Genomic DNA, 57,671 nt, shown 5'->3' with positions numbered 1-57,671 from the left:
GAGTCTGCGTGTTAGAAGGCTAGGCTCTGAACGCAAGAATTTCGGAGGGACTCGTGTTCGTCTAGAACCAGATGTTGCTAAGATATTTCCAGATTCCGATGCGGTTAATGAGGCTCTAAGATTTCTAATTAGAGTCATGCAGAAAAGCAACCCTGCTGCATCAAAGATTGCGCCTAACAGTACAGATTGGGAATTTCTGGCTTTTTAAATCTTCTCTACTTTGCTAGAGGCTTCTACAGACTCAGATTGCTGTTGTTTTGTGGTATCTATCAGCTGATATTGTTTTTGAAGTTCGATGTAATAATTCACTAATTTCTGCGGATCGTGTCCGTACTCTTGAGATATGCAATGTCGCGCTTCTCTTATTGTCTCAATTGCTGGATCATCTTTCAACATCATTTTCCGCTCCTATTAACTCTAATGGAGTAACAAGCATTGGGACATATAGACCAAGCATAATGTATACTTTGTGCTTCATCATCCCTACCAACTGATGCCAAATAGAACCTGTTCCTGACGTAGAAGCACCAAGGGAGACTAAACCATTTCATACTCTAGATTGTGACTTAGTGAAAAGTCATGAGTAAAATGGTCTACTACATTCGTATCACCTAATTCTAAATTATAGAAACTCACATTTTCATGCTCAAAGTATGGTCCCGCGTGCCAAGTACCTATCTCTAGCTTGATAAAGCAATTCCCTGGGATGCGGAAAGCCGCAATGTCTTCTATCTCTGGTTCATTAGCACTATTATTAGGAGGACACACTGCCATGAGCCAGTCCTTTCCTTCTAGAGAACCGAGACATTGAGTGCATTGCACATGACGGGTAATCTTATGGAATTTTCGTCCTCTGCGTTGCAGTTGCATGATGTAAAAGCGGGGAATACCTTTATCTAGTACTAATTGAGCATCTTCTGCATCAAAGGATTTACCGTCTTTACTAGGAAAAATCACTTGTCCATAGCGACGGAAATTTTCTGGTGTTATCCATTCTGCCCGCAATTGCTGTACTGTCTTTGATGTATTCATTTTATTTGGATCCAGTCACTTTAATTCCTGCATTTCTTGAGAAATGAGAGATTTAGGAATGATGGAGGCTTGTTTGTCCAAGTCTATTGGTTTTGTATACCACCAAGCCCAAGCAATAAACACTGCTTGGAAGGGGAGTCTTATAGCCTGTAACAAGTGTGAATCTGGTATATGGTCAATCTTAATGTGATTGACTGCCATGTTGATATTAGCTGGGTAAACAGCAATAAAAAGAGCTATTAGCCCCCATGCAGCAGCTTGGCTGACTGGTGGGACTAATAAACCAATACCACCTAAAATTTCATAAAAACCGCTGAGATAAACTAGCCCTACAGGAGAGGGAAGTTGTGAGGGGACAATTCTGGCGTATTGATCTGGAACGAGAAAATGCGTCACCCCTACTATGACTATAGAGACTGCAAGGATGACACGAAAGAGTTCCTTAAAGTTATTCATACCTATAAAAGCCCTACCATGTGCAGCAAACCGTGACCAGTCACTAGTTCGATGATCAACGCAATAAAGCCTAGCATGGCGATGCGACCATTCCATACTTCTGCTGAGGTAGTCATACCCCATTCCCATCTCTCCGGTGGGTATATTTTAACCTTTTTCTTCATTTGCGTGACTTGGGAGAGTTTGAGGCTAGGAGCTTCTAATGCATCAATAACCAAGTCTGCTAGTGCTTTAATAAATACTGGATTGGTGTTAAGTGCGGGTACTCGACGGAAGTTGTGAATTCCTGCTTCTTCTGCTAATTCCCGATACTCAATATCAATTTCTTGCAGTGTCTCAATATGTTCTGAGACAAAACTAATCGGCACAACAACTAAATCTTTCGTGCCTTTAGTGCCTAGTTCCTTGATGGCGTCTTCCGTATAAGGTTGTAGCCATTCTACAGGACCCACGCGACTTTGGTAAGCTAAGGTGTAGAAATTCGGTCGATTAAGGGTTTGCATAATGAGATAAGTGCATTCCTCGATCTCTTGCTCGTAGGGATCGCCTGCTTCTTCAACATAGTTTTTGGGCACCCCATGAGCACTGAAAAAGATATGCGCTTCGTCAGGATTGGCGATCTGACTTAATTCCTGTACTATGAGATCCGCCATAGCTTGCAAGTAGCCTTGTTGCTTGTGCCATGAAGGAATGACGGTGTAATTGATGCTTTGAAGTTTTGTGTTTTCTTTCCACAGTTTTTCTAATAATCGGAAGCTTGAGCCACTGGTGCTTATGGAAAATTGGGGATAAAGAGGTAGAATAACAAGGTGTTCTATTTTGTCTTGGATAATCTTGGCGATCGCCTCTTCGGTATAGGGATGCCAGTAACGCATTCCCACGTAGATAGTGGCTTCTTGTCCCAAAGCACCCAGTTGCTCTTTTAGGGCTTCTCCTTGAGCTTCGGTGATCCGACGCAGTGGAGAACCACCCCCGATCTGCTTATAGTTTTCTTGAGACTTTTTAGTGCGCCGTGAGGAGATAAGCCAAGCTAGAGGTCTTTGCAACCAAGGAAACGGTAGGCGAATAATCTCCGGATCGGAAAACAAGTTAAACAGAAATGGTCCAACATCCTCTAATCTATCTGGACCACCGAGATTGAGTAATAAGACGCCTACACGACCCATAACAGTACTATTCCCCCAACCTTTTCAGCTTTTTTACTAATGTTAACAATATATCTTTAAATAACAAACTTAAGGAAGGAAGCAGTGGCAACAATTTTTAGAGATTTAAGTTATCGCTACCAGTGGTTCTACGATGGAATCGCGCGTCTAGCGGCTTTAAATGTAGGCGGAGAGGCTAATTTTCGTAATTTAGCTTTACATGACTTAAAAATTGACTCAGACACCAAAATTTTAGATTTGTGCTGCGGTTGTGGACAAGCGACTCAATTTTTAGTGAAGTCTTCACAAAATGTAACAGGACTAGACGCCTCTCCCTTATCTTTAAAACGGGCACGAGAAAATGTCCCCCAAGCGGAGTACGTAGAAGCCTTCGCTGAAGAAATGCCTTTTGCGGATAACTTGTTTGATATAGTCCACATTAGCGTAGGACTTCATGAAATGGAGCAACAGCAATTGCGAAAAATTATTCAGGAAGTCTACAGGGTATTGAAGCAGGGCGGAGTATTCACATTGGTCGATTTTCATGCTCCTACTAATCCAATATTCTGGCCTGCTATATCACTGTTTTTGCTGTTGTTTGAAACGGAGACGGCTTGGCAACTCATAAAAACCGATTTGGTTAGTTTATTGAGGGAGATAGGGTTTGAAGTAAATAACCACAGGTTGTACGCGGGTGGAAGTTTACAGGTGATACAGGCAAGAAAGTGAGTTTGGGCATGGGGCATGGGGCATAGGAAAGGCACCCTGTGTCTAATGCATACGCAATTTTACTCTTTAGGACTGAATTATTAGGGTTTAACTATAAATCTTATGGTTCTATACCTTAAGAATTGGCCAACTTATTTCTGATGAAAGATGTGCGTACCTGGTTATACAAAATAAATTAATAATGTCAGTAAACACAATGGATTAAACAAAAGGAAGTTAACAGAATGAATCTTCTTGCTTGGTTAGTATTAGGTCTTCTTGCAGGCGCGATCGCTAAAGCTATTTATCCCGGTTATCAAGGTGGGGGAATTATTGCGACAATCGTTCTAGGTATTATTGGCGCATTTATTGGCGGAACACTGGGTATACTTTTGACCACTGGGCAGTTAGCTATAGCAGCACCTACTTTTAGTATTGCTGGATTAGCATTAGCTGTAGTAGGTTCACTAATTGCTATTTTTCTGTGGTACTCCTTTAATCGCAGAACAGTTTAGTATAGTTTCAAAAAAAATACTCATAGATAATTGCTCATATATACAATTATTTATGAGTTACATATATTGTTCATTTTGACGGTTTTATGACAAAAACAAAGACTCGTTCAACCAGTGCGAAGCAACAAGGCTAAGCTAGGTTGAGCGGGTTTTGAGCTTTGTGGTTACAGAATGAGAGACTATTTGACTTGTGTAACCCGCCAGCTCAGTTTTAGGTTAACCCAAAAGTTCCAAACAGTAGCGACGGCGATCGCAATTAAGTTGGCGATATAAGCATTGCGAATCATAAAGTTGTACACCAGATTTAGCACCACCACGTTCAACACAAGTCCCGCGAGGCAAATCAGATTAAATTTCAAAAATCGTTTTAAGCGCTGACGCCATTCCCGTTGGTGCTTAGAAACATCTCCAAAAGTCCAACTGTCATTCCACAAGAAATTATTAATGATCGCAATTTCACCCGAGATAATTTTGCTACGAGTTAAAGGCAAAGCCAGAGTGGTTGGATCATTGAGCAAGTAAAGCATTACCATATCTACAAATACTCCACTCAACCCTACTAAACCAAAGCGGATAAAGCGACCAATGGGGAAATTTATGCTTTGGCTAAATCTTTTGAGCCGCCCTGTAGAACTACGCAAAAGAAGCAAGTGATGTATATAATCGACATACTGCTTCCATGTCACCTTACTTTCACCTTCTTGACGTTCACAAAATACATAGCCAACTTCAGCAATTTTTTGTATTTTACCCCGACCGATAACCTCCAGCAAAATTTTGTATCCTATGGGATTAAGCACTGCACCAGCGATCGCACTCCGGCGTAGTAGAAAATATCCACTCATAGGGTCTGAAACCCTGCCAAGTACTCCTGGTAGAATAATTAATCCCAACAGTTGAGCCCCACGAGACAAAAAACGCCTAATAAAACTCCAACTACTGACTCCACCATCTTCTAAATGTCGGCTAGCAACTGCCAAATCTGTTCCGTTGTCAATTGCTTGTAATAATTGCAACAGCACATGAGGTGGATGCTGCAAATCCCCATCAATCACTCCTAAAACACGTCCTCTAGCAACTTGCCACCCACGAACCACCGCCGACGAAAGCCCCCGTTCATTTTGGCGTCTCATTACTCGCAAACGTGGGTATTCTTGGATAAGCGATTGTGCCACTTGCCAAGTTCTATCAGGGCTGTCGTCGTCTACCACTATCAGTTCGTAGTCTCCGTTTAACCCTTCATCTAGTAAATTACTTAATATCTCAACTACTTTGTGGATATTTGCTGCTTCTTTATAAGTAGGAATCACTAGGGAGAAGTGAACGGGTACACCGCTTAGATCGTCATTGGTAGGAGGCAATTCCAGAATCCGCAATTCACCTGTAGGTACAGGCAAAAGTGAATTAGGTTCGATAATACTCATGCAAAAAAGATTATCTGGGGAAACATTACTTTTAGTAATTATGCTCGAATAATGGTTTATCTAGTTTCAGTAAACAGAAATAATTAGTAATTTTCTTAGAATGTGAAGGAAATATTAAGGATAAAAACAATTTGCAGCATTTTATACCAAGTAAGGAGGAAAAACCCAATTACCAAAATATAGGATCTTCCTTAACTTGTGTAATCAGGGATTCCTGGTTGAGAGTATGATTCAAATGCTTGGGCTCGTCTCCAAAAAAACTAGTTATCTTATCTTAAATTGCTGTGTCTATGAACACACCTTCAAATTTATTAATTAAACTTTCACGACGTTTATTTGAAAATCTAAACGAACAAGAGAGATTTGTTGAGGCTTTAACTAACCCTCAGCCGTTCCATCCTTGTATTCTTTGGGGTACGGAAAAACCCGAAATTCCACCATTTCAGGTGGAAGCACCATCACCTTGGCAACCCAACTTTATTGATCGTTTATCTTTAGGACAAAAACCCGGGCAACATCCCTTACATGAAAAAGGAAATTTTTATTGTTTAGATTTTTCTTCTGTGTTTGCAGCTTCAACTTTATTAACCATTAGTGACCATATAGATTTAGTTCTTGATATGTGTGCTGCACCAGGAGGAAAAAGTATTTTTGCCTGGAAAAATTTCCATCCTGATTTATTAATTAGTAATGAAGTCATTGGCAAACGGCTGGGAATGCTAATTTCCAACTTTAAAAGATGCCATATTAAGCCTTCTATTATAGTTAATAGAGATTCCAGTATTTTAGCCGAGATAATGGCATCATCTAGTCATTTAGCTATAGTAGATGCTCCATGCACAGGTCAATCTTTACTAGCAAAAGGAGAAAAAGCGCCTGGGTGTTTTCATCCAACTGCTATTAATAAAAGTGCCAATCGGCAGAAAAGAATTATTGCAAACTCTGCTAAAATAGTAGCACCTCAAGGTTATCTAGCATATATGACTTGTACTTATTCTCCTGAAGAAAATGAGCAAGTTAGCGAATGGTTCTTGGAACGATTTACCCAGTTTCAAGCAGTTGAGATTAATCATTTAAAGGAATATCAGTCGCATTTAACTACAATCCCTTGTTACCGGATGTTTCCTCAAGATCGTTTGGGTGCTGGTGCATTTACCGTGCTTTTCAAAAATACTGATGAGGGGGAAGTAAAGGAGGTAAATATGAATCTTTTGTCTGGAGTCTGGACTAATATACTAGAAAAGTAGACGAGCTAGTGCGGTGCATAGCCACTTTTGCTAAAAAGGTAACAATAGAACTTAAGATTTCACGTCAGTTTGCTCAATTATGGAAAAACTGCTACCGCAAAGACTATTTGATTGGTAGGGTAATCGTGAACTCAGTACCTTTACCAACTTCAGAACTCACTGTAATTGTTCCATTATGTTTTTGAATAATTTGATAGCATATTGAAAGCCCTAAACCTGTACCTTTACCAACAGGTTTAGTAGTGAAGAAAGGATCAAATATCTTGGGTTGAATTTCTGGTAGTATTCCAGGTCCGTTATCCTGTATTTTTATATTAACTTGATTTTCTCCAAGTTTTTCCGTCAGGATAATAATTTGTTTATTAATTAATAATTTTTCACTTAACAAAGCATCGCTAGCATTCATAAGAAGATTCATAAATACTTGATTCAATAGCCCGGGATAACAATTCACGCGCGGTAAATCTCTATAATGCTTAACAATTTCAATTTCGTTATTAAATTTGTGATTAAGTATCAATAGTGTACTCTCTATTCCTTCATGTAAATCAACTTCTTTTATCACTGCTTCGCCTAAACGAGAAAAATTCCGCAAAGACAAAACGATGTCTCGAATTCTTTCACTACCATTGTTTATTGACGAAAGAATTTTAATCAAATCTTCTGAGATAAAATCTAGATCTATTTCTTTGATAGCAGTTTTAATTTCAGTACTTGATTCTGGATACTGTTGCTGATATAAATATACTATTTTGATTAAATCTTGTGTATAATCTTTAATATATTCGATATTAGAATGAATAAAGCTAATTGGGTTGTTAATTTCGTGTGCAATACCTGCTACTAGTTGACCTAAACTAGCCATTTTTTTCTGTTTGAATTAATTGAGATTGTGTTTCTTTTAACTCATTTAAAGTTTTCTCTAATTGTTGATTTTTGTTAAACACAAATCTATTATAGACCAAAAATAGTCCTCCAATTATTCCAGAACCTAAAAATAAGACAATCGTTATTTCTATGTTAGATATTTCAACAGCTTTTTGCTTTTGATTTTCATAAAAATTACTCAAGCTATTTATCTCATTATTTAGCATGAGGAAAGTTGGGTCTACCTGTTGACTAACAAATTCCATCGCCTGCTTAATTTTATGTTCATTAATTAATCTTATTTCTTGCTGTAATAAATTTATGTATTTGTTATACATATCGAATATTTTTTTTATTTTTGATTTATTTTTTTCATTATCATCAATATTTTTTAAGAAAAAATACGCTGATTTTTGGGCTTCATTTATTTCATCACTTAATTCCTTATCAAGTTTTTTTTCGCTATTAACTTCCATTCTAGTGAATCTAGAACGTTCAAATATCTAGCAAATTCTGTTAGAAAATTTTTTGATTTATAACTTTTTTCAGCAGAGGTGTTTATATTTAAAATACTGGTCCGCGCCATGATCGCCATGAATATACATAGGCATAATACTGTCGAAGGGCGAACCCATTTTTTGAGTTTGATCATAATTCAATACGATACAAATATGTATAGTTACAATAAGATAATTCCCAAAATATCGGTCAAATAACATTTGTACAATATTGAAGATTTTTATAGCTCCTCTTACTGCTAAGTAGATTTCAAAAATAAATTATTCGTCATTAGCTCTTAGTTGCACACCTAGCGCATTAAGCCTACTCTAACGGCGTCTCCAAATCGAGTTAGAAAAGCCACCCAGACGATCAGATGAGCTTTTAGTAAACACTATCCCTTGATTTCTAATTCTTTATAGCCTGTTTCTGAGTCAATATTCCTAAGAAATACATGCTCTTGGCTATTGCCAATGATTATTTCAGCAGTTGTGTAGATAATGCACCCATCACTAAGATGTCCACCTAAAGTTTTGCCTTGTTTATCGGAAATAGCTATATGCAAATGTACTCCTGTAGTCGCAATTGTTCCATTAAGAGAAAGAATTTCAAATTTCTCTGTTAATACTGTACTAGCTTCTTGATTTGCAAAGCGAATCGTTGCTTGTTTCAAGCTACCAATCGCAGTCAATATAAATCCAGCTTTAATATCTTGTTTCTCAGCAAAATTCTTTAAGCTTTTTCTTAAATCTTCATTTGGTTTTAGCCTGACTGGAAAAATTTTCATAATTCACATTCAATAATATTATTCTCGTTTAGATACAATCTCTTCTAAGAAGCTGCCTGTACTCACGTAATTATACTGAACCTTTAGCGAAATAACAATTAATAGAATATACCTGAATACCTTCTACGATACTGAACATGTTAGGGCTACCGCTTCAGTGCAAAAATTTAAAAGAACAGGTTGAGTCTATCTTACAGCTTTTACAGCAAGAGCCTTTTTTACGTTCCTACGATATTTCACCTTTGCGAACTTCTTTATCTAAAGCAATTTCCCCAAAATTTGAGATTGTTTTTGCGGGTGCTTTTAGTGCGGGTAAGTCTATGCTCATAAATGCACTTTTAGAACGAGAATTACTATATAGTGCAGAAGGTCATGCTACAGGTACGGAATGTAAAATTGAATATGCAGAACCAGATCAAGAGCGAGTTGTTTTAACTTTTTTGAGTGAAGCGGAGATTCGAGAACAAGCTGTGTCTTTGTGTCAGCAGTTGGGATTCAAGACAGTAGCAAATATCAACCAAGGTGAAGTTATCGATCTACTACGCCAAGGATGTGAAGCTATTATTCAGCAGGAAGGTGGTGAAAGTAAATCTGAACGTGCAAAACAAGCCAAGGCTTTGATATTGTTACTTGAGGGTTATGTGGCGAACCGTCAGCATATTTACACGGTGAATAATGCTACTTACTCGATGGAGCAATTTAACTTTTCTAATCTTAAGGAAGCTGCTGGTTATGCACGTCGGGGAAGCAATAGTGCTGTTTTAAAGCGAATTGAATATTACTGTCATCATCGTCTATTACAAGACGGTAACGTGATTATCGATACACCTGGTATTGATGCACCTGTTTTAAAGGACGCGCAACTAACTTACGCTAAAATTCAGGATTCCGATACTTCAGCGGTGGTATGTGTTCTGAAACCGGCTTCATCTGGTGATATGACGAAGGAAGAAACGGAACTCTTGGAAATGATGCGGGGAAATTCAGGAATACGCGATCGCGTCTTTTACGTCTTTAACCGTATTGATGAGACTTGGTACAACACTCAGCTACGACAACGGCTAGATGATTTGATTAGTAACCAGTTCCGTGATACCACAAGAATTTACAAAACCAGTGGCTTACTAGGATTTTATGGGAGTCAGATAAACCAGACTACTCCACAGGATCGGTTTGGTTTAAATTCCCTTTTTGCTCAAAGTGTCAAAGGTTTAGATCTTAAAGAAGAAACCCCGCAGTTTGTCAATGAGTTTCTTCGCTACTGTGCTAACTCTGGTAAGCTTGCACCTAGCAAGTTCCGCATTTCTGTAAATAGCTTTGAAACTCCAAATGAAAACTATGTAAGGATTTTACAGGAACAGGGAACACCTCTGATTGAGCAGCTCATTCAAGATAGTGGAATTGAAGAGTTTCGAAATGCTATTACTCGATATCTCACAGAAGAAAAGCGTCCTCAGTTATTTAAAAATCTTGCTGATGACTTAGGAGATGTTTGTATTCAATTAAAAAAACATTTTCAATCCATACAACGCGATTTAGATAGCCAACCACGAGAAATTGAGGCGATGAAAGCACAGGAATTACAACGTCTCAATCAACAGTTACAGCAAGTAGGAAATGACTTTCAGTGTTTAATTGCAGAAGAAGTTAACAAAATTGTAACAAATGACTGTGATGGTTTTGAAGCTGATTTTCATCAGTTGCAATCGCGGATGATTCGTCGTTTAGATGAGTTACTAGATACTTTTTCTGTGAGTAATGCTTATCGAAGAGCAACTTTGAGCCATCCTCGCAATGCGACTGCGCCTTTAATTGCCATTTTAGTGGAAGCACTTTATTATTTGGCGAATCAGTTAGAAGATATTTTGGTAGAGTCTTCTCAAGAAGTTCTTAGTAAGATTTTTCAACGGTTGATAGAAAGGATTCGTAAATCAGAGTTATATCGCCAATTATATCGCTTATTAGGAAATGATGGTGGGATTGAGCAAGAGTTGAAAAATCTAGAAAAACAAGTTACTCAAGTTTTGGTGAGTGCAGCGCGAGTGGAGTGCGATCGCTTTGTAAGAGAAAGCCCAAGATTTTACGATGAAGGCACTTTTTCAATATACCAGTTTCGGCAAACTTTACAACAAACTTCTCAAGGTTACGATTGCGAAAGCATGGTGGACGCAGAACCTGCAATTAGACAGCTATTAAAGTTGGATTTTGAACCAAAAGTCTCTCAAACGATCCGCCGAAATTTCCGCCAGACTATCAACCAAACTTTAAAAACTCGTTTTCTACCAATGGCAGATCAGCAAGCAGATGAGATTTTGCAACAGTACAATCAAGCACGTGCTTATTTAGAAGAGACATTAGAAAAAGAAGCTAAGGAAAAAATTCTTAATAACCAGCGGTTACTGGGCACAGTTGAGCAAAAGATAGAGCTATATAATTCAGCAGTATTGGCAATTAATAATTGTTTACAAGCAATGCAATTATATGATCATTTGTTACCTTTAATCGAAGGTTTTGACTCACAAACCATTAGCGATAAAAATATCGTTATATCTAATGGTTTAGTTGAAAGTATGTGAGTTGAGGTGAGTAGTCCTTGATGTTATCGTCAGGAAAAAAATTGAGCAACATGTGTTATCTTATCGTAACCTTATCCAAAGGCCTTGGGTGCGACTTGTTCAATACGGTTCACAGTGGGAAATGTATGATTTTTAGTATAAAATAGCACATCTGCTTCAAGCCATTGGCAAAATCTCCTTGGCTTGCTTCATAGTCAAGGTTTTATTGTAAAGTCATTGCTTTGGCTGCTTCTCCCAGTTCAGTAACCAAGGGTTCAAGGCTTTCGACTCCTCGTGAATTGCTCAATGCAACTTCGTGTCCAGCGCGAACGAAAAGCCGCGCAGCATTTGCGCCAATATTTCCCGTTCCAATAATTCCTATTTTCATCAGACTTAGCAATACGTATGGGAACTTGGAGCCGAAAGACATGGGAATATAATCAAGTTTATTGACTGTTGATTTTCCCTTCTTACACTCCTAGTAAAGTATATTCTTTTCAGGTGCAATGAACACTCCTGTTTTAGATACATCTGTTGATAAGACGGTACCGTGGGGCTTTACACAATGTATTCCTTTTAGCGCAACCTCCTAACTGTCTCAATTATCTTCCAGATTATTTGCTTAACTGTCTTATCTGTCGTTGTGCTATGTTTATCTGGATACTACTGTCAGCACCCCGACCTCAAGGACCAAAATATGAATATAATAATTATCCTGTGTGAAGTCATATTTTTAATACTTATTTTCTCGCTATTAAACTTGGTGATTGGGATAATCTTCAAGCAGATTAGTAAGAGTTATTGGGTTCAAGGACGAAGTGCAAATATTACCTTCCTACGCCGAAGTATCAGCAGAATCTTGATTTTAACTTCTGTAATTCTATCTCTTGCGGTGATCGGTGTGAATGGGATGGTGATTTATCGGGGTGGGAATGTTCAGGAATTTCAACTAAATCTCATTCACAGTCTTCCTGCTCAGTTTTGGACAAATCTCTTAATTGCGGGCTTGAAAAGTGTAAGTTTACTAATGCTAGTTAAACTTACGGTACCACCCTTAAGCCGAGGTATAAATTGGGTTTGCAATTACGCAAAAAGCGTTGACCAGATAAAAGCTAATGATGAGAGCATCGAGGCTTTCTTTAAAGTTTTAAAAAGAATTATTATTCATACTCTCTGGATATACTCTGTTATTCTATCTGCTCAATTTTTCCATGTACCAAAGGTTATTCCCAACTATCTTTACATCGCTTTAAAAATATATATTATTATCACAGTTGGTTTACTCATTGTCAAAGCTGTTGCTACTATCGTTGATACTCTTGATGCCCTGAGTCTTAAATACTCTAGTTCTAGTAAACTACTAAACTTATACGAGCGTTTACGTCATTTAATTCCCCTGTTTAAAAAATGTTTGCAATACGTCCTCTATATTGGTATAGTAAATCTCGTCGTTCCAGAAATAGAACCTATAGCTTGGATCAGTGCTTATACCCCTAAAATTGTGCAAATTATTGGGGTTTATTTTCTTAGCAATGTTTTAATTGAAGTCGCTTACTTTTTTCTTGATGAGTTCTACTTAAGATCCGCAGATGCAAATGCAAATGACTCTCAGGAGCAGAAACGGCTGACGCTGATTCCTTTGATGCGGAATTTTACCAAATATTTCGTCTACTTCACTGCTGGGGTGACTATACTCAAACTCATTGGCATTGATCCTGCACCCATTCTAGCAGGTGCAGGAATTGTAGGTATAGCAGTTGGTCTTGGTGCGCAAAACCTAATTAATGATGTTGTTTGTGGATTTTTGATTTTATTTGAGAACTATTACTTGGTGGGTGATTATATTGAAATTGGGAAATTGCAAGACAGGGGTATTGAGGGAACTGTAGAAGCAATTGAACTACGAACCACTCACGTCCGTCATCCTGATGGTCAATTGCAGATTATTCGTAATGGAGAGATTGGAGCAATTCTGAATTTCTCTAAGCAGTATATATATGCACGGGTGGAGGTTAGCGTTTCCTATCATTCCAATTTAGATCATGTGTATAGGGTGCTTGAGAAAGTAGGAGAACAGTTAAAAGCCCATGAAGATGATGTTATAGAACCGACGCGAGTAGCTGGAATAGAAAATTTTGGGGATAATCACCTATTGCTGTTAACACTGACAAAGGTTAAGCCAGGGAAACACCTTCATATTCAGCGTGTTCTCCGCAAAATTTTGAGGGATGCTTTTAGTCAAGAAGAAATTGAACTTTGCGGTTTTTCTAAGAATTGATTACTGGGATAGATTTGGCTCCGCAACAGATGGAAAGCTTTCAAAATTTCGTCGTACCCAATTCATTCCCACTTCATTGTTTAACTTAATGCGCTGCGGTGTGTTGAAGATATAGAGTTGCGTTGAGAAAAATATTTGATTAGCTTGAATAGGTAAAATCTTCGCTCGTTGGAAGCCTAAGTATCTGTATAGCTGTTTGTGTTTAACGCTCTTACGACTGTTTGAGCGACTACTAGCTCTGTCATAGCAGAGCTAATTTTGACTAGTAGATTTGTGTTCCATATCACGGAACACGGTGAGGAGCCTGTATCTTTCTAAAGGACGGAGAGTTCAAAGTTTTACTAGTTCCCAGCCTCTGGCTGAAAACTAGTACATTCATTGTCTATTGTCCTCGTGCTACTTCTCTAACTTCTTCTACATCTAGTTCTAAAGCCTTAGCAATTTCCTGAATACTAAGTCCTTTCTCCAGTAATGCTGGTACGACTTTTAATTTAGTTTTTTTCAAAACACTTTGATAATAACCTGTTTTTTCGATATCATCACTCAAATTAAGCATGGCTTCAATTTCCTCCAGACTGAGATTTGGAAACTTGTAAACTACAACGCTTTGGATAAATGTTAACACTTTTTGCAAAAGGGTTTCATCGGTTAATTCCTTCTTGGCTTTATTTACTAATTTTTGGGCAAAACCAGTAGTTTTTTTGGGAGTTTCCACAAATAATTTCGCTATTCCCATTCCTATAGATTCATTATCACTTGAAAGCTCATTTAGGTAAATGCGACGTACATATTTCTCTATTAAAGGCTGATAACGAGGATGAGGCAGAATTTCATTACTGCGCCTGTCATAGATAACAATTGCATACCAGTCAGAATTAGGAGGTCGATATTGACGAAAGTAAACAAAAATCTCCCCGAAAAGCCGTTCGTAAAATTCCTGATCTTTATATGTTTGTAATTCTACAAAATATAATGGTTCGTTGTCAAATCCTTCAATTGTGGAAAAGGTACCATCTAAACGGAAAGATTGCTGTTTTAGTTCTGTTGCAGTAAATTTATAGGCATTAGGGTTAGTATTAGGTTTACCGATGAGTTCAAAAAAGATTTGAGGTAATTCTTTAATTAGTTCGTAGAAAAGGGTATCTGTTTTCACTAATTTTACCTATTGTGTTAAGATTTTGCAATATTATCACATAGAGTGCTTAGGTAAGATATTTTCTTTGAAAAAACAAAAGCCGTGGGGTTGGTGATTCTTTTAAGAAAAATAGACCAATGGGCATGAAGAAAAATTTTTCTTTAATTCATGTTGGATATTAAAACCTGCAGTTTTTTCCTGTAATTGATATTAGTAACAATTGTGATATTTTTTGTAATTACTGGGATAAATTTTGCTCCGCAACAGATGGAAAGCTTTCAAAATTTCGTCGTACCCAATTCATTCCCACTTCATTGTTTAACTTAATGCGCTGCGGTGTGTCGGGATAAATTTTAGATAAAATATTTGCATCTTGCTCCACAACTACATTAATCAACTTCAACAGATTACCTTTAATCAGGTGTGCGATCGCAGAATGAGCCTTCATGTACATCAACACAAACACACGCGATTGATTGGCATTTTCTGGAAGGTAAAAGTGGCACTCTTTCAAGCTTAGCAAGTTATTCTCCCCGTGCATCAATCCCATAAAGGGAAAAAAATTCTCTAAATGCACTTCTAAAACTTTAGGCATTGCTAGCAAACCTGGATTTTTTAAAATGTTACTCAATGTAGGTTTTTTCCTGGGTTGTGACAAGTAGGCATGAGAATGTAATCCTTCATCAATGAATTCTTTCATATGAACTTGTTCAATTTCAAATAATTCTCTATGGGTACCATTTTGATGGTTGTAATCGTGCATATTCAACAGCAAGCTCAAAATATCAGTTGGAATGCTCCGATTACCCGTAACCCCGATAAACTCGTACTCTGTTGCAATCTCGTTCATAATGTTTGGAATTGGGATCTTTGGTTGATACCCTCCATAAGACCAAATAAAATTATCTTGGATAATTAACTCCAGTGGCTGGATTAACGATTGAGTTTTTTTGTTAGAACCAGGGATAACAGTGCAACCCAGATGGTCAAATTCTAATGCATGAAAAGGGCAGGCAATTACACTATTGCCATCGGGTTTTTTCACACACCATCCTTCCGACAGCATTGCGCCCATGTGAGGACAAGCATTGGGCAAGGCTCTAACTACACCATTACTGTTTTGCCAAAGAACATAATCATTGCCCAACAGAGAAATTTTCACGAGTTTATTTGGCTTTAGCATAGAACGATGCGCCAAAAGCCACGGTGCGCCTTGCAATTGCTTCATAGTCGTACTAATTAACTTACTAATTAATTAGTAAGTTTACCAGTGAGTTGCTACTGCGTCAATTCCAAGATTTAACATGTTCGGTTTATCTAGCTATTTGTTACGATGGAAGCACCAATTTTTCATTCACAAACTGTGGTTCGATCAACTAAACGAGTTGCTAAATCAATCCGCCCCTCTCGAGATGCTCAACTTACCCAGCAGCAAATATTGGATGCTGCAGAGCAAGAATTTTCCCGACACGGTTTAAAAGGGGGACGGATGAACGCGATCGCCGAACAAGCCAAGGTAACAACCGCAACGCTTCACTACTACTTCGAGAACAAAGAGAATTTGTATAAAGCAGTACTGCAACGCCCAGTTGATGAAGTCGAGACGCTACTAGGTGAATTAAACTTTGACAGTGTTTCCCCAGAAGAAGCTCTTAAGCAAATTATTCGTATCGCAATTTCTAATGAAGCCAAAAACCCTCAACGCCAAATGCTCTGGTTTCAAGAAGCGTGTCAAAATCAAGGAGCTTATTTTAGGGAATGCAATGTTTTGAATCTTCACCAGCACCTACTTAAGGTTTTACATAGAGGTATGGCAGAAGGCTGTTTTCGTCCGCTTGAGCCATTTTTAGCATTGACTCATATTTTAAGTGTTTGTCTGTTTTACTTTACAGTACATGAAAACTGGAAACACCTAACACCAGATATTGATCGGCTCAGTCCAAAAATGATTGAGGAACACACTCAAGAGGCGATCGCATTTATTTTGGCAGCAGTGAAGCGCTCATAGTAATAGCCAGTGAAAACCATTCGCATCTTCACAGATCTTCGACAAGTAATCTTCTCAAATTCTCCCGTTAATCCACGGATGCCGCTTAAATCATGATTAGGGATGATGATTAAAATATGGCTGATTTGTGCCAACTTAGTTTTTTTATAAAAGGATGTTCATATGGAAGAAAACTTTTTACTACAAAACTGTGGCGTTGTAGATGCTTTGTTCTTCAAAAATAGAGTACATAAAATCATATGCAAAATGAAATCCACTCAGATCCTTGGATAAGCAAAACTCCGCGTATTTCCATACCTAAAGAAGTTAGGCAATACGTTTACCGACGCAATAAATACCATTGTCAAAGCTGTGGCAAAAATCACAAAGAAACCGACCTAACCATCGACCATATTATCCCTCTTTCTCGCGGTGGTAAAAACGATATCAGCAATTTACAGACTTTGTGTTTACGCTGTAATCAACACAAAACAAACCGTATTGACCATCGATTTAGGCGTCATTTTGATATTTAAGCTATTAGATATATCAGTTTTATTTGAGTTGTAAATTGAATTATGAAGGAAGAAAAGCAGTCCCACCAGGGTTCATTGCGATATATACCGTTGCCAAAGCTAGGGTAAAACTTACGAAGAAACAGATCTAACGATTGATGATATTATATCTCTTTCCAATAGTGGTAAAAACGATATCAGTAACTTACAACCTTTATGTTCAGAGATAATTTATAAAGTAAACATTAAGGCTCTGTAGGTTGGTTTGAACGTTCGTGTTACCCAACAAAATCCTAAAAATGTTGGGTTTCGTTCCTCAACCCAACCTACGCAAATTAAAAGTTTGTAATGCTTAAGGGATTTAAGAATTACTTTATAAATAGCCTCTCACGCTGCAATCAATACAAAACAAACCGTATTGACCACCGCTTTCAGCGTCATTTTGATATTTAAGTTCTCACTTGTATTAGACAGAACGTTTTACCTCTATAAGGGATTATTAAATTAATAAAAAAGTTTATTGTTACAAAGTCGAGGGATGTTATTAGAAAACATCAAATTATCTGAACTGCCATCAGTATATTTACTGGATAAAGACAAGCTACCTAGTTGTGCTTGTATCTATTTCATTTGTGACAGCAAAGATAAAATTCTTTATATTGGTAGAACACTCAATTTAGTTGAGCGATGGAAGGATCATCATAGATTGAATGAGCTAAAAAGATTTAATCTCAAAAACCCTGTTAGTATTAGCTGGATGACTTGCAGCGATGATATAAATACTCTTTCAAGTCTTGAAAATGAGCTGATAAAACTATACAAGCCCCCTCTAAACTGGTCAAGAGTAGTAATTAGAAAAACTACTCCGGTTGAGATAGCACTGCAGCACAGCCTTCAGCAGCTAGCCAAATTTAACACTATGATATTGGGGTTTGATCCAGTAGTCGACGAAAAAAGACCCACAATTTACCTAGTTTACCCTGTTAATGGCAAGCGCGGTCTTTCTGGCAGTATAAGGGTTGCATTAAAAAATATTAACGAGAAGGCTAGCCTGCTGGAGTGGAAAGAATATTACACAGATCCAGAGTCTTTAGGTAAATTTGGGTATTGGATGACTGAGTATAACGGTATCAGAATAGACTTATCTCCCCTTCAGGGATTAGCTCATTTTATGAACGATTCAACCCTCAGAACCTTAGCCGGGGTGGAACTCATGGCTTTTAGCTCTGAGCAGTTGGAAATACTTAAAGAGGACATTTTATGTTTAGTCGAGGATGATCCCATACCCATGGAGCCAGTGGATAAAACTCTCTGCTCAATGAGCAACTGCACCACCACCTGATCTCACCTTTTTACAGAAAAGTAAAGCAAGACCAGTTATTAACAAACTAATTGCAATAAAGTAAAAACAATCATTGAAGGCGATCACGTAAGATTCTCGACGGACAATATTAGCTATAGCCCCAATCGCCTGATTATGAGCAGTAGTAGGATCGCTTCCTTGGCTTAAGAAGTACTGAGTCATCTGATCGATTCGCTGTTGAGTTTGAGGACTATAAGAAGAGATGAACTCTCCAAGTCGTTGAGAATGAAATTGCTCTCGTCTAGTGAGCAGTGTTTTTAAAGCAGCAATCCCTACAGATCCTCCCAGGTTACGCATCATGTTGAATAAACTTGAAGCGGAAGCCGCTTGTTGTGGTTCAATATTCGCTGTGGCGATCGTTGTGAGAGGTAAGATCATCAAAGGTTGTCCCAGAGCACGAACTAGCTGAGACCATTTCAATTCTTGGATCGCCGTCTCGCTAGTCATGCTCGAGTTCATAAAACAACTGAGTGCAAACAGACTGAACCCTACCGCAGCTAGAAAACGAACATCAAAGCGTTGCATGAGCTTGGGTATCATTGGAATAATGAATAACTGTGGCACTCCTGACCAAGCAATAACCTCACCAATTTGTAACGGGCTGTAATTCTGGATCAAATCAAGATACACCGGCAAAATATAGACAGTACCATAAAGTCCTAGTCCAAGAGCCAATCCTGCAAAACTACTGATACCAAAATTTCGACGTATTAATAAGCGTAAATTAATAAACGGTTGCTTTCGTGTTAGCTCAGTCCAGATGAAAAGGGTCATAAAAATAGCTGCTGTTACAGCTAAATAACGAATCGCCTTGGAAGCAAACCAATCATACTCTTGCCCTTGCTCCAAAACGATTTCCAAACTCCCAAGACCGATCGCCATTGACGCAATACCCCACCAGTCTCCTTGCTTCAAGCGTTCTAGCTGCAAAGGCGCAGGGTCAATAGCGTATAAAACTATAGCAATAAGTAGTATCCCTGGAACTATGTTTAAGTAGAAGTTGTACTCCCAACCAAAGTTATCTGTCAACCAACCCCCAATTGTTGGACCAATTGACGGTGCGAAGGTAGCTGTCATTGAAAACAATGCTAGTCCAATCGGCTGTTTGGATGGTGGTAATGATCTCAGCACAGTCGTCAGCGACATCGGAATCAGCACACCGCCAGTAAATCCTTGCCCAGCACGAAACACAATCATTTGAGCAAGATTTTGCGACCAAGCACAGCAGACGGAAAAAAACAGAAACAAGACTGAATTACCGACTAGATACCACCGCACAGAAAACACTTGTGATAGCCAACCGGTTAGGGGAATAGTGACAATTTCAGCTATCAGATAGCTAGTGGAAATCCAAGATCCTTCTTGTTGAGTTGCGCCGATCGCGCCGTCAATTTGTGCCAGTGACGAGTTTGTGATTTGGATATCCAAAACCGCCATGAAGGCTCCTAGCATAGCTCCCATCACACCAATCCAGGTTCTCAGAGAGACGGTTTCAGATGGTGGTGATGAGGAGGGAGGCTTTTGCCGTTTGTTTTGAGAAGTTATATTATCAGCCACGAACTTGCACCTACTACTTCACAGTAACGCTTGTTTCTACTGATAATCCTGGTACAATCCGTGATTCATAACCTCGAACGCTCTTTGGATCCAAAACAATTTTTACTGGAACACGTTGTACAATCTTGGTGAAGTTACCAGTGGCGTTATCTGAAGGTAACAGAGCAAAGGTTGCTCCTGAACCAGGTGAGAAACTATCGACGCGACCGAGAAAAGTATGGTTAGGTATAGCGTCAATGTGGACTTCTACCGGCTGCCCTATACGCATCTTTGCTAGCTGAGTTTCTTTGAAGTTGGCAACTACCCACGGGTTATCTTGTGTTATCGACATTAGCGGTGTGCCTGGTTGTACCCGTTGTCCAACTTGAGCGGATTTGTTACCCACTCTCCCGGTACTGGGGGCGACGATATTGGTGTAGGACAGTTGTAAACTAGCGTTGTTAAGATTGGCTCGTGATTGATCAACTTGAGCTAGAGCCGCTTGGTATTGAGCTTGGTTGACTTTGGTTTGCTCCCCAGTTGCTTGTGCTTGTCGCAATGCTCCTTGATATGCTGCCAATTCTGCTTGGGCTTTAGTCACATTCTCTCGAGCCTGCGCTAAGTTAGCTTGAGCCTGATATACCCCTTGTATGGCAGAGTTTTTCTTCGCAACGTCTACATAGTAAGTATTTTGAGCAGTTTCTAGCTGTTGACGCGGTACGACTCCTTGAGCGTACAAAGTTTTGTAACGGTTATAGTCAGATTGCGCCCTTACTAAATCTGCTTGTGCTTGATTTACTGAGGCTTGCGCTGATGAAACTGCTGCTTGGGATGCCTTAACACTCGCAATGGCGGTAGAAATTGCAGCTTTGGCGCTACCAACGTTTCCCTGGGCTTGTTGTGTATTACCTAATGCATTCCCAGCCGCATAATTAACATTAGACTGTGCTGCATTTGCTTGACGTTGAGCAGCTTCTAGCGCTGCTTGTGTTTGTTGTAATTGTACCTGATAGTCACGAGGATCAAGCCTTACCAATAGTTGACCTGCTTGTACGTGTTGATTGTCATTTACCAACACTTCAGAGACTGTGCCATTAATCCGGCTGCTCACCGGGTGAACGTCGTTTGTTACATAGGCGTCATCTGTTGATTGATGGGTAGATGCGTACATCCACCAGTGAACACCAAAAATACTTGCGGCGATCGCGGCTACTGCTCCACCAGCTAAAAGGAATAACCGCTTACGTTTGTTCGGTTTCTTCTTGGGTTCTTCTTGCCGTTGTTCTGGTTTCGGTTCCTCTGTTTCTTGCTCTGGCTCTACCTCTGGTGTCTTTAGCGGCTCAACTCTGACTAATGTTTCGCTTGCTCCTGGAATGGGACGTTTATTGGTGTAGTTGTTTATGTCTAACTCCCTCTGTTGTACGGCACTACCTTTTCCATTTAATTCGTTTAGATTATTTGAGGGCTTCATATTGGTTATTTTTACTTATTATTTAGTATACGTAATATTTAAACAAAAAATTTTTTCACTCGCAAGTTCCAACAGTAGGATATGCGATACATAAAGATCTGCCTGGTGGTTGAATTAGTGTAAGTGATTGGCAACACCTCGACTATTAAAGCTGAAAAGCGTTAACCTAGGGGGTTTAGGGGTGTTGGGAAAGAAAAATTACATCTGCTGCTGGAGTAGTGCCTAGCTGACAAATTATTTTTCAGGCTACTTAAAGTTCTATTATAGAATGGGGGCAAGATGCCCGCAGTAAAATTTAATATTCGCCAGGTTCGGTAAACCCGCCATAAGGAAACCACGGCTATTAGCCGTGGTTACGCATGACTTATCCTAGCTGAGTCAACCAAGTGCCAACATCTATTGCCAGTTTTTGTCCTAACTTCAATAGCTGAATATATTGACTCGCATTTTGATTATTGGCTTTTACGGCTAGGCACTGAGGCACAATTTGAGTGTGTAGGCAACTGAAGTAAAGTTCTTGGGATCGTTCAAGAGAAATACCAAGATTTAGCTGATATCCCACATCTATCAATCGTTCTAAACGTTGGATATCTGCATCAAATGTACCATTGGGTTCATAGAGTAATTTCCACAGCGATCGCAAAATCAATTGCTCTAGTATGGCTCTACCCTCAGGAATATTTATGCGGCAGTGTAGGTGTTTAGCTTCATTTGCGATCGCCTCTAATTCTACTACATGATTTCCACTCAATATTGAATCGTGGATATCTTGTTCAAATGAGCGCAAAGTCATCATACACCGATATCCCAGAGCAATGTCTGCTGCCACCTGTAACTCTTGAGGTGCAACAAGTCCATCGCGATGGAATGCCATCAATATGCCGTAATTATCACGATATGCTTGGGTATAAAGCTGATCCAAACGTGACAGGGTTTCCTGAGTGAGTAAGCCCATCAGACGATGACGTTCTTCAGCAAACAGATTTTGCAAGCTGTAGGCTTCGTTTCCAAACAATTGGGTCATGACTAGAATAGTGTGTGCTACGCTAGCCTGTTGCAGGGAAGCAAATACCTGTTCTTTTAGTGATGTATAAGCACGGCGTCCCTCAAAGGGTTGAATACAACAATGAAAATCCCAACCCCCAAGATGGAGAACAGCAAACACCAAATTTTCGCTTTCCCAAGTAATTTCTGACACCAGCTTTACATTTCCTACTGCCAGAGTCAACGATCCCAATCGTTGCAGCTGATAATCTAGCTCGTCAACAGAGTAACAATAAACCTGCTTGTGGTAAACGAGAGGACATTGAATAGCGCTTTTTTGTTCAAAACTTGATGATCGGGTTTCCCCTTTACGGTTAGCAAACAGCGAAGTAATAGCATAATGAGCTGCTACTTGCTTAAAATTCACTTGGGCAGTCTGTACTAATTGACGATAGACTTCAGCACCATTTTTAAACAAATCTACATTACTATTAGCTAGCGCTAGGCGATCGATGAACTCTTTTTCTAACTGTACGCCAGCCACATCTCCTGCAAGTTCTAAAGCACGAGCGGCATAACGTAGAAGTTGTGTTCCTTCTGGACGAGAGATTTCCTCAAAAAACCACCCACAGCTTGTGAACATTAGCAAAGCATGACGCTGCATTTCCAATAAGCGCAAGGCGTCTATTTGTTCGGTAGATGTGAGATCGTGGGTTTGGTGATTATACAAAAAGCGGCTAACATTTGCAGGGGAGCGATCGCGTATGACTTGAATATACTCATCTCGTGCTCGCCAAGGATCGCGGAAAAACTTTCTCCCATGCTCCTCATAGACTTCAATCAGCCGATCCCGTAACCAATTTAGTGTATCTCGTAGAGGTCGACGCCATTGCTGATGCCATCCACCACCACCACCGCAGCCGCAGTCATCCTGCCATCTATCTACACCATGGGAACAACTCCACGCCGTAACAGGTTTCAATTCTACTTCCCAAGTAGGAGTATTTAAGCTGAGATAGTGAGAGAAGTTTGTCACAGTCCAACCCCTGTTGGGAAACTCATTCTTAAAGGCGTAGGCTAGAGTTTTCTCTGTTCCACCTTTATGATGTCCAAAAGTTTCTCCATCAGTTGCTAGAGAAATTAACTGTGCTGGGCGGTGATCCCCACGCACAGCAGAACCTATGCGTCCTGCTAAGTGGGTGGAACTATAAACAACATCACCATAGCCCATATCCCGGGAGATAGGACCATCGTAGAAAAAGATATCGATGTAAGGAATTTCCTCAGAGGTATTTTCTCCTCTCAAAAAGCAGCGATACGGACGTGTGGGATCAATTTGACCACCACCAACTTCGTACCATTCAGGCAGGGGATCATTTTCAGTAGCTATGATGCGACAACGTTGTGCTTGAGAGGGAGCAAGGACAATAAACCGAATACCATTGTCTACTAGGGCTTTTAGGGTGGCATAGTCCACAGCCGTTTCTGCTAACCACATGCCTTCGGGATCACGTCCAAATCGGGAACGGAAGTCTTCTTTGCCCCATCGGATTTGTGTGTATTGATCCCGGTGATTAGCAAGAGGCATAATGATGTGGTTGTATACTTGCGCGATCGCGTTACCGTGACCGTTTAAGCGAGCGCAACTATTGCGATCAGCCTCCAAAATACGCTGATACACCTCTACATCATACTTTTCCAACCAGGACATGAGCGTTGGCCCAATGTTAAAGCTTAAGTATTCATAGTTATTCACTAAACCCATTAGTTCGCCTCGGTCATTTAACACCCTGGCGAAAGCATTTGGGCGATAGCATTCGTAGTGAATGCGCTCATTCCAGTCATGGAAGGGAGCAGCGCCTGGCTGGCGCTCAATCGCATCCAAGTATGGGTTTTCTCTTGGTGGTTGGTAAAAGTGCCCATGCACTGTTACGTAAACACCTGTAGCCGTTTTCAGGGGATCAGGTGTTGTGGTCTTTTCGTATAGTGTCACGTTTGAGCCAGTATTCACTGGTTGTTCAGCAGTAGTAGGAGTCATGCAGAATTATTCCAAACTATAGATAAACTTGCAGTTGCGCCGATGACAATGTGTTGCGACCCTATTTACAGCAGCATTTCCACAAAAATTAGATAGACAACAACTATGAGATAAATCAAAATTTCGACATATTGGTCTTCATGTTGAGGGTCATCTGCATTATCAAGCAGCTGTTTCCCCAAGGAATTTAGTCATTGAGAAAAGCCCCGATTGGTAGGCTTCCTCTTCTAGCCACACCAAAAAATTTAATCGTCTCTTAATTTATTAAACAGCATTTTTGGTGTAAACTGCCCAATTGCCTTAAAAGTTTTATGACAAAATATTGCAGATGCTATATGCAACGTAAATCTATTTTACAAATACAAGCCAAAAATGGAAACAGTAAAATCTCTCAATTGCGAAATCAGAGTTCTACCCTTTGTGGGAGAATAAAAATTGAAAATTGAAAATTGAAATCTTCAAGCTTCACTCTTTATGAGAAAGTTCAGGAAAAAAAATAGAAAACTTTACAAAACACAGGTACAAACTTCTACATACACACTTGACTTTTTACCTCAAGTGCGATGTCTTTTGAAAAATTGTGACCAGGGATGAGGGGCAATCCCCCTTCCCCTTTAAGCATCCTCTATTGAGTATTGTCCAAATAGAGAGAAAATCTAGACCTACATAGGTAAACAGCTCACAATTTTCTCCCAGATCGTACTTAATAATGTCAACAAAAGAGTAAAGACCGTTGTGATTCTCTTTCAAGGAAAAAGATCACATTTTTTAACTTGAAAGTACGCAATATTCCGGAATAGCAGCAATTTTGTCTGTCAAAGGAAATATGGTTGTTAGTAAAATCAAACATAATGAGTGATATTGCCCTGCTGATGACGGGCGTGTTAACGACAGGACAACCATCGTCGCCGCCAGTTTTATCGGAGCAACCACTGTTAGAATTAGACAATAGTGTCGAGCAGTCAACGCGGGGTGAGTTATCTCAGTTAGTTCCAACTGCTCAGATGACACCTCCTGAATTCATGCAGTCAAATGGGACGATGCTCTCTGCTCCTTCAGCAAATACAACACAGGCAAACAGTAGCAACCAAGTGTCATCAATAGACATTGGTGAAAATCTTCATAACAAAATTTCTTCCGACATACAGATTAAAAATATATACCAAAAACCTACTGATCAGGTTTTAAATTCAGCAGCTTTAAGGGCAAATATAGTCAGTTATTCTTTACAAGCAAACTTTTCTCGACTTGGAAAGCAGTCAGATATTAAAGAAAACACCCCTAATGAGAGTTATCTTAACCAGCAAAAAGCCGCTTTTGAAAGTGCAAAACAACCAGACTTAATACAAAAACAAAACTCTACCAGTAGCAAATCTGTCACAAAGTTCCAGAAGGTGTCTTACCCACCTATGCCAACTTTGGGATTTGGGGACTCTGGTATTTCTGTGAGAGTTTTGCAACGGCTGTTACTTGCCAATGGTTATGCTATTCAAGTCGATGGAACTTTCGGCGCGCTCACCGAGACTGCCGTTAAAACGTTTCAGTACCGACGAAATTTGTTAGTCGACGGAATAGTTGGGCAACAAACTTGGTATGAGTTGACAAAATAGTTTACTGGAATTTGACGGCTTTTTGATGCTCAAATGGGTCATACTAATGGAGATTGATTCTGACCAAAACCAAACTAATGAGTGCTTTTCAAGATATGTTGAATAAAGCTCCTAATGAGTGTTTAGTTGTGGCTCCTAATCCATGAATATCGATCCTTTCTCGGCTAGAAATGGCGATCGGCATGGCAATCAACAGGAACAGACCAAAAAAGAAGTCGTTGCTTAATTAACTAGCCAGCCTAACTAACTCTTCAACACTGCGTTGTATAGTATTGCAGATCGCATCTAAAGGTAGATCACTTTGATCATGTCCGAAAGGTTCTTCAATTTCAGAGCCAATTTCTTCAATACTTAATAATGTGAAGCTCACAAAAGCCATGATGATACCAGTCCACCAACCAAAATCATCAACAAGATCAAGAGGCAATATTAAGCAATAAATTAATATCAATTGTCTGAGTCTAATTGAGTAAATTATAGGTAATGGTGTTTTCAAAATGCGCTCACAACCACCCAAAATATTTACCAATTCGTCTACTAATTTCTGTAAAGCAGTTAATTGATAGATATTTAAACAATTCTGGTCATACCGCTCCTGTAAATAAGCTCCTATCCAGAAGCTAATTAGTAGTGGGGGATGATTCGTATCTTTAAGATTCACATAATTGTTTGATAACATCAATGGTACTAGCTCATCGTTTACAGGCTCTGCCCTTAGATGTAACTTCATTGCAACAGCAAAAGCAACTAATAGCCATAGTGTCGCTTCTTTTTCTAGTCGATCTGACGGCGATTGCTCTTTAACTACTATCCAAATACCACGCGCCAGGTTACGGCTTGTATTGACTAGAGAACCCCAGAGTTTCCGTCCTTCCCAAAATCGCTCATGAGCTGTATTTGTCCGAAAAACCAGTAACAAAGTTAAACCAATATTAAAACTTAAGACAGCATTGATGGTTACGGTATTCTTATTCGGGAAGGCTATGGGGCATCCGAAATGATAGAGCAATGATACTAAAAAACCATAGAAACAACAAAAGAGGATCGCGGGAAGAATCACTGGAAGCGCTGCTTTTTCAAAACGGAGAGTGACTTGAAACCAGTTGAGTTTTTCTCCTTTATAAAGATGATACTTTCCTGCAAACGAATTCTTTTTCCTCCCTAAATATCTTTTCCACCGTTCCCGGTTATTATTCGGATTTGAGTTGTTCATCTGTTCTAGTAGAGATGGAAGGACCCCACACGAATTTTATAACCAGTTACTTTTTGATAACAACTGCCAACAGTTAGTTGACGAAATAGGATTTTAGCTATTTAATCCAGCACGTTGAAAGATGGTTGATGGGGTAATTTCTAGTTTGGGTAGTAAATCATCAGTAATGACTTGATCGCCTCGATAAGTAATAGGAAGGGAAGAAGGAGCAAATACAGTTATGGTCTGAGCTTTTGTATCAACTACCCAAACACGAGAAACACCAGTTTTGAGATAATCTATGGCTTTTGCGATCATTTCCCCAAAAGTTTGGCCAGGTGAGATAATTTCAATAACTAATTCAGGTGCAACAGGACAAGCTTCATCGTGTAACCAATTAGCAGCTAGACGGTTATAAGAAACATACGCCAAACCCGGTACGGGTATCCAATCTTCATTTTCCAGTTTTAATTTAATAGCCCACTCAACTCCTGATATATCTATCCAAGTTCCGCAGCTCATAGGCGTACAGAAAAACTGATGGTAAGGGCGTAGCCTCCGGCTTCTCGCAGAGTATGGCATTCGCCCCTACAAGTTGGCAGCGACTATTCTCTGTTAATGTCTATACTGACGACTTAATAATATCGATGCTCGTAACGTTCGCGATCGCGATCCCAACGGTGTTCACGTTCCCGACGGTGTTCGCGTTCCCAACGTTCATGACGCTCGCGCGCAAGCTCACGTTCACGCTCACGTTCCCGTTCCCATCGGCGCTCCCTCCAGGATGGAGAATGACCAATGTTCAAGATAATTTGAGCATAAAGATCGCTGGATGGCTGTTTACTGGCTAGACTGGAAGAAAGATTTGGGGTGTTCATCGCCACGGATGGCTGTATGATAGTGGCGGTGGCAACGATACCCGTCAATAGAGGAACTGCTTTTAACATTGAGCTCTCCTAATTTGTTGATTTGAGGTTGAGCAACCCGATCAGTTCTCCTCCAAGGTGATACTAATGAGGGAGAACTGATTGTTAATATTGGACTGATGGTAATTGTTAGACGAGGTAGTGCTCAATTTAGTTCTATTTTTATTTGAATTTCTTTTAAAGAAATATCTGACTGATTTATAGCTCTTTCTATACTGATGAAGTACAGTCATACCCAAAACCATAGCGGTATAGATTTTGTCAGAATATATCAACAGACGTTAAGGATATAACTGCCCCATGCACAAAGAATATATGGAGACTTTAGAAGCGTTAGTTAATGAATCGACATTATCTACAATTTTAGAAATGTTGGAGCGAATATGCCATAAAAAAGCAGAAAATTTGAGAACTCACTGGCAAGATGAGGCTTCAGCAAAGCTTTGGGAGAAAGCTGCTAGACAGATAGAACAAATAAATGTAGATGTTTGATTACTTGTGTTTAGACTTGCTTCTCCCTGCTATGCCTCATCAAGCTTCTATTCAACAGTAACTTGACTAGTATCAACATCAGTGGCACCGTTTACTCCTTGTGCCACTGAAACCATTTTGTTGAGAATGTCTTGACTTGGAACTTTACCTTTTAAAACGACAGTACTACCTGTCTGAGCAACCCATAGGGTGTGAATGTCATCAACTTCCGAGTCTTGGTCAAAAGCAAGTGCTACACGCTTTGCTAACCCACTTTGATCGTATTCTCCATTCAAACCCAAACGCTCTGCAGGAATTGATTGAGTTGCAGCAGGAGCAGCAGCAGTCTGTGTCTCTTCAGTTTGCTGTTGTTCGGGTGCAGGATTGACTTGTGCATTATTGGGTTTCTCAATTCCAAAAAGTCTTTGTAACCAACCCATAAACTTTATTCTCCTCTTAGCCGCATATCATAGTATTAATTTAGTTTTTTGATAAAATTGCTACATCTGCCTAAGAAAAGATATGCAGTCAAGTTAACTCCTGCTTTAGATGGAGTAACGGTAAATCCAAGTACTGCAGCCCTATATCGTTGATGCTTGTTGTTCTAGTAGTTGTTGCGATCTTGGTTTATAAATTAAATAGAACAAAGCCTCAATATAGCGTAATAAATCTTCACGTTTTTCTTTTGAAGTAAAGTTCCAGAAGCCATAGATTCGCGCCAGAGATAGTAGCTTACTCGTATGGATTCTCCATGTGTAGGTGCTAAAAACTCTTTCAATAGCCTGGTGCGAAATTTCATCCCAGTACTTAGGATTTTGCTCGCATTTAATGACAAAATCCAGAATTTTTTCAGATGTTTCTTCTAAATTAGTCGGGTTAATGTAAAAGCCATTTACCCTATCCTGAATAATTTCTAGTGGACCACCAAATTGTGTGGCAAAAGTTGGTAATCCTGAAATCATCGACTCTAAAATAGTTAAACCGAAAGCCTCAAACAAAGCTGGCTGCACAAAAATTCCTTTGTGATCAGCGATGACTCGATAAATTTCACCAGAGTCAGGCTTTGACAAGCGGACACCTAACCAGCGAATTTTTCCTTGAAGATTGTATTTTTCAATAATATTGTAGAGTTTGACAATTTCATCACGTTCTTCATGGTCATCAGATTCTTCCACGCGCAACTTACCCGCTACTAAAATTAAGTTGCAATACTCCTGCAATTGTTGACTTTTACCAAAAGATTCGGCTAAACCTGTGAGGTTTTTAATTCGGTCAAGTCTTGCAATTGAGAATAAAGGGCGTTTGCTTTTGTCGTCAAGTTTGCCGAAAATCTGGGTGGAATCTTCGAGAGTAAAAAGCATTTCTTCGATTCTTTGTCTGTCGCTCTCAACTCTGTCTTCTGTTCTCGTGTAGGGAAAAAAGTAATTTTCATTCACCCCTGGGGGTACTATATTGAATTTGGGAGAGAATAACTCAATACCACTTACCACATGGTACAAATCCGGCATTGTGAAACACTTATAAGACTCGTACTGTCCCAAGCTAGATTCGGTTCCCACAATTTCTTGGTAAGTACTGGTGATGATAAAATTGGCAGCGTTCATTGCTAATAAATCAGCAGTAAACTGTAACGAAAAATGATATTTATCTTCTAAATCCTGCCAGTAGAGGTTACTGAACAAGTATTTGGATTTTTCTAAAGCATGACCAATGTTACACTGAGTCACTTTCAACCGACGTGCTAGCAAAAAGGCTGCCAAATTACCATCAGAATAGTTACCAACGATCAAATCAGGTTTACCCTGAAACTCTACTAGAAGTTCTTTTTCTGCATCTATTGCGAAGGTTTCAAGATATGGCCAAATCTCAAACCTCGAAATCCAATCCTTAGCTGCTTTAGAATTAAATTCTCGGAAAGGAACTCTTAAAATCCAAGCATTTTCTGTATCATGGACTTTTTCCAAACGTTGGTTACAAAGAGTTCCGTCACTATTAGGAATTAGGCGAGTGAGAATAATTACTTTTGGCTCGACATTTAATCCTTCTAAACCAGCTAATATTGCATCTTCTTGGAGTTGCTTTTCTAGAGTTTTTGCTTGATCAAGCACGTAGACAACTTGACCCCCAGTATCAGGACGCCCTAAAACACCCTCCTGCCCAAACCAGCCGTGAATTGACACTAGGACAATCCTAAAAATTATCGGAATACGGGAAAGGAAGGCTTCTAAGATTTGTGAATCTGGAGAGTCGATGAGTTCATCAAGAAGGCTGAGGGTTTCTTTTACTCGCGCGGCTGTGTTACCCCATCCTGGTTCAAACCCCATCGTTTGTAGTTCAAACCGGAATTTTTCGTAAGGTAGCTCGCTGTCATGATTATCTAATACAGCTATAGCTTGCTTAACTTGTTCGGAAAGTTGCTGTTGAGATTGAATATAGTCGCTAATCAATAACTGAGTACCGTTATACTGGTGCAAGCGCAAGAACATGAACAAGCTTTCCAGCCATTGGTTGCGATCTTCAAATAGCTGGCTGGATAGATAGCGGTTGAGGTACTGTACACCCTTACCAATGTTTTTTGGATCGCGAATCACTGGCGAGTAATCATAAAACGGATTGAAATCTAGTTCTAGAATGTTGCCTTCTTGGGGATGATATCGGTTAACGAAGCGATCGCCCCTTGGGCGCAGCGCTTCGCTATCGCGTAAATCCAAAAGTTCTTCTACACTCATCGGTTCAACACTTAAATCTCCTGTTACCCGATAAACTTCTTGACTTGCAATTTTAGGGCGGATAACGAAGCAGAGAGTTAAGTCCTGTACAATAATTTCTTGAGTGTAGTAAATGAGTTTACCTAAACGTGAAGAAGTGTAAGCCTCTTTGGGCTTTTGGTATTTGGAACAATATTCACTATATATATTAAGTATCTCGTTTCGCAGCAAGTATTTGTTTGGGTGCTGGTGCAATTCACTGATGAAGCAACGCAAATCGCTTTTTTCTTCGCTATCCAAAACAGCTTTAAAAAGTTGAGACATAAATAAGATGTTCCACATCTAGTTTAAGGGGGCAAGGGGCATAGGGCATAGGGCATAGGGTTTGAAGCTTTCCCGACTAATAGAGCAAAATGTAACTTAAATGTGGAAAAGCTTAACTACTCTCAAGTCAAATATTGGTGGTAGACTGAATCTCGGAATGCATTCCCATCCCAAGAGTGGGAACAACAAAATCAAATAAGTGATGCGCCATTTCTAACTTAGAACAAGAGGCGATTTCTAGCTTGGTTCCTTGTTTGTCTAAAAATACCGCTCTATTGTTATCGCTGCCAAAACCACTACCGGGTTCGTCTATTGGGTTTGCAACAATGACATCCAAATTCTTATTATACAATTTCTCTAATGCTGGCTTGATAATATCGCCTGTTTGTGCTGCGAACCCGATTAATTTTTGATGTGGTTGCTTGCAGGTTGCCAATTCCGCGATGATATCTGGGACAAATTCTAAAGGTAAGGTTTCAGGAAGCGATCGCTTTGGCAATTTCTGATAACTATACTCTCGTGGCTTAACATCAGCAACAGCCGCCGACATTACAATCACATCAGCATTAAGTAAATACTCTAACATACTAGCTCGCATTTGGTCAGCACTAACAACCGGAATAGCTTGTATTCCTAAAGGTACATCCCAATTTGCTGGGGCATGTACTAGTGTAACATTTGCTCCTCGGTGAAGTGCAGCTAATGCTGTAGCTAACCCCATTTTGCCTGTAGAAGGGTTACCTATAAAACGTACTGGATCAAGATGCTCTCGCGTTCCTCCAGCGCTGATTAAAACGCGCTTTCCTGCTAAGTCTCGCTTACCGAAGGTTTGGAGAAGAGATTGAGTGTAAGCAACAATTTCCGGAGGTTCTGCCATTCTCCCAGATCCGACGCGATCGCACGCCAACAAACCCGACGCGGTATTCATTGCATGATATCGGCTATCTGTTAATAATTGTTGCCAATTGCGTTGCACCGACATTTGTTCCCACATATCAGTATTCATTGCAGGAACTAACAATATGGGGCTTTTAGAAGCTAACACGGTATTGGTTAGCAAATTATCAGCCATTCCATAAGCTAACTTTGCTAATGTATTAGCCGAGAGGGGTGCAATGACAAACACATCCGCCCATTCGCCTAAGTCGATGTGTAATGGGCGAGAGTGAGTTGATTCCCAAAAATTTTCGTCAGTGTAAGCGGGGTGGCGAGACAGTGTTGCTAAAGTCAGAGGTGTGATAAATTCTTGCGCCTTGGATGTAAGAATAACTCGAACTTCCACCCCAGCTTTAAATAGTGTAGAAACAACCTCACAAACCTTATAAGCCGCGATCCCGCCGCTTACACCAACTAAAACCCTTCGCGATTTTGCGTTCTTCATGATTGTTAGTAGTTAGTTGCTAACACTAACACTAACTGAAGAATACAGGAGTCAGGAGTCAGGAGTCAGAATGATCAATAGGGGTTAAAACTTCGTCTATAAATGGACGAAATAGGAGTTGAAACTTTTCCTAAAACACCATCCCTTTATGGGTAGTATTCTGACTCCTGTATTCTGACTCCTGACTCCTGTTTACGCTTCGTCGTAGGGTTCTAAGTCTAACAGATGAATATATGGTTCTACTAACTCAGGACGCTGGAACGCGATCGCACGCAGTAAGTGCCAATCATTTAACCCCTCAAAAGCATTACTGTAGTTATCTTGCTCCAGACGTATAGCTAACTGTTCCACCTCTTTTGAAGTTATGCCAGCAATTTCTTGTTTTGAAATGCTTAGAGTACTCATTATGCTTGCCCCTCCCTTAAGCCGCAGTCGCATCCAGCATGGGTAGATTTGCGCTTGACGAATCTACCCAATATATATTACCCATTCCAAGGTGTGAATTCTGTGAAAATTTTCAGTATTTCTTTCGGAATTTGTAAAAATTGTGTAATCTCAATCAGGAGAGTGTATCCACTACAAAATTTCTAAACAATTCCAGTACCTCTGGACTGATTTCGTGACCCATATCAAATTCTTGGTATTTTACTGTAACTCCTAGTGATTCTAAAGTCTTCCGTGCTGAAATCGCAGCTTCTAGTGGAACAACAGTATCTTGCTTGCCATGTGTTATCAAAACTGGAGGTACAGATTTTGCATCCAATGTTTTTAAACCTTCCGCACTTGGATGTAAATACCCACTCATAGCTACTAAACCTGCTAGGGGTAACTTTAACCCTACATCTAAAGTCATAGCTCCACCTTGAGAAAATCCGCTCAAGATTGTTCGCGATAAAGGTATGCCAGTAGTACTTTCCAAAGATTGTAACCAATCAGTTAGTAACTCCCGACTTTGTATTAAGCCCTGATACATATTTTCCATTCTGAGATCGTACCATGCTCTCCCCACAGATGAATCCGGAAAAGGAAAAGGAGCGTCGGGAAACAAAAACTGATAATTTGGCAAGTTGAAATATGGTGATAAAGATGCCACATCCTCAGCATTAGCACCCCAACCGTGCAAAGTTACGATTAAACCCTTTGGTGCTTGCCCTGATTTTGGAGGTACAGTAATAACTTCTAGAGAATTATTCATTAGCTGTTTGTTGAAAGGAATCTCGGAAATTATGACACGTCTCGCCTTGCTAAGTGTATCTAACAAAAGAGGTTTAATTGAGCTTGCCCGTACTTTAGTAGAAGAGTTCAGCTTCGATTTAATCAGTAGCGGGGGAACAGCACAAGCGCTCAAAGACGCAGGACTCCCAGTTACAAAAGTAGCTGATTATACAGGCTCTCCAGAGATTTTGGGTGGTCGAGTCAAGACTTTGCATCCTCGAATTCATGGTGGTATTCTAGCACGGCGCGATGTCACCCAAGATGTTACAGATTTAGCAAATAACCAAATTCGTCCCATAGATTTGGTGGTTGTCAATCTTTACCCTTTTGAGGAAACGATTGCTAAAGAGGGTGTGACTTTATCTGAAGCAATTGAGCAAATAGATATTGGTGGTCCTGCTATGCTGAGAGCATCTGCAAAAAACTTTGCTCATCTCACAGTTTTGTCTGATCCAGCACAGTATGAAGAATATTTACAGGAATTGCGTCAACATGGTGGTGAAGCGTCGCTACAGTTTCGCCAAAAGTGCGCTTTGAGCGGATTTTTACATACTTCTCGCTATGATCAGGCGATCGCATCTTATCTCACACAGCAATCAGCAACAGAATCCACTTTACCTCAACAATACACCCATTCTGGTACACAACTGCAATCTCTCCGCTATGGTGAAAATCCTCATCAAAGTGCAGCTTGGTATCAAACTGGTAATAGTGCAGAGGGATGGGCAGGGGCTACCAAAATTCAAGGTAAGGAACTGAGTTACAATAATTTAGTTGATTTAGAAGCAGCACGACGGATCATTTCAGAATTCACTGATAGCCCAGCCGCCGCAATTCTCAAACATACTAATCCCTGTGGTGTTGCTTTAGGTAGTAGTCTTAAAGAAGCTTACGAAAAGGCTGTTAACGCTGATCCCGTTTCTGCGTTTGGGGGAATTGTTGCGCTTAACCGTTCAATTGATGCTGATACTGCGACTGAGTTAACAAAGCTATTTTTAGAATGTGTGGTTGCACCAGGGTGTGAGCCAGAAGCGCAACAAATTCTCGCTGCTAAATCAAAGGTGCGGGTGTTAACTTTACCTGATTTGAGCAGTGGAGCAAAGGAAACTGTGAAAGTCATAGCTGGTGGTTTCCTTGTACAAACAGCAGATGATATCGTAGCGGATACGAGTAAGTGGCAAGTTGTAACTGAGAGGAAACCAACTGAGCAGGAGTTGGAAGAATTGCTGTTTGCTTGGAAGGTTTGCAAACACGTGAAATCGAATGCTATTGTTGTGAGTCGCGATCGCGCTACAATCGGTGTGGGTGCAGGTCAGATGAACCGTGTTGGCTCGGTTAAAATAGCTTTAGAACAAGCTGGAGAAGGGGCAAAAGGTGCTTTTCTTGCTAGCGATGGTTTCTTTCCGTTTGATGATTCAGTAAAAACATCTGCTGCTGCGGGAATCACGGCTATTGTACAACCAGGGGGAAGTCTCCGGGATCAGGATTCTATCGAAGCTGCAAATAAACTAGGCCTAGTCATGGTATTGACGGGTGTTCGGCATTTTCTACATTAAAGAATTTCGACCGTCAAGGAACAAAGTCCACTTGATAAAGTGTCACTTAACCTATTTGTCTTTTATTTGAACCAGTGATACTCTTTAGTTGTGTGTGAGGAGTAAGTTGAAGATAAAAAGCGCTTGAGGTGGAAACACGGCAACACTCTCGAGCGCTTTTTGCTATGTAAGTATCGATCTATTAGGGATGCTTAGGGTTTTACCTGAGAAATATCAACGCTCTTGATGTTCTAAATACGAGTTAATTGCACATCAAATAACAGCATGAATTTTCACAAACTCGCCCTTGCTGACTGACGAAAATAAAGCCTTCTAGGCGTGTCCTACACATAGTTAGGATTTTGTGGAACTACTTAAGCTATTCTGGGTGTGCAGTCAACAAATAGCTCTTTCGTGTAAGCCATCTCTATGGTGTGGGAAATGAATGCTGTGAGTGCGATCGCTATATTGCTAGATTAGGCATTATAATGTATAGTCATGTAGTTTTTCGTGTATTTACTGGTTAAAACTATTAAATGATTACTGTTACACCAGAGGAAATTAGCCAGTTCCGCAACCAGTTGGCTGATAGTCCAGAGGCATTAGTAGCTTTAGATACCATAGAAGAGTGTGAAGGCTATTTAGACGATGCAGTTCCACTGCTGTTTATGCGGGAAACTGCACAAGAAGCAGATAGAGGATTAAATGATTGGTTAGAGAGAATCCGCAAATTTGTTTGTCAAGAGGAAGTTAGAGACGCTTTAGAATCTGGATTCATTGCTCCAATTATAGAACCGTTTGCAGTTAGTACAGGTATTCCTTTGGGTACTGCCACTGCACTTAGTATATTGGTATTTAAACTGGGGGCGAAAAAGTTTTGTGAAGTACCTTAACCTGGTGATTAATGTCCAGAAGCGATAAATCCAGCCCAGTAGTAGGGATTGGCAAAAGGTAGGTGTTGACGTTGCTTGATTCGTTTCAAAGATTCTTCAAATATTAATACTTGTCCTTTTCTCAATTGGGCAAGTATCTTTTTATCTTCCCAAAACTTGACTACTTCCTCAACAGTCAGATTTCGTAGCCATGTTTGAGCTTCCTTTAGAGCTATGGCAACATCCCCAGCTTCTAGGTTATCAAGTCGGAATAAGTTTTCGTAGAATTTAATCATTAAAAAGCTGGTAGACAAATCATTTACTCTCCAGAGAGAACTAACAACACTGGAACTACCTGCTAACAAAAAACCGCTAGGTAAACCAATATATTCGTCGCTGGTATTTTGAAAATCAATCAATCCAGTCTCGCAAGCGGAAAGGGTGACGAGGCGACATTTTTCTAATTTGAGAGCAAAGATTTTATCTAAGGTAAGGCATTTGTCTAAATCGTGGGTTTCTCCTGCTCGCACATTCAGATAACGTTCCAAGTCGTGTTTTGTTGCTGTGTCTTCGACTGCTGCATTGGCTAGAATCAAACCTGATTGACTAGCATTTGTCAAATTAAAAGAACCGTGACAACTAAAGTGGGCGCAGTGGTAAGTATTTAACTCAGATTGATTAATTGCAGTGAGTGTTGCGTCTGTTTTCTTCAGGATGTTGGCAGGATTAAAGTAGCTTTGAATAACTTGTACTTCTAAATCTGTATAGTTTAAATCTCCTGTGGGGTTTTGAACCGCAAACAAAGATTGAAAATCAGGACGTTTGCGTTGCTGTACCTGTTGCAGTAGTTGACAACTGGGTGCATAGCTCACACCATGAGGAAATAAATCTAGAAGACTAGAATAACTTGCAGCATTTTGATTTACTGGGAGTGCATGAAGGGGTAATAGATGCAGAAAGCGATGGGGAATTAAAATGAGTTGATTACACTGCTGTGGTATCCGGGTTAATATTTCATCGATGTGCAGGATTGCGGCTAATTGTTGAACTGCTGACTCTAAGCTATTCGGCCATTCGTCTTTCTGCCCGTAGTAATTTTGTAAATATTGACTTCCCCAATTTCCTAGAGCTTCTCTGTCTTCTGCTTGGGATTGCCAAACTGTTACTTCTCCTGTTTTGGTGACAATAAACGCCAGGATTTTATCATTCAGAATATACCACTCAATGATGACTGTATTCTCATTCAACGTAGCCTGAAATGAATTAAAATCAAAACCGTAACCAACAGGTAAATAGCAGTTTTGTAATTCATTACGCTGCCGGCGCAATTCTTGGAGATCTTTTGCTAAGACTTCGGGATTGTCTGCTTTGCCATTCTGGATTTGATATTGTCCTGCGGCTATTTCATCTCTGTAGGTTTCTAGTCGAGTGACAACATCTGGAGGGAAGATGGTTTTAGAGTCACGTTCCAGGATTTGCTCAACTAAATTACGAGTTTTACTCCGTTCAGCATATTCAATTGCTTCGGTAATCTTATTTAATTGCAAGCAAACTTCTACCATGCGGCTATAAACTTGGTTAAACTTTTCCGCTTGTTTGCGTTTGCTTTCTTCACCAGATACTATCTCTTCTCGTAAAGATTCTACTGTGTCAATGGCAGACTTAAAATCATTGTATGCTAAATCAAACTGGTTTGCGTCTTGGTAAGTAATTCCCCGGTTGAATAAAGTTTCTGCCCAATTTTGAGGCAAAGCTTCCCTGGTGTAGACAGTTAAAGCCGCTGTATAAGCCTTGATCGCATTTTCGATATTCTCTGCTCTGTCGCCTTTGATTCTCTTGCTGTAGGCATTGGCGAGATTATTTTGCGTCGTTGCCCAATCAACAGGCAATGCTTCCCTAGTTCTGACAGTTAAAGCGTCAGTAAAAGCAGCGATCGCCATTTCGATATTCTCAGCCTTGTCTCCTTTGATTTTATTGCTGTAGGCAAGAGCGAGATTATTTTGCGTCATTGCCCAATCAATAGGCAATGCTTCTCTAGTATAAACAGTTAAAGCCTCAGTATAAGCCTTGATCGCATTTTCGATGTTCTCTGCTCTGTCTCCTTTGATTTTATTGCTGTAGGCAAGAGCGAGATTATTTTGCGTCATTGCCCAATTTTGAGGCAAAGCTTCCCTGGTGTAGACAGTTAAAGCCGCAGTATAAGCCTTGATCGCATTTTCGATATTCTCTGCTCTGTCGCCTTTGATTTTATTGCTGTAGGCAACAGCGAGATTATTTTGCGTTGCTGCCCAATTTTGAGGCAAAGCTTCCCTGGTGTAGACAGTTAAAGCCGCAGTATAAGCCTTGATCGCATTTTCGATATTCTCTGCTCTGTCGGCTTTGATTCTATCGCTGTAGGCATTGGCGAGATTATTTTGCGTTGCTGCCCAATCAACAGGCAATGCTTCCCTAGTTCTGACAGTTAAAGCCGCAGTAGATGCAGTGATCGCATATTCGATGTTCTCTGCTTTGTCGCCTTTGATTCTCTCTCTGTAGGCAGCAGCGAGATTATTTTGCGTTGCTGCCCAATCAACAGGCAAAGCTTCCCTGGTGTAGACGGTTAAAGCCGCAGTATAAGCCTTGATTGCATTTTCGATGTTCTCTGCTTTGTCGCCTTTGATTGTGTCCCTGTAGGCAAGAGCGAGATTATTTTGCGTCATTGCCCAATCAATAGGCAAAGCTTCCCTGGTGTAGACAGTTAAAGCCGCAGTATATGCAGTGATCGCTTTTTCGATGTTCTCTGCTCTGTCGCCTTTAATTCTCTTGCTGTAGGCATTGGCGAGATTATTTTGCGTTGCTGCCCAATCAACAGGCAAAGCTTCCCTGGTGTAGACAGTTAAAGCCGCAGTATATGCAGTGATCGCATTTTCGATGTTCTCTGCTCTGTCGCCTTTAATTCTCTTGCTGTAGGCAGTGGCGAGATTATTTTGCGTTGCTGCCCAATCAACAGGCAAAGCTTCCCTGGTGTAGACAGTTAAAGCCGCAGTAGATGCAGTGATCGCATATTCGATGTTCTCTGCTCTGTCGCCTTTAATTCTCTTGCTGTAGGCATTGGCGAGATTATTTTGCGTTGCTGCCCAATCAACAGGCAAAGCTTCCTTGGTGTAGACAGTTAAAGCCGCCGTAGAAGCAGCGATCGCTTTTTCGATGTTCTCTGCCTTGTCTCCTCTGATTCTATCACTGTAGGCAGCAGCGAGATTATTTTGTGTTGCTGCCCAATCAACAGGCAAAGCTTCCCTGGTTCTGACAGTTAAAGCCGCAGTATATGCAGCGATTGCATTTTCGATATTCTCTGCTCTGTCGCCTTTGATTGTCCCCCAGTAGGCAGCAGCGAGATTATTTTGCGTCGCTGCCCAATCAACAGGCAAAGCTTCTCTAGTATAAACAGTTAAAGCCGCAGTATAAGCATTGATCGCATTTTCGATGTTCTCTGCTCTGTCGCCTTTGATTCTCTTGCTGTAGGCATTGGCGAGATTATTTTGCGTTGCTGCCCAATCAACAGGCAAATCTTCCCTAGTCCAGACGGTTAAAGCCGCAGTATATGCAGCGATTGCATTTTCGATGTTCTCTGCCCTGTCTCCTTTGATTCTCCCCCAGTAGGCAACAGCGAGATTATTTTGCGTTGCTGCCCAATCAACAGGCAAAGCTTCCCTGGTTCTGACAGTTAAAGCCGCAGTATATGCAGCGATTGCATTTTCGATGTTCTCTGCCCTGTCTCCTTTGATTCTCCCCCAGTAGGCAGCTGCAAGATTATTTTGCGTTGCTGCCCAATCAACACGAAAAGCTTTTTTGGTGTAGACAGTTAACGCGACTTCGTAGCCAGTGATAGCAATTTCTATATTGCTGGCTTTGTCACCCGAGGGGAATTGCTGAATTAGATTGCTAAATTTACCAATAATTGCTGCTAAATCTTCCACCTCATGTGCTTTCGCTTCCCTTCTATTTGTTGCGCAACGACGTAGTATTTCTGCAAACACTCCATCAAGTTTGTCTATATTCTGTGCCAACAAAAAGTAAACTATCTCGGGATTACCTTTGCTGTTTTCGGTTGCTTGTAGTACCTGGATCAAAAATCGAATATATGCTTGTATCTCCTCTTTACTCAGAGATTGCAAATCTATTTGAGTATCTAGATTCAACGCTTCCCCTAGTTGCATTGCCAAATTTTGCAACCTATTCGCTGTCTTCTCATCTCCATGTTGAGAACACATCTGTGCTACTTCTTCTACTTTCTGCACCAAGCCAGCATCAAGTAAATCTTGGTGTGCGGCTAAAATCTTTGGTACTTCACCATTGGGGGCATCTAACAGACTACGAATCAGGTTGAGATAGGCTTGCTGACGTTGTTCGTTCATGGGTAAGGGCGTGAGGTAAACGCATCTTGATTAAGCTTCAACAGTATTATCCTCAATTCCGAAATTATCCTCAATTCCGAAAGGGGGGTATTTCTTGACGACACACCCGCAGTTTTTCTACAGTTAAGTTGAGAAGTTCTGCGGCTTTCATCTCTGAAATTTTGCCCAATTTTAAAGACTGCCAAATTAGAAATTCATAACGTTCATTTTCTGGATAATCATCTAAAAGTAGTACTGGTGGCAATTCCATTAAATTTTGTAAAGATGCACCATCATGTTGCTTTTTATAAATTGCACAAATTTTTGCTTTCTCTTTATCGAAATCAATGATTCCCATGGATGCTAAACGACTTAAGATGACTAAGTAACTCACCCGAAAATGGCGTTTGAGTTTGACGATATCTTGGGTAAGTGAGTACATACGCTCAAATTCAGCTTGGGGAACAAGTAGGTGACTAGCAAAGTAATCAGCTACCTTTTCTTGTGGTTTTTCTTCCGATAAAGTTTCTTCTTCAATTAAAATTTCTTGGTACTCTCCACGGTGAAAAATTAAGTGTCCGATCTCATGTGCAAGGGTAAATAATTGACGTTCAATGCTAATGTTAGAGGTATTCACCAAAACAAAAGCACCGTCAATATCACTACAAGCACTCAGACCAAAGAAACCTTTAATCGGAACGGAGGAGCGTAAAACCTTTAAGCCGATTTCTTCAACGGACTGAAACAGGTTAGTAATAGGAGCATCTCCTAAGCCTAAGCGATGGCGAAACAAAGCAGCTATTTTCTGAATGTGCTTCTCGTTACCTTCTACTTGATAGCAGGGTGTACTTTCTGGGGTATAGCTTGGTAAGCCAACAGCTTGTTCTAGGGCGATATAAGTTTGCAGCATTCGTAGCACTTGGGCTGCAAATTGGGCGTTTTTGCCGAATTCCACATGAGCGCGGAACCGGAAGTTCGGTAGTCCTTCACCTTGAGAACGTAGTAAGTCATCAAGTGTAACGCCCAACGCATTCGCCAAAGCAGAAAGGATTTTGCTATCTGGTAAGGTTTTGGCGTTCTCGTAGTTATTAATGCTCTGGCGAGTTACCCCGGTAGTTGCAGCAAGTTGCTCTTGAGACAAGCCTAGACTTTTACGGTAGCGGATCAGGTTGGCAGCAATGATTTCTTTCATAGCTGATTTTTTATAGTGTTAGCGTAGCGTCTCCAAAGGAGCATTGTAAAAAGAGTTGACGGAGGTATAGAAAATTTTGTCAAAGTTATTGACATCATTTTACTTGAATTATAGCAAAGAATGTAAAAGCTCTTTTACATCTGTGCGAACAAAGTGTACTCGGTATCGCTGCCACAACATTTTGTAGTTACGCTGAAATATTAAGTAATACGATTTAGTGATAGAGTTTGAATGGGATAAAGCAAAGTGTCTTTGAAATATGAAAGCTCACAAAATAGAAGTCGTTTTAACTGAAGATGGAACTTTGACCCTACAGGGTTTACCCTTCCATGCTGGGGATGCTGTCGAAGTGATTATTCTGGAAACTAAAACTTCACAGTACCAAGCTCAACATATACCCCAATCAACTACAAATCCTTATCCAATGCACAACACAAAGCCATACTGTTATGACGACCCCACACAACCAGTTGCTTTAGAAGACTGGGAAGTTCTGCAATGATTGTACTTGATCCCACATACATATCCCCACACCGCGATGCTTAACAGTGTGAGGATGTGTTATGAAAGTTAAGCTATATCAAAGCGGTCGGCGTTCATCACCTTCGCCCAGGCTGTGACGAAGTCCTGCACGAACTTTTCTTTGTTGTCATCCTGCGCGTAGACTTCGGCATAGGCACGAAGGATCGAGTTGGAACCGAAGACAAGATCTACCCGTGTCGCCGTCCACTTAACATGATCCGTCTTGCGATCGCGGATTTCATACATGTTATTACCAGCTGGCTTCCACACGTAGTTCATGTCCGTTAGGTTCACGAAGAAGTCGTTTGTTAATACGCCTTCGCGATCAGTAAACACACCGTGCTTGGTGCCGCCATAGTTGGTACCTAGCACGCGCATACCGCCAACCAGTACCGTCATTTCAGGAGCAGTCAACCCTATAAGTTGTGTGCGATCAAGCATCAGCTCTTCGGGACTAACGCTGTAGTCCTTCTTGAGCCAGTTACGGTAGCCGTCATGGACAGGCTCTAGTGGCTCGAACGATTCGGCATCGGTCATCTCGTCCGTTGCGTCGCCCCGGCCAGGGGAGAAGGGAACGGTAATGTCAAAACCAGCAGCCTTAGCCGCCTGCTCGATGCCAACGTTACCTGCGAGTATGATAACATCTGCGACGCTGGCACCGGTATCCGCCGCGATGCCTTCCAGTACGGCCAGCACTTTGGCCAGACTTGCAGGCTCGTTAGCTTCCCAATCCTTCTGGGGGGTTAGGCGGATACGTGCCCCGTTAGCCCCCCCACGCTTGTCCGAATCCCGGAAGGTTCTGGCGCTATCCCAGGCGGTGCATACCATTTCGCTGATGCTCAGACCGCTGGCTGCAATTGCGTCCTTCACGACCTGAACATCATAGTTAGTGTTCCCGGCGGGGATCGGATCCTGCCAGATTAGGTCTTCTTGCGGCACGTCGGGGCCGATGTAACGAGTCTTCGGCCCCAAATCCCGGTGTGTCAGCTTGAACCACGCCCGTGCAAAGGTCTCGGCAAAGTAGACCGGATCGTGGTAGAAGCGCTCGGAGATTTTCCGATATTCAGGATCCATCTTCATCGCCATATCGGCATCGGTCATGATCGGGTTGAGGCGGATCGTGGGGTCTTCGACATCAACGGGCTTGTCTTCTTCTTTGATGTTGATCGGTTCCCACTGCCACGCACCGGCAGGGCTCTTCTTCAGTTCCCAGTCGTAATTAAGCAACTGGTGGAAATAGCCGTTGTCCCATCGGGTGGGATAGGTCGTCCATGCGCCTTCAATACCGCTGGTCACGGTGTTGCGACCAATACCGCGATGGGTGTTGTTGATCCAACCCAAGCCCTGTTCTTCGATATCGGCGGCTTCAGGTTCCACACCGAGCAACGCAGCATCGCCGTTACCGTGACATTTACCCACCGTGTGGCCACCAGCGGTAAGGGCGACGGTTTCTTCGTCGTTCATAGCCATACGGGCAAAGGTCTCACGTACATCATGGGCGGTCTTGAGTGGGTCGGGATTGCCGTCTACACCTTGGGGGTTGACGTAGACTAGCCCCATCATCACGGCAGCCAGCGGATTGTCGAGATCCCGCTCGCCAGAATAGCGACTGTTGGGATCGTTGCTGGGCGCGAGCCATTCTTTCTCCGAACCCCAGTATATATCTTTTTCGGGATGCCAAATATCTTCCCGTCCAAAGGCAAAACCGAAGGTCTTTAGCCCCATAGATTCATAAGCGATGGTGCCTGCGTAGGCAATCAGATCCGCCCAACTGAGCTTGTTGCCATATTTCTTCTTAACGGGCCAAAGCAGACGGCGAGCCTTGTCCAGGTTAGCGTTATCCGGCCAAGAGTTGATAGGTGCAAAGCGCTGATTACCGGTACCCGCACCACCGCGACCATCAGCTATCCGATAAGTACCCGCAGCGTGCCAGGTCATGCGGATCATCAACCCGCCATAGTGTCCCCAGTCCGCTGGCCACCACTCCTGGCTGTCCGTCATTAGTGCGTGCAGGTCTTTTTTGAGCGCGGCTACGTCAAGTTTCTTAACCTCCTCCCGATAATTGAAGTTCGCTCCCATCGGATTGGTCTTGCGATCGTGCTGACTCAAAATATCGAGGTTGAGTGCTTTGGGCCACCATTCCGTATTCGACATGCTAGTTGTCGTAGTACCACCGTGTATCACCGGACATTTGCCACTGGTAGTCGTCATATCAATTAATTCCTATTCAAGCAAACTCATTTCGAGCCTGATTAAAACTATAGCGTACTCATACTGACTTCGGATAATTTATTACATAAATTTTCTCTAAGGTTGGGATCAACATAGGCTTGTTCTGCTTGCCAGAAGAGCCTGAGAGATTGCAAAGGCTGAAAAATGCTTGTGCGATCTGCCCTTGGCAGCAATGCTTCTCTTCTCCTATCGGAGACGCTTCTCCTCACGGAGAGGCTGCGCCCGACGCGCAGCTATGCCCGCAGGGCTTTACGCGAACGCTATCGCTGCGCTCAACTATGGATAGCTACGAGTTGCTAATTGACCAATTTTCACAGATCAGATCTCAATACGGTTCGCTTAAGGATAATTGTAGGTTGGGTTGAACGCTCGTGTTACCCAACAAAATCCTAAAAATGTTGGGTTTCGTTCCTCAACCCAACCTACGCAATTTTAGGCTTTAGGCTTTAACCGAACCGTATTGGATCAGATCTGGGATATTTTCAAAGTGACGATTGCACATTCTACGTCCTTTTTCCAGTCCCACGTCAAAGAGTGCGTGGATCCCTATACCCGACAACGGAGTCAGTTTTTAACACATCTTGTAAAAAATGATAACCTGCTTGTTCCAAATCTCCTTCTAAAGAAAAAGTTAAACTGCGAATCTGGATGCTACCAACTTTGATATTCAAAGGTTCTGCCAAGGGTGATGGATAAATTAGAATTGCCTGGTGACAGCCTTTTGCTTCTGCATAGGCGACCATCTGGTTAATATCAGAAGTTAATGCTCTAGAAGCAGTTTTATACTTAGTATCTAAAACATATCTGGCTATCCCTGTTCTTAAGTCATAAATTACTAAGTCAATGTCCAAGTATAGTTCTTGCTGTTGACCCAAATAAATTCTTTCTTGGGACTGAATATCCAAACTGAAGGGTAGTAGTAAAGTTTCCCGATGCGCTTTCAACCATTCAGCTACAAAGCGTTCATAAAGTTGGGACAGATTAACCAAAAAAGGTAACATCGCATTTGTTCCCGTTTCGTGGCTAGGTGCAATGTGTTCCAAAAAGAAGCGACAAAGTGCATGTAAAGGGTGATAGTCCTGATTTAGGCGGTTATATCGTCGTCCTATACAACTTCTCGGGTTACACGGTTGCAATGTCACTAATCTTTGTAATGAATGATACGCAGTGCGTAACGTTGGCATTACACGTTCTGTACACAAACCACTATGGACAATTTGCCAGAGCGTCCAAGCAATAATTTGATTGTCTTCAAGGTCTGCGGTATGTTGTTCATACTGACATTGTATTTTAGTATCCCACGGTCTAGTAACTAGTTGTCTTACATTAATACGTCCTCGGACATGAGGTAAACGTTCTGTTTTGGAAACATAAGCACAATAGAATCCTTGACGACTACGTTTGAGAATGCGACGAGCTAAGATATCAGCTAGCCGTTCATAAAATTCTAAGAGAGTTTGACAATCCACCAGTCCTTCCAAAAAGCGAAAACCTTTGAGATCATAGGTGTACTCCAGCATTCGGAAAAGATTACTTAGCTTGACTTTGGGGCGTAAGGCAAGATGAAAATCAGGTGTTAAAGGAATATGACCAACCCACCCTTGGGAAGTTAGTCGCCAGTGATTGTCCGTTTTCGGAGAAGGGAACTCCACGCTCACCTGAGTATTGTAGTTACGCCATAACATTTCTCCTACTGCGTCAGGAAGTAGTGTTCGCCCCAACGAATTCGGTACATATTCAATTAACTCTATTATTTGTGGCAATGTGACACTCATGAGTAAATTTGCTTCTTGATTTCATTCCAGCGAAACAGATCCACTTTACTAGGTTGGTCGAAGAAATATTCTTCTAAATACGGCTCAATCTCAAGCTGCCAAATATTATCAATCTGATCCGCTAAGTCGGATCTCAAGAAAAAACTAATACCCACTTCGTTGTGAGGATTACCAATTACTTGGTTCAACTTCCTCAGTGTTTTAATCAATTTTTCTACTGGAAAACCAGTATTTAAGTGATGTTGGCGTAAAATCTCATAATTTGGGTATAGAGGAACAAAGGCAAAGCGGCGACGCAGAGCATAATCCACCAGAGCAATAGACCGATCTGCTGTGTTCATTGTGCCGATGATTCGTACATTATCAGGAATACTGAATATTTCACCTGCTGCCAAAGTTATTTTTTCATTACGATACTCTAGCAAATACATTAACTCCCCAAAAACATGGGCAGCATTCGCACGGTTGATTTCATCTATAATCAACACGCAAGTGTGCTGACAACGAGCTGCCTGATCACAAAAATTAAGGAAACGTCCGTTAACCAGTGGATAATCAAGTCCTCCATCAATTCTTTGTGGACGAATTCCTTGTATGAAGTCTTCATAAGTATAGGCAGAATGGAATTGAACAAATTCCACAAAACCAAGACTGCCATTAGTCAGATATTTAGCTAGTTTCTTAGCAACATATGTTTTACCTGTACCTGGAGGACCATAAAAAATTATTTGCTTTTTACGATCTATTGCTTTTAACCAATTTAAAAGTGTCTCTTCTTTAAGACCAATATCTATTGCACATTCACCGAGAGAATATTCTGGTTGTTTTTCTTGTTCTTGAAGATCGATAGTAAGTGTATCAACTTGATCACCAGATTTATGTTTTTTAGAATTAAAACCATAGTTTTTCACAGCGACTAGCCAATGACAAAACATGTCGAATAAGTCATCATCTCGTAAAGCTGGCACACCCAAATGACGCATATCAGAAGCTAATTCTTTAATCAAAATTTTCCCTGCTGCGTTAATAGACGGATATTCGGTTAACTTTTCGGTATAAGATTCTCGTGCGATATAATTAATAACTTGCTTTGATTTTTCATTAATTAATAAAAAATCATCAGGTCGCAGAGCATTCAGGATAGGTGTAAGCATTCCTATTTGGAAGCTTTGTGTATAAGGTAATTTTGAAAACTCCTGACAAGCTTCTTCTAGCTGAGTAGGATCTTGATAACAGCGGTAGACAAAATGAAATATAGCTTGAGCTATATTCCTCAAGTGTTCTGGTTTTGTTCCAACAGATTCAAAGCATTTTTTAATGTCCTTATCTATAACTGATGCATAGTGTATCCAAACATCTCTTTGACTATTATTAGCTGTGGCTGCGTAAGGAAGAAGATGTGACAAAACTACTTCGGTTATATCTTCCCCAGATTCATAGGCAGAGACTATTGCTTGAAAATTTCTCTTTCCTTTTTGACGCTGCTCTTCATAACTCGTCTTATGACGTAACCCAACCGGGGTATAAGGGTAAGAACTAATAAATTCTTTAAATAATTTGCTAAATTCTTCTTTTTTATTCACAACATAGCCTTTTTATCATTATCAATTTTTTCACCATTAAATTTAATTTACTTTATACACAAGCACAACAATAAAGATAATTAGTTATCTTAAGGATCACTTTTATTTGCTGATACTGCAAATTTTTCTCCTCCTAAAGCCAAGATAGTCCTATACTCGAGTTCATTAAGATAGCGATAGCTTTGAGGTGGACGCAAGTAAGATATTTTTTGTTTTAAAGATTCTAAGCCAATAGGATGGTCAAATTTTTTGATGTTTTTTAAAAAAAATCCTACTGCAACTGATGCTCCTTTGTAGTATTGATAAAATTCTTTATGACTGATACCAGCATAATCTTTCACTTCTTTCCAAAACTGTTTAAGTTCAGTATTTGTCGCTGCTTTTTCCATGACAGCATCTACTTCTGCAAACCCTAAAAAAGCTTTTTCTGGAGACGTTACATAAACAAGGACAATATCCCCTTTCTTAAGCCGAGTTCTAACTCTACGCAATTCTACTTGCTTGGTTCGCTCTTCAAAAATTTTATAAGCATACTTAGGTTTTACTGAGATTAATAGAATGTTACATGACATGTAAGTTATTTATACTTTAATTGGTTTCATCCCTAGATTATACACTTTCATAAAATCTTCTTCAGTAATTCTATAAGGCGAAATCAGTAAGAGATTATCCTTTGACAAAATTTGCTGAAGTTGTTGTTTGGATACGGAATTATTAAATAATTCTGTATCACTAAATCGAATCGACATAATATAACCATCTTTATCCATTGATATGTTCTGAATATCAGTTAGCTTATAAACTCCTAATCTTTGAAAACGTCGGTAAAGATCTTTAGGCTTACCAATAATCACTTCATCCACATAAGAGCAAGCACGAATATAACCAACATTATAGAAACCCCCACCTTTTCTTTCTCCTTGAGTTTCACTTACATACCAAAGAATTCTACAAGGAGCATTCAATCCCCTTGAGTTTTTAACCGAACGATAGTAAACAGCTTCACGGTTAAATGCTAATTCAGGCTTAACTCCGAATTCTTGCAAAGGAAGCATTTGATTAGCTAAATTTTCATCAAATAAATCTTTTGCCCATCTAGGTTGGATAGGAATAATAAATGTAGCAATATTAGCATCCTTAATTTTTACAGGAAATAAGAAGCGTTCAATATCTATTAGCTGTTGAGGAGCTTTAACTGTATTATCTTCAAAATTCTTAGCAATTTCTAGAAGGAAGTTGTATTCATCTCCAAACTGAGAAGCGAGAGACGTTAAGTATTTTGATAATTCGGACGAAGTTTTAACAACTGGTAAATTGGCTTTTAACCATCCATTATTAACTTGGACAAAAGTGTCTTCTTGAATAGCTGTGATAACAGGTTCTTCTAGGTAGGGATCTGTAATTCTTGTAAATTGTCGTTTTTCACTAGCAGACAGACAAATTGACTTAAAAATCAAGTGATTAGCGAGAGTAGACGAAATTTTGTCACTGCGAACTCGTAACAGTGGAATTTCTAGCTCATTTTCTTTCTGCCTTCCATACACAATTAAAGCTTGTGGTTGATTGGTTCCTTCTCTCACAACAATACACTCAAACTTGTCAGTTTTCGCTAAAAAACGCCGTAAATGATCCTGAAAGATTGTCTTATCTTCATTTTTGTGAAAATTTTGAAAAAATTCAGCTAGAAAAGATTCTTCACCTATCTTGATTTGAATTTTTTCTGAAGATGTTCCGGAAAGGCGCACGGGTTGATAATTAGGTCTATGGTGCAGTTCATCAAGCTGATTTATTAGTTGTTCCGGATGAAAAATTGATAATTTAAATATTTCATAAATTTTATCTTCTAAATTTAGAAATTGTTTATCTTTAGTCAAAAACAAATGAGAATCTGATGTAATTGATCTAGCGAGATAACGCACTAGAGATTCATCAATTTTTACTTGATTGTTTTTTAATAAATTTTCGATTTGTAAATATACAGATTCTAATTTTTCGCTGTCACAAGGTAAGCGAGTAAAAGTTTCTGCAAAATTACGCATTTTATTTCTCTCATCAGTGTCGTCATTTTTATTAATTTGATTAAAAATTTCATCATTAATGCATAACGTTAACTCAGTCTGTACCCAGTCAGCTAGTAGAATATTTTGGTTTTCAGTATCATTTTTTTCGTCCAAGTATAATGTAAAGAAAATATCTGGGGCAATTATCACACACAATTTTGACTCAATTTGCTGCTGAATTAACTTAGAAAATAGAGGAAGATGTTTACGTTCTAGTACCCAACGAGTAAGTATTGTTTTCTCTTTCTTACCCCGTCCGATCTCATCCTTGTAGGCAATAAAGCCAAAACTCAACCACATTCTTTCTAGGTTGTAGTCCCGACGACAACTTAGGTTAATTCCGCGAGAATATGTTGTTATTTGTTTTAAGTGTTCGACCAGCAGTTTTGCTACTCCCTTACTGCGATGTGACGGGTCAATACATAAATGAGTGATAGTGATCCAGGCACGGGAATGCCGGTATAAAAGATATCCAATACATCCTATTTCGGGTTCAAGGGCTACAAGAATTTGACGACGTGCAGCATGCTCCTCAAATGCTCCTCTGGGAAATCTACCAAGAGTTTTAGAATTTGCGCGCCACAGTTTTAAGACTGTCTCTAAGTACGGTGAATGATTATCTATCGCTTCAACCTTGATCTGTGGATCAGTTTTCACTTTTTCGTCACCTTTTCCAGTTAGCGTTGTGCTTTCTTCTTTCATAGCAAATTTGCCCACTGTTCACTAGCGTTAGCACGCTCTAGCACCCGTTGCATTCATTAATTACTCGCACAGCAACACCCAAAAACTCTATTGTGCAAGATGTGCATCAGCAGTTAAAGTTTTTGGGTGTGGGATTTTTGGAAGGTAAAAGTTTTCTTAACTGCCAAGGTCGTAGGCGCAAGGAGTGCGATCGCCTCTGGCACTGCGCTTTTACCGCAATCGCCATTCAGCACTGCATTCAATAGTGCGCCCCTCTGGTCAGCTTGGTTTTTGTTAGACTTTCTACACCTTTACTTTGGGGGCTATTGCATGATTACACTGCGCCGAAGTGCGATCTCCTATTTTGTCTGACGCTACATTTTTCCTAGACAAAACCGGCCAACCTTCTCCTTGGGGAGACGCTCCGCGAACGAAAAAACGCACCACTGAACTTTTAAAATTACGGAGACGTTTCTGGGCTTTTGTGTGCAGATCGCACCCTCACCCAGGTGTTTCACTTGTTAGACTAGGACTCATGTTGTCCTGTTTTGTCGGGGTTCATCCCAACCCCTCATTCCGTCGTTTGATCGGCTTATCCCATCCTCCACCCTGATTTATTCTTTCCTCGTGCGCACGTTGTCGCTCGTGTGCTTTCAGCAGATCTTCTTGAACGAGAATTTTTCTAATATCTGGAGAAATATCTGCATATGTTTTGAAATATCGACCGTAAGCCATCTGCTGCTCTTCGCCTAGAGAACGGATCATCCTGTTGATTGCTGCTTGCCTCCCGCCACTGCTGATATAAGCGCGCCGAACCCGCAAATAACAAAGCCAGTCACAGGATGCGATCGCGGACTGCATAGCGTCCATTGCTTCATCATCGGTTTGTACGCTCATTATCTTTTCGCATCCTCTACTATTGTGCTATGTTATGCTCATCATATCGTGGAAAAAACTTCCCAACACTTCCAACCTGACCACGTATGTTGACGCGCTCGAATTGAGTAGAACTAAACTTGCACTATTATGTTCCCGGACGAGAGCGAATATGATCGGGTATATGATGGCGATCTCCTAACATTTCTAACAAGGGGCCATTATCGTCAAATTTAACCATAGTTACCGACGCAACCAAAACATTGACCCGATAGCGATAGCGTCCTAAATCAATTCCTAGTAAACTGCAAAGCATAATCCGAATCGTGGCTTTATGCGAAACGACTAAAACATTACCTTGGGGATGTTTTTGTTGAATTTCAGCAATTACAGCCATAGAACGGTTAGCGATATCTACCGCAGTTTCTCCACCAATGGGTGCATTCCAAGCAGGTTCTGTCAACCATTTTACATAGTTTTCTGGGTAATTCTCTTGGGCAAACGATTTACTCTTGGTTTCCCATTCACCGTAACTACCCTCTCTAAGTCCGTCACGCAACTGCATATCCATCCCGATAGCATCACAAAATGGCTTGGCAGTTGCAATTGTGCGCTTCATTGGGCTAACATAAACAGCCTCCCACTTCAATTTTTGATAAACATCGGCAAAAGCCGACGCCATCTGCATACCAGCAGATGTCAATTCTGCATCAGTTTCACCGCAGAAATTACCACTTTGACTAAAAGTAGTTTCTCCATGTCTCAGTAAATATAAATTGAGTGTCATAGCTTGTATTGCGATTGGGATAAAGACGTTTATGCAAAAATAAAATACCGTCAATATCGCAATCGAGTCTGTGACAGCAGAACAAAGTGATCAACCAAAAAAGTTAATCAAATGAACCATACATTTGTGTTGATGGAGAATAAGCGATCGCTCCAAAAGCATTACCCGGATTTGTACTATTGGTAGTAGAGCCAACATTTTCAGCACTTACTTGCACTGGTACTATCAGTAAACCACTGCGTAGGTTTTGAGCCAGGAAATAAATTTCCTGGCTCAAAGCTGAAACCCATTAAAATGGGTTAAAAGATGACCCAGTGAGCTTTTAGCTCAATGCCAGCTAAAGCGCCCGAACTTTAGTTCAGGGCGAATTTTCGGGCAAAACCTACGCAGTATTGAGCGTGGTTGGGCTTATAGGATTGCCCAAGCCGATTTGAGTCAAGCTCTAATTTCTAATTATTTAAGTAACTACCCTGACGACGCAGAATATTAAGAGCTTTAGATTCTATTTGTCTAACTCTCTCCCGACTAACGTTGAGCCGAACTGCGATCGCAGCCAAGGTTAGTTGTTCACCATCCTCTAGTCCAAAGCGCAAGGTGAGAACTTGACGCTGAACAGGGGTTAAACTTGATTCCATGAATTGTTGTAAATTCTGACGCACAAGCTCCTGATGTAACTGCACATCCAAGGGGAGTTCATCACTTGGTAACAAATCGCCAAGGGCAGTATCTTTATCATCACCTATTTTCATATCCAAAGACTGAGGGTATCTGGAATACTGGAGATAGTCTCTGACTTGTTGTGCGGTCATCTCTAATGATTCAGCAATTTCTGCTACAGTGGGCTTGCGACCCAATGATTGAGACAATTCTCGTTGTAATTTCTTAATTTGGTTAAGCTTTTCATTAATATGAATAGGTAGGCGAATAGTGCGGGATTTTTCGGCTATGGCTCTGGTAATGGCTTGGGTGATCCACCAATAAGCGTAGGTTGATAACTTGTAACCTTTATTGGGATCAAATTTCTCTATTGCTCTGTCCAACCCTAAAGTTCCTTCCTGAATTAAATCTAAGAATTCTAAGTTTCGGTTCTGATATTTCTTTGCCACCGAAACCACGAGTCGGAGGTTAGCGTTGAGCATCTGCTGTTTCGCCCTCCGACCTTGATGAAGAATTAAACGTATTTCATTGTCAGTTTTACCGAGCGAATCTGCTAGCTCCACGTCTGTGGGTTCTCGGTTGAGTTCAGTAGCAATTTCGAGTCGCTGTTGGTCAATTTTTATCATCTGGTAGACTTTTCTGGCACAAGCAATTTCTTCGCTCTGAGTCATCAAAGGGTAACGACCTATTTCTTTAAGATAGGAACGAACTGAGTCTGAAGTTATAGAAGCCATTTGAATAACATTTTAAATAGAAAACACATTTTATAGCATTGATGGCAATTAGCAAACCGTTATGTGGATATTTTTCCCTGACGTTTTATACTGAACACAAGTTGCTTGACAACGCTCCTTATCTGGCAGATTTTTCCGGGTTTGGTGAAACGGAGAGTTTGAGTCTGGAGTAAAAGCATGGGTCTTGAGCTTGTATTATGAAGGCAATATAACTCAGGTAAATAAATAGTGGTGCTAAATGTCATTTCAATCACTTAATACACAGTGATTTTGTCGATAAAAAAATAGAAGGAGGTTTCAACATGAAGAAGCGTAACTTTCGCACAATAGAAACAAATAGTGTTCATTTGAACACAGTGGTTGAGGGTGATGGACCTTTAGTGATCTTACTTCATGGATGGCCTCAGTGCTGGTATTTATGGCGTAATCAAATCGATCCGCTTGTAGAAGCAGGCTTCCAAGTGGCTGTTCCTAATCAAAGAGGGTATGATAGTAGTGATGCTCCACAAGAGATTGAAGCTTACGACATACTCAACTTAACAGGGGATGTGGCAGGAATCGCTGACGCTCTCGGTCACGAAACATTCATTGTCGTTGGGCATGATTGGGGTGCGCCAGTAGCTTGGAATACAGCACTGTTATATGAGGAACGAGTTAATGCTGTTGTTGGGATGAGTGTTCCTTACTTGCGTTACCCTATTGGATCATTAACAAACCAAGAGAATTTTGGGGACAACTTCTGGTACATGGTCTACTTCCAAAAGCCCGGAATCGCCGAAGCAGAATTTGAAGCAGATATCCGTCGTTCCCTAAGTAAAATTTACTATAGTGCTAGTGGTTGTGCTCCTGAAGGAATTTTCCTGAATCCCAAACCATCAACTTCTGGTTTTCTCGACGGACTGAGCGATCCCGAAGAGCTACCAACAGGAATGACGCAAGAGGATATAGACTATTACGTAGAACAGTACACACACAGTGGTTTCCGTGGCAGTCTCAACTGGTATCGCAACATTGATCGCAATATGGAAGTTACCCCCCAGTTGTCAGGTAAAAAGATATCACAACCAGCACTGTACATTGCTGGGGAAAAAGATCCTGTCTTGAAGTTTCCAGGAGTAAGCCTTGATTCAATGACGGAGTTTGTTCCTAACTTGAAACGACAGGTTATCGTCCCTAATGCAGGTCACTGGGTTCCCCTAGAGTATCCACAAAAAGTCAACGAGGCTTTGCTTGGTTTTCTAAAAGAACTTTAGCCGACAGCAGCAGTAGCGACCAATGGCGATCGCTCTTCAGGGCACAGCCCAACGCTTATGCCTAACCCTATGCTGCTCCACAACCAACCAACTGTTTTTCTGCGTCTGCTACACATAGTCTCAGTGCAATCCCTACCATTTCTGTCGGCACAAATCTTACATCTATATTTGTGTACTTCCCTTTACATAAACTCGCAAATCCCCAATCTTCTTCACTACCTACGACCCAAACTATTTTCGTCCTGCTTGATTTGGTAGCATATTGCACAATATCTTCAAAAATTCCTATTCCTGCTTGATCCGTAGCTGAAGGTAGGATTGCTTCCATCAATCCAGTTTTTCCTAACACCCATACCTTATCACTGTTGCATTCCAGTATGTAGTACACATCATTTACATAAACCTGCTCTGATCTGAGTCGTGCAAACAGTTTTTGGTTCTCCTGCTCTACCTGTTTAACCGTCTTCCCTATTTTGTTCGATATTAAATACACTTCTAAAAGGCTGAGATCTTGATACTGAAAAATCTCCTTTAGTGTTTCTAGTCCTTCCACTTCCCCCAAAATTACGATATCTGGTAATTTCACAGATTCCATCTCAGTCGCTATGTCCAGCACCTTTACGCTCTCCATCTTCTGTCCACCTTAGTTAATATCTATCTGTCCTATACCCGACACATTCTATCTCTAAGTTCCCCATTGCATAACTATTACTCTGGTCATAACAGATTTTATTCCACAAGGGCATCGTCAAATATAACACTCTACCCTGGATTTCTCACTCTTTGACCGATCCAGGAAGTGTCGGGGAATAGTTCTCGCCCAGATTGCGCACTTCACCATGTAATACGCGTAGATTTCCAAAAATTCACTAGCATGGTTAAATGAAGAACATAAATCTCGAATGGATTTAAATATTAATACTTAACAGTTTGACCATTATTAAGAATTTTTCTTGAAAAGGGGGATAATTCATTTTGAAGTGCGCAATGTGGGTTCTCGCTGACGCGTAGTTACACGGCACGAAGAACACAAAGGATTTGTTGTACTGCCGAAACGTTGGCTTGTTGAAAGAACTTTTGGTTAGTTTAACTGGTGCCGTCCATTAAGCAAGGACTATGAGATTTTACCTGAAACAACAGAGGCTTTTATTGATGTCGCCATGATTCGTTTAATGTTAAAGCAACTTCCGTAGTGAAAATTACCTCCTCAAAACTTTTCAGACATCCTCTGAGAGCTTTTTTTACTCAATTTCTGACTTTTCAAACATCCTCTTAGTAGTTGGGCGAGGATCTATAGCAGGTTTAACATTAACTAAACGCACTTTGTTTGGCTTGATGACTGCAGTAATTAGTGGCAAATAATGTTTATTTTGTCAATAAATATCTAACTATAATGTATGGCTTGCAACAGAATATTTAGTTTAGCATCATGCACAATCATGATTGAAAAGTTGTCCTGTTGTGTCGGCAAAAAATGTAGCAGTAATTCTGTGCATTGATAAATCCAGGCTACGGTTGCGAGTGTCAAATTCGATATTTTTATGATTTAAGGACCAGAAAACAATGAAACGTTTTTCTCCAGCCTTTTTAGCAATTCTCCTAGTAAGTGGATCTGTTCTGGCTCTTTCTCAGAATGCTGATGCTTCACCATCCAATTCGGAGCGTGATAAATGGCGTGAGCGTGTCGTCCATATTGAGAATAAACGGCGTCATCGGTCGTACTTACAAGATCATTGTGCGACCGCACTCTCAATCTTTAACTGTGTTTCTTTATATAACTTTAAGCATTGAACTGTCATATCAGTACATAACAAACCCTATTCATTTCGATAAAGGTCGAGGGGAAAGTCTGCGTAAAACGCGCAACATAAGTCATGATTATTGGGTTTATCAAACCTAGTTCTTCGGAGCCTAATCCTGACAAAAAGGCAGGCTTAATAATATTTCCTTTAAGTGATAGCGGAGCGTTAGCCGGTACTTCGGCGTCTGAGTCCACAACATCTAACCAAGAAGCCTGCTATGAGTGTTGCGGGAAATTCGAGGGGATGTAGAAGGACTTTTAGGTACTATCAACTTCATCCTGACTTCTGGCGAAGTAGCACATGTATTCTTCTTTATAAAATTGCGTGAGGTACATTCGTGGGGGCAAACGCCGTTTGCCCTTGGACTAT

General features: G+C 40.6%; 51 protein-coding genes and 1 pseudogene. 18 read left to right on the top strand and 34 right to left on the bottom strand.

Going from position 1 to position 57,671, the window contains the following annotated elements; translation table 11 throughout:
- Positions 1-204: 204 nt before the first annotated feature.
- The 4 genes from G4P69_RS12415 to hemH form a co-directional block, all read right to left on the bottom strand.
- Complete coding sequence (locus tag G4P69_RS12415; RefSeq protein ID WP_208343781.1) at positions 205-399, bottom strand: hypothetical protein; 195 nt, start codon at positions 397-399, stop codon at positions 205-207.
- Positions 400-537: 138 nt separating this feature from the next.
- On the bottom strand, positions 538-1,032 hold the full coding sequence (locus G4P69_RS12410; protein WP_208343780.1) for an ureidoglycolate lyase: 495 nt from the start codon (positions 1,030-1,032) through the stop codon (positions 538-540).
- Between the two features lie 15 nt (positions 1,033-1,047).
- A complete protein-coding gene (locus G4P69_RS12405; protein WP_208343778.1) occupies positions 1,048-1,488 on the bottom strand; it encodes a DoxX family protein in 441 nt (146 codons plus the stop codon).
- Between the two features lie 2 nt (positions 1,489-1,490).
- Positions 1,491-2,654 carry a ferrochelatase gene (hemH, locus tag G4P69_RS12400; RefSeq protein ID WP_208343776.1) on the bottom strand — a complete coding sequence of 388 codons (1,164 nt, stop codon included), beginning with the start codon at positions 2,652-2,654 and terminating at the stop codon, positions 1,491-1,493.
- A 60-nt stretch (positions 2,655-2,714) separates the two neighbouring features.
- Between hemH and G4P69_RS12395 the strand changes: the two genes are divergently transcribed.
- Positions 2,715-3,362, top strand: a complete 648-nt coding sequence (locus G4P69_RS12395) for a class I SAM-dependent methyltransferase (RefSeq protein ID WP_310833869.1) — start codon at positions 2,715-2,717, stop codon at positions 3,360-3,362.
- Positions 3,363-3,586: 224 nt separating this feature from the next.
- Positions 3,587-3,856, top strand: a complete 270-nt coding sequence (locus G4P69_RS12390) for a GlsB/YeaQ/YmgE family stress response membrane protein (protein WP_208343772.1) — start codon at positions 3,587-3,589, stop codon at positions 3,854-3,856.
- Positions 3,857-4,035: 179 nt separating this feature from the next.
- On the opposite strand, the gene G4P69_RS12385 is transcribed toward G4P69_RS12390, so the two are convergent.
- Positions 4,036-5,280, bottom strand: a complete 1,245-nt coding sequence (locus G4P69_RS12385; RefSeq protein WP_208343771.1) for a glycosyltransferase — start codon at positions 5,278-5,280, stop codon at positions 4,036-4,038.
- 290 nt (positions 5,281-5,570) lie between these two features.
- Between G4P69_RS12385 and G4P69_RS12380 the strand changes: the two genes are divergently transcribed.
- Entirely contained in the window at positions 5,571-6,527 is a 957-nt protein-coding gene (locus G4P69_RS12380; protein WP_208343770.1) for an RsmB/NOP family class I SAM-dependent RNA methyltransferase, read from the top strand.
- Between the two features lie 103 nt (positions 6,528-6,630).
- On the opposite strand, the gene G4P69_RS39165 is transcribed toward G4P69_RS12380, so the two are convergent.
- From G4P69_RS39165 to G4P69_RS12370, 3 genes are all read right to left on the bottom strand, one after another.
- Positions 6,631-7,392: a sensor histidine kinase gene (locus tag G4P69_RS39165; protein ID WP_243902533.1), complete on the bottom strand. Its 762-nt coding sequence runs from the start codon at positions 7,390-7,392 to the stop codon at positions 6,631-6,633.
- Complete coding sequence (locus tag G4P69_RS39160; protein WP_243902532.1) at positions 7,385-7,870, bottom strand: MCP four helix bundle domain-containing protein; 486 nt, start codon at positions 7,868-7,870, stop codon at positions 7,385-7,387. The genes G4P69_RS39165 and G4P69_RS39160 overlap by 8 nt, the downstream gene beginning before the upstream one ends.
- Before the next feature lie 416 nt (positions 7,871-8,286).
- Positions 8,287-8,679 carry a PPC domain-containing DNA-binding protein gene (locus G4P69_RS12370; protein ID WP_208343769.1) on the bottom strand — a complete coding sequence of 131 codons (393 nt, stop codon included), beginning with the start codon at positions 8,677-8,679 and terminating at the stop codon, positions 8,287-8,289.
- 137 nt (positions 8,680-8,816) lie between these two features.
- Here G4P69_RS12370 and G4P69_RS12365 point away from each other — a divergent pair, with 137 nt between their 5' ends.
- Positions 8,817-11,255 carry a dynamin-like GTPase family protein gene (locus tag G4P69_RS12365; RefSeq protein WP_208343768.1) on the top strand — a complete coding sequence of 813 codons (2,439 nt, stop codon included), beginning with the start codon at positions 8,817-8,819 and terminating at the stop codon, positions 11,253-11,255.
- Between the two features lie 202 nt (positions 11,256-11,457).
- On the opposite strand, the gene G4P69_RS12360 is transcribed toward G4P69_RS12365, so the two are convergent.
- Positions 11,458-11,622, bottom strand: a complete 165-nt coding sequence (locus G4P69_RS12360) for an NAD(P)-binding domain-containing protein (RefSeq protein ID WP_208343767.1) — start codon at positions 11,620-11,622, stop codon at positions 11,458-11,460.
- Positions 11,623-11,931: 309 nt separating this feature from the next.
- Between G4P69_RS12360 and G4P69_RS12355 the strand changes: the two genes are divergently transcribed.
- On the top strand, positions 11,932-13,512 hold the full coding sequence (locus tag G4P69_RS12355; RefSeq protein ID WP_208343766.1) for a mechanosensitive ion channel family protein: 1,581 nt from the start codon (positions 11,932-11,934) through the stop codon (positions 13,510-13,512).
- A 382-nt stretch (positions 13,513-13,894) separates the two neighbouring features.
- Here G4P69_RS12355 and G4P69_RS12350 read toward each other — a convergent pair whose 3' ends face one another.
- Both G4P69_RS12350 and G4P69_RS12345 read right to left on the bottom strand, forming a co-directional pair.
- Entirely contained in the window at positions 13,895-14,665 is a 771-nt protein-coding gene (locus G4P69_RS12350; RefSeq protein WP_208343765.1) for an Rpn family recombination-promoting nuclease/putative transposase, read from the bottom strand.
- 220 nt (positions 14,666-14,885) lie between these two features.
- Positions 14,886-15,875, bottom strand: a complete 990-nt coding sequence (locus G4P69_RS12345; RefSeq protein ID WP_208343763.1) for a Rieske 2Fe-2S domain-containing protein — start codon at positions 15,873-15,875, stop codon at positions 14,886-14,888.
- Positions 15,876-15,980: 105 nt separating this feature from the next.
- On the opposite strand from G4P69_RS12345, the gene G4P69_RS12340 reads away from it, so the two are divergent.
- The 4 genes from G4P69_RS12340 to G4P69_RS12325 all read left to right on the top strand — a co-directional run bounded on the left by G4P69_RS12340 (position 15,981) and on the right by G4P69_RS12325 (position 18,491).
- A complete protein-coding gene (locus tag G4P69_RS12340; RefSeq protein WP_208343760.1) occupies positions 15,981-16,655 on the top strand; it encodes a TetR/AcrR family transcriptional regulator in 675 nt (224 codons plus the stop codon).
- 269 nt (positions 16,656-16,924) lie between these two features.
- Positions 16,925-17,170: an HNH endonuclease gene (locus tag G4P69_RS12335; protein ID WP_208343786.1), complete on the top strand. Its 246-nt coding sequence runs from the start codon at positions 16,925-16,927 to the stop codon at positions 17,168-17,170.
- Between the two features lie 133 nt (positions 17,171-17,303).
- Positions 17,304-17,408 carry an HNH endonuclease gene (locus G4P69_RS12330; RefSeq protein WP_390691966.1) on the top strand — a complete coding sequence of 35 codons (105 nt, stop codon included), beginning with the start codon at positions 17,304-17,306 and terminating at the stop codon, positions 17,406-17,408.
- A 279-nt stretch (positions 17,409-17,687) separates the two neighbouring features.
- The gene (locus G4P69_RS12325; RefSeq protein WP_208343759.1) at positions 17,688-18,491 is read left to right on the top strand and encodes a GIY-YIG nuclease family protein; all 804 of its coding nucleotides are present in this window, start codon (positions 17,688-17,690) and stop codon (positions 18,489-18,491) included.
- Here G4P69_RS12325 and G4P69_RS12320 read toward each other — a convergent pair.
- The 3 genes from G4P69_RS12320 to G4P69_RS12310 form a co-directional block, all read right to left on the bottom strand.
- Positions 18,465-20,069 carry an MDR family MFS transporter gene (locus G4P69_RS12320; protein ID WP_310833811.1) on the bottom strand — a complete coding sequence of 535 codons (1,605 nt, stop codon included), beginning with the start codon at positions 20,067-20,069 and terminating at the stop codon, positions 18,465-18,467. The genes G4P69_RS12325 and G4P69_RS12320 overlap by 27 nt on opposite strands.
- Positions 20,070-20,082: 13 nt before the next feature.
- Positions 20,083-21,519 carry an HlyD family secretion protein gene (locus G4P69_RS12315; protein WP_208350073.1) on the bottom strand — a complete coding sequence of 479 codons (1,437 nt, stop codon included), beginning with the start codon at positions 21,517-21,519 and terminating at the stop codon, positions 20,083-20,085.
- A gap of 364 nt (positions 21,520-21,883) precedes the next feature.
- A complete protein-coding gene (locus tag G4P69_RS12310) occupies positions 21,884-24,541 on the bottom strand; it encodes a DUF3536 domain-containing protein (protein ID WP_208350070.1) in 2,658 nt (885 codons plus the stop codon).
- A gap of 851 nt (positions 24,542-25,392) precedes the next feature.
- Between G4P69_RS12310 and G4P69_RS12305 the strand changes: the two genes are divergently transcribed.
- Entirely contained in the window at positions 25,393-26,151 is a 759-nt protein-coding gene (locus tag G4P69_RS12305) for a peptidoglycan-binding domain-containing protein (protein ID WP_243902940.1), read from the top strand.
- A gap of 226 nt (positions 26,152-26,377) precedes the next feature.
- Here G4P69_RS12305 and G4P69_RS12300 read toward each other — a convergent pair whose 3' ends face one another.
- The 3 genes from G4P69_RS12300 to G4P69_RS12290 form a co-directional block, all read right to left on the bottom strand.
- A complete protein-coding gene (locus tag G4P69_RS12300) occupies positions 26,378-27,364 on the bottom strand; it encodes a bestrophin family protein (protein ID WP_208350068.1) in 987 nt (328 codons plus the stop codon).
- A gap of 93 nt (positions 27,365-27,457) precedes the next feature.
- Positions 27,458-27,865, bottom strand: coding sequence for a Uma2 family endonuclease (locus G4P69_RS12295; protein WP_243902944.1), 408 nt, complete (start codon positions 27,863-27,865; stop codon positions 27,458-27,460).
- A 113-nt stretch (positions 27,866-27,978) separates the two neighbouring features.
- A complete protein-coding gene (locus G4P69_RS12290) occupies positions 27,979-28,290 on the bottom strand; it encodes a hypothetical protein (protein ID WP_208350063.1) in 312 nt (103 codons plus the stop codon).
- Between the two features lie 279 nt (positions 28,291-28,569).
- On the opposite strand from G4P69_RS12290, the gene G4P69_RS12285 reads away from it, so the two are divergent.
- On the top strand, positions 28,570-28,761 hold the full coding sequence (locus tag G4P69_RS12285; protein ID WP_208350059.1) for a hypothetical protein: 192 nt from the start codon (positions 28,570-28,572) through the stop codon (positions 28,759-28,761).
- 47 nt (positions 28,762-28,808) lie between these two features.
- Here the strand turns inward: G4P69_RS12285 and G4P69_RS12280 are convergent, their stop codons facing one another.
- The 5 genes from G4P69_RS12280 to G4P69_RS12260 all read right to left on the bottom strand — a co-directional run bounded on the left by G4P69_RS12280 (position 28,809) and on the right by G4P69_RS12260 (position 34,348).
- Positions 28,809-29,180, bottom strand: a complete 372-nt coding sequence (locus G4P69_RS12280; RefSeq protein WP_208350056.1) for a phospholipid-binding protein — start codon at positions 29,178-29,180, stop codon at positions 28,809-28,811.
- 141 nt (positions 29,181-29,321) lie between these two features.
- Positions 29,322-31,772, bottom strand: coding sequence for a sucrose synthase (locus tag G4P69_RS12275; RefSeq protein WP_208350053.1), 2,451 nt, complete (start codon positions 31,770-31,772; stop codon positions 29,322-29,324).
- Positions 31,773-31,899: 127 nt separating this feature from the next.
- On the bottom strand, positions 31,900-33,153 hold the full coding sequence (gene coaBC, locus G4P69_RS12270; protein ID WP_208350052.1) for a bifunctional phosphopantothenoylcysteine decarboxylase/phosphopantothenate--cysteine ligase CoaBC: 1,254 nt from the start codon (positions 33,151-33,153) through the stop codon (positions 31,900-31,902).
- A gap of 192 nt (positions 33,154-33,345) precedes the next feature.
- Positions 33,346-33,558 carry a protein IsiD gene (gene isiD / locus G4P69_RS12265; protein WP_208350049.1) on the bottom strand — a complete coding sequence of 71 codons (213 nt, stop codon included), beginning with the start codon at positions 33,556-33,558 and terminating at the stop codon, positions 33,346-33,348.
- A 154-nt stretch (positions 33,559-33,712) separates the two neighbouring features.
- On the bottom strand, positions 33,713-34,348 hold the full coding sequence (locus tag G4P69_RS12260) for an alpha/beta hydrolase (protein ID WP_208350046.1): 636 nt from the start codon (positions 34,346-34,348) through the stop codon (positions 33,713-33,715).
- 31 nt (positions 34,349-34,379) lie between these two features.
- On the opposite strand from G4P69_RS12260, the gene purH reads away from it, so the two are divergent.
- Positions 34,380-35,924, top strand: coding sequence for a bifunctional phosphoribosylaminoimidazolecarboxamide formyltransferase/IMP cyclohydrolase (gene purH / locus G4P69_RS12255; RefSeq protein ID WP_208350043.1), 1,545 nt, complete (start codon positions 34,380-34,382; stop codon positions 35,922-35,924).
- 515 nt (positions 35,925-36,439) lie between these two features.
- Complete coding sequence (locus tag G4P69_RS12250; protein WP_208345702.1) at positions 36,440-36,796, top strand: hypothetical protein; 357 nt, start codon at positions 36,440-36,442, stop codon at positions 36,794-36,796.
- A gap of 8 nt (positions 36,797-36,804) precedes the next feature.
- Here the strand turns inward: G4P69_RS12250 and G4P69_RS12245 are convergent, their stop codons facing one another.
- Both G4P69_RS12245 and G4P69_RS12240 read right to left on the bottom strand, forming a co-directional pair.
- Complete coding sequence (locus G4P69_RS12245) at positions 36,805-41,169, bottom strand: CHAT domain-containing tetratricopeptide repeat protein (RefSeq protein ID WP_243902939.1); 4,365 nt, start codon at positions 41,167-41,169, stop codon at positions 36,805-36,807.
- A gap of 70 nt (positions 41,170-41,239) precedes the next feature.
- A complete protein-coding gene (locus tag G4P69_RS12240; protein ID WP_208350041.1) occupies positions 41,240-42,340 on the bottom strand; it encodes a helix-turn-helix domain-containing protein in 1,101 nt (366 codons plus the stop codon).
- Positions 42,341-42,599: 259 nt separating this feature from the next.
- Between G4P69_RS12240 and G4P69_RS12235 the strand changes: the two genes are divergently transcribed.
- Positions 42,600-42,842: a hypothetical protein gene (locus tag G4P69_RS12235; protein ID WP_208346600.1), complete on the top strand. Its 243-nt coding sequence runs from the start codon at positions 42,600-42,602 to the stop codon at positions 42,840-42,842.
- A gap of 68 nt (positions 42,843-42,910) precedes the next feature.
- Here the strand turns inward: G4P69_RS12235 and katG are convergent, their stop codons facing one another.
- The 5 genes from katG to G4P69_RS12210 form a co-directional block, all read right to left on the bottom strand.
- Positions 42,911-45,073 carry a catalase/peroxidase HPI gene (gene katG, locus G4P69_RS12230; protein WP_208350033.1) on the bottom strand — a complete coding sequence of 721 codons (2,163 nt, stop codon included), beginning with the start codon at positions 45,071-45,073 and terminating at the stop codon, positions 42,911-42,913.
- Between the two features lie 548 nt (positions 45,074-45,621).
- Entirely contained in the window at positions 45,622-46,869 is a 1,248-nt protein-coding gene (locus G4P69_RS12225; protein WP_208350027.1) for an McrC family protein, read from the bottom strand.
- Positions 46,866-48,452, bottom strand: coding sequence for an McrB family protein (locus G4P69_RS40225; RefSeq protein WP_310833813.1), 1,587 nt, complete (start codon positions 48,450-48,452; stop codon positions 46,866-46,868). Before G4P69_RS40225 ends, G4P69_RS12225 begins: the two co-directional genes overlap by 4 nt.
- Before the next feature lie 89 nt (positions 48,453-48,541).
- Entirely contained in the window at positions 48,542-49,024 is a 483-nt protein-coding gene (locus tag G4P69_RS12215; RefSeq protein ID WP_208345532.1) for an EVE domain-containing protein, read from the bottom strand.
- A gap of 9 nt (positions 49,025-49,033) precedes the next feature.
- The gene (locus G4P69_RS12210; RefSeq protein ID WP_243902937.1) at positions 49,034-51,214 is read right to left on the bottom strand and encodes a GNAT family N-acetyltransferase; all 2,181 of its coding nucleotides are present in this window, start codon (positions 51,212-51,214) and stop codon (positions 49,034-49,036) included.
- 47 nt (positions 51,215-51,261) lie between these two features.
- On the opposite strand from G4P69_RS12210, the gene G4P69_RS12205 reads away from it, so the two are divergent.
- Positions 51,262-51,459 (top strand): hypothetical protein, encoded by a 198-nt coding sequence (locus tag G4P69_RS12205; protein ID WP_208350025.1) that lies wholly within the window; start codon positions 51,262-51,264, stop codon positions 51,457-51,459.
- 292 nt (positions 51,460-51,751) lie between these two features.
- On the opposite strand, the gene G4P69_RS12200 is transcribed toward G4P69_RS12205, so the two are convergent.
- The 4 genes from G4P69_RS12200 to G4P69_RS12185 form a co-directional block, all read right to left on the bottom strand.
- Positions 51,752-52,090, bottom strand: coding sequence for a hypothetical protein (locus G4P69_RS12200; RefSeq protein ID WP_208350022.1), 339 nt, complete (start codon positions 52,088-52,090; stop codon positions 51,752-51,754).
- A 127-nt stretch (positions 52,091-52,217) separates the two neighbouring features.
- Positions 52,218-52,856, bottom strand: a complete 639-nt coding sequence (locus tag G4P69_RS12195) for a histidine phosphatase family protein (protein ID WP_208350020.1) — start codon at positions 52,854-52,856, stop codon at positions 52,218-52,220.
- Between the two features lie 103 nt (positions 52,857-52,959).
- Positions 52,960-53,133 carry a hypothetical protein gene (locus G4P69_RS12190; RefSeq protein WP_208345875.1) on the bottom strand — a complete coding sequence of 58 codons (174 nt, stop codon included), beginning with the start codon at positions 53,131-53,133 and terminating at the stop codon, positions 52,960-52,962.
- Between the two features lie 172 nt (positions 53,134-53,305).
- Positions 53,306-54,247: an RpoD/SigA family RNA polymerase sigma factor gene (locus G4P69_RS12185; protein WP_208345874.1), complete on the bottom strand. Its 942-nt coding sequence runs from the start codon at positions 54,245-54,247 to the stop codon at positions 53,306-53,308.
- 302 nt (positions 54,248-54,549) lie between these two features.
- Here G4P69_RS12185 and G4P69_RS12180 point away from each other — a divergent pair, with 302 nt between their 5' ends.
- Positions 54,550-55,500, top strand: a complete 951-nt coding sequence (locus G4P69_RS12180) for an alpha/beta fold hydrolase (RefSeq protein ID WP_208350018.1) — start codon at positions 54,550-54,552, stop codon at positions 55,498-55,500.
- Positions 55,501-55,567: 67 nt separating this feature from the next.
- Here G4P69_RS12180 and G4P69_RS12175 read toward each other — a convergent pair whose 3' ends face one another.
- Positions 55,568-56,131 (bottom strand): hypothetical protein, encoded by a 564-nt coding sequence (locus tag G4P69_RS12175; protein ID WP_208350015.1) that lies wholly within the window; start codon positions 56,129-56,131, stop codon positions 55,568-55,570.
- Positions 56,132-56,534: 403 nt separating this feature from the next.
- Here G4P69_RS12175 and G4P69_RS39150 point away from each other — a divergent pair.
- Both G4P69_RS39150 and G4P69_RS12170 read left to right on the top strand, forming a co-directional pair.
- A pseudogene (locus tag G4P69_RS39150) lies at positions 56,535-56,693 on the top strand (transposase); the annotation flags it as partial.
- Between the two features lie 370 nt (positions 56,694-57,063).
- On the top strand, positions 57,064-57,291 hold the full coding sequence (locus G4P69_RS12170) for a hypothetical protein (protein ID WP_208350008.1): 228 nt from the start codon (positions 57,064-57,066) through the stop codon (positions 57,289-57,291).
- The last annotated feature ends 380 nt before the right edge of the window (positions 57,292-57,671 follow it).

This window comes from Aetokthonos hydrillicola CCALA 1050, from assembly GCF_017591665.1.
Lineage (GTDB): Bacteria > Cyanobacteriota > Cyanobacteriia > Cyanobacteriales > Nostocaceae > Aetokthonos > Aetokthonos hydrillicola.
Note: the sequence above shows the minus strand (reverse complement) of the source record. Positions and strands in the feature narration are given on the sequence as shown.

Bases quoted from the DNA above. Each gene is read 5' to 3' on its own strand.
- G4P69_RS12415 (WP_208343781.1), bottom strand. From the start codon at position 399: ATGATGTTGAAAGATGATCCAGCAATTGAGACAATAAGAGAAGCGCGA.
- G4P69_RS12410 (WP_208343780.1), bottom strand. From the start codon at position 1,032: ATGAATACATCAAAGACAGTACAGCAATTGCGGGCAGAATGGATAACA.
- G4P69_RS12405 (WP_208343778.1), bottom strand. From the start codon at position 1,488: ATGAATAACTTTAAGGAACTCTTTCGTGTCATCCTTGCAGTCTCTATA.
- hemH (WP_208343776.1), bottom strand. From the start codon at position 2,654: ATGGGTCGTGTAGGCGTCTTATTACTCAATCTCGGTGGTCCAGATAGA.
- G4P69_RS12390 (WP_208343772.1), top strand. From the start codon at position 3,587: ATGAATCTTCTTGCTTGGTTAGTATTAGGTCTTCTTGCAGGCGCGATC.
- G4P69_RS12385 (WP_208343771.1), bottom strand. From the start codon at position 5,280: ATGAGTATTATCGAACCTAATTCACTTTTGCCTGTACCTACAGGTGAA.
- G4P69_RS12380 (WP_208343770.1), top strand. From the start codon at position 5,571: ATGAACACACCTTCAAATTTATTAATTAAACTTTCACGACGTTTATTT.
- G4P69_RS39165 (WP_243902533.1), bottom strand. From the start codon at position 7,392: ATGGCTAGTTTAGGTCAACTAGTAGCAGGTATTGCACACGAAATTAAC.
- G4P69_RS39160 (WP_243902532.1), bottom strand. From the start codon at position 7,870: ATGGAAGTTAATAGCGAAAAAAAACTTGATAAGGAATTAAGTGATGAA.
- G4P69_RS12370 (WP_208343769.1), bottom strand. From the start codon at position 8,679: ATGAAAATTTTTCCAGTCAGGCTAAAACCAAATGAAGATTTAAGAAAA.
- G4P69_RS12365 (WP_208343768.1), top strand. From the start codon at position 8,817: ATGTTAGGGCTACCGCTTCAGTGCAAAAATTTAAAAGAACAGGTTGAG.
- G4P69_RS12360 (WP_208343767.1), bottom strand. From the start codon at position 11,622: ATGAAAATAGGAATTATTGGAACGGGAAATATTGGCGCAAATGCTGCG.
- G4P69_RS12355 (WP_208343766.1), top strand. From the start codon at position 11,932: ATGAATATAATAATTATCCTGTGTGAAGTCATATTTTTAATACTTATT.
- G4P69_RS12345 (WP_208343763.1), bottom strand. From the start codon at position 15,875: ATGAAGCAATTGCAAGGCGCACCGTGGCTTTTGGCGCATCGTTCTATG.
- G4P69_RS12340 (WP_208343760.1), top strand. From the start codon at position 15,981: ATGGAAGCACCAATTTTTCATTCACAAACTGTGGTTCGATCAACTAAA.
- G4P69_RS12325 (WP_208343759.1), top strand. From the start codon at position 17,688: ATGTTATTAGAAAACATCAAATTATCTGAACTGCCATCAGTATATTTA.
- G4P69_RS12315 (WP_208350073.1), bottom strand. From the start codon at position 21,519: ATGAAGCCCTCAAATAATCTAAACGAATTAAATGGAAAAGGTAGTGCC.
- G4P69_RS12310 (WP_208350070.1), bottom strand. From the start codon at position 24,541: ATGACTCCTACTACTGCTGAACAACCAGTGAATACTGGCTCAAACGTG.
- G4P69_RS12305 (WP_243902940.1), top strand. From the start codon at position 25,393: ATGAGTGATATTGCCCTGCTGATGACGGGCGTGTTAACGACAGGACAA.
- G4P69_RS12300 (WP_208350068.1), bottom strand. From the start codon at position 27,364: ATGAACAACTCAAATCCGAATAATAACCGGGAACGGTGGAAAAGATAT.
- G4P69_RS12295 (WP_243902944.1), bottom strand. From the start codon at position 27,865: ATGAGCTGCGGAACTTGGATAGATATATCAGGAGTTGAGTGGGCTATT.
- G4P69_RS12290 (WP_208350063.1), bottom strand. From the start codon at position 28,290: ATGTTAAAAGCAGTTCCTCTATTGACGGGTATCGTTGCCACCGCCACT.
- G4P69_RS12285 (WP_208350059.1), top strand. From the start codon at position 28,570: ATGCACAAAGAATATATGGAGACTTTAGAAGCGTTAGTTAATGAATCG.
- G4P69_RS12280 (WP_208350056.1), bottom strand. From the start codon at position 29,180: ATGGGTTGGTTACAAAGACTTTTTGGAATTGAGAAACCCAATAATGCA.
- G4P69_RS12275 (WP_208350053.1), bottom strand. From the start codon at position 31,772: ATGTCTCAACTTTTTAAAGCTGTTTTGGATAGCGAAGAAAAAAGCGAT.
- coaBC (WP_208350052.1), bottom strand. From the start codon at position 33,153: ATGAAGAACGCAAAATCGCGAAGGGTTTTAGTTGGTGTAAGCGGCGGG.
- isiD (WP_208350049.1), bottom strand. From the start codon at position 33,558: ATGAGTACTCTAAGCATTTCAAAACAAGAAATTGCTGGCATAACTTCA.
- G4P69_RS12260 (WP_208350046.1), bottom strand. From the start codon at position 34,348: ATGAATAATTCTCTAGAAGTTATTACTGTACCTCCAAAATCAGGGCAA.
- purH (WP_208350043.1), top strand. From the start codon at position 34,380: ATGACACGTCTCGCCTTGCTAAGTGTATCTAACAAAAGAGGTTTAATT.
- G4P69_RS12250 (WP_208345702.1), top strand. From the start codon at position 36,440: ATGATTACTGTTACACCAGAGGAAATTAGCCAGTTCCGCAACCAGTTG.
- G4P69_RS12245 (WP_243902939.1), bottom strand. From the start codon at position 41,169: ATGAACGAACAACGTCAGCAAGCCTATCTCAACCTGATTCGTAGTCTG.
- G4P69_RS12240 (WP_208350041.1), bottom strand. From the start codon at position 42,340: ATGAAAGAAATCATTGCTGCCAACCTGATCCGCTACCGTAAAAGTCTA.
- G4P69_RS12235 (WP_208346600.1), top strand. From the start codon at position 42,600: ATGAAAGCTCACAAAATAGAAGTCGTTTTAACTGAAGATGGAACTTTG.
- katG (WP_208350033.1), bottom strand. From the start codon at position 45,073: ATGACGACTACCAGTGGCAAATGTCCGGTGATACACGGTGGTACTACG.
- G4P69_RS12225 (WP_208350027.1), bottom strand. From the start codon at position 46,869: ATGAGTGTCACATTGCCACAAATAATAGAGTTAATTGAATATGTACCG.
- G4P69_RS12215 (WP_208345532.1), bottom strand. From the start codon at position 49,024: ATGTCATGTAACATTCTATTAATCTCAGTAAAACCTAAGTATGCTTAT.
- G4P69_RS12210 (WP_243902937.1), bottom strand. From the start codon at position 51,214: ATGAAAGAAGAAAGCACAACGCTAACTGGAAAAGGTGACGAAAAAGTG.
- G4P69_RS12200 (WP_208350022.1), bottom strand. From the start codon at position 52,090: ATGAGCGTACAAACCGATGATGAAGCAATGGACGCTATGCAGTCCGCG.
- G4P69_RS12195 (WP_208350020.1), bottom strand. From the start codon at position 52,856: ATGACACTCAATTTATATTTACTGAGACATGGAGAAACTACTTTTAGT.
- G4P69_RS12185 (WP_208345874.1), bottom strand. From the start codon at position 54,247: ATGGCTTCTATAACTTCAGACTCAGTTCGTTCCTATCTTAAAGAAATA.
- G4P69_RS12180 (WP_208350018.1), top strand. From the start codon at position 54,550: ATGAAGAAGCGTAACTTTCGCACAATAGAAACAAATAGTGTTCATTTG.
- G4P69_RS12175 (WP_208350015.1), bottom strand. From the start codon at position 56,131: ATGGAGAGCGTAAAGGTGCTGGACATAGCGACTGAGATGGAATCTGTG.
- G4P69_RS12170 (WP_208350008.1), top strand. From the start codon at position 57,064: ATGAAACGTTTTTCTCCAGCCTTTTTAGCAATTCTCCTAGTAAGTGGA.